The following is a 41,938-nucleotide window of genomic DNA, read 5'->3' as shown; positions in this document are numbered from 1 at the left end:
ACAGAATCAAACTCAATCTAAAAGGAATGAGCCCGATAAAATATCGAGCTCATCACTGTAATACTTAATTTTTTAACTGTGTCCAACTTTTGGGGTTCACTGCAAAAAGGTATACCCTCTTTTTTTATGCGGGTCCCGGTTTGGCGACCCGTAGTCGTTTAAGGTACTTTCCAGTACCGTAATCTATTCACTTCATAATCTTGTCGACTTGAATTTTCTTCCCCGTTTGAACTGTCTGATAGCTGTCGTGGTTATACTATGTCCGGTCTTGCTAACCGCACAACCCGCTGCAAAACCGGTACGGCAGTTGGTGAATCTAAACGCCGGATGGCTGTTTTGCAAGGGCGTTGACAACAGTGGCCAGCAGCCCGATGCCAAAGCTTCGTGGAAGAGCGTGCGTTTGCCGCATACCTGGAATGCCAGCGATGTTATGGATGATGAGCCGGGTTATTACCGGGGTGATGGTTGGTACAAGCGCAGCTTTACGGTGGATGCCAGCATGCGGCAAAAAAAAATTTATCTCTATTATGAAGGGGCCAACCAGGTATCGACCGTTTGGATTAACGGCAAGCTGGCAGGCAACCATACCGGCGGCTATACCGGATTTTACGTGCCGCTGAACGAGTGGCTGCGTTATGATGCGCCCAATGAGATCGTAGTAAGCGTCAACAATAGCTACCAGGAAGACATAGCTCCTCTCACGGCTGATTTTACTTTCTATGGCGGCATTTACCGCGATGTATGGTTGGTGACCACCGATGCAGTACATTTTACGATCAGTGAACATGGAGCCAAAGGGCTGTTTATAACTACGCCGCAGGTCAATGCAGAGCAGGCTAGGGTGCTGGTACACGGTTCGGTGAACAATGAAACCATACAGGTGAGATCATTGCGTGTGATCACCCGCCTGCGCGACCAGCAAGGCAAACTGATGCAGGAGCTCGTAGCCCCTGTATCCATCCCGGCTCAATCCGCGGCAGAATTTACGCAGCAAAGCCAACCCATCACCAAGCCTCACCTGTGGTCGCCCGAACATCCTTATCTATACACGGCCGAGACAGATATCATCGATGCTACCACCGGTCGCCTGCTCGATAGGCAAACCAATAAGGTTGGCTTTCGCTGGTTTCATTTTGATGCCGATAAAGGTTTTTTCCTCAATGGGCAACCGTATAAACTGGTGGGCTCCAGCCGCCACCAGGATTACCAGGGACTCGGCAATGCCGTACCCAACGCGCTGGCACGTAAAGATGTGCAGTGGTTAAAAGAAATGGGTGGCAACTTCCTGCGCATCGCCCATTATCCACAGGACCCGGTCATCCTCGAAGCCTGCGATGAGTTGGGCATTCTTACTTCTGTGGAGATACCCGTGGTGAATGAGATCACCGAGTCGGAGGCGTTTACACAAAACTGCCTGCGTATGCAGCAGGAAATGATCCGGCAAAATTTTAACCATCCAAGCATCATCATCTGGTGTTATATGAACGAGGTGTTGCTGCGTCCTCATTTCAACAACGACAAACCCCGGCAAGAGATCTATTTTGCCCGGGTGGCTGAGCTGGCACGGCAGTTGGACAGTACTACCCGTCACGAAGATCCAACGCGGTACACCATGCTCGTCAATCACGGCGATTTCAACCGGTACAAGGCTGTAGGGTTGACCGCCATACCGCAGCTGGTGGGCTGGAACCTGTACAGCGGCTGGTACGGTGGTAACCTCAGCGATTTTCCGGCCTTCCTCGACCGGCATCACAAAGAACTACCCGATAAACCATTGCTCGTGACAGAATACGGCGCCGATGCCGATCCACGTATCCGGAGTATGCAGCCGGTGAAGTTTGACAAGAGCGTCGAATACACGACGGCCTTTCACCAATACTACCTGTCCGCCATGATGGAGCGTCCTTTTGTAGCCGGTGCCATGTTGTGGAACCTCGCCGACTTCAATTCCGAAGGCCGTGAAGAGACCATGCCGCATATCAACAACAAAGGATTGCTGATGTGGAACAGAACGCCGAAAGATCCTTACTATTTTTACCAGGCCTCGCTGCGCAAAGAGCCGGTGTTAAAGATCTTGGGTGCATATTGGAAGCAGCGTGGCGGCATGGCCGACAGCAATGCGCCGGTATGCACACAACCCGTTCAAGTCGCCAGCAACCTCGCAGCAGCAGAGTTGTTTTTGAATGGCAAAAGTCTGGGAAAGCAATCCGTGAAAGCGGCGCTTGCCAGCTGGTCAGTACCGTTTGTGCAAGGGGCAAATAAGCTGACGGTGCAAGGCATATCTGGCGGCCGCACCATTACCGATCAGCTGACGATCGACTTTCAATTACAACCGGATCGACTACAACGTACAGACATCCCTTTTCGCCAGGTCAATCTGTTGTTGGGTGCCAACCGCTATTATATCGACTCGGCCAGGCAGCTTTGGATACCTGATCAGCCCTATCGTTCAGGGAGCTGGGGACATGTGGGGGGCAAAGTCTTCAAGATCCCCGGCAACAACCGCCTGCCCTACGGTACCGATAAAAATATCGTCGGCACCGACAATGATCCCATTTATCAAACACAACACACCGGCCTCACCCAGTACCGCTTTGATGTGCCGGCCGGCCAGTACGAGTTGACTCTGCATTTTGCCGAATTGCTCGGCGGTACCGTGAAGGGGATTCCTTATAACCTCAGCAGCGAGGGGCGTAAGGAAGATGAAGTGCTGCGGAGTTTTGACGTATTGGCCAATGGCCAGGTACTGCTAAATGGGTTTGATATTGGTCGCCAGTACGGTGTGGCCAGGGCGGTGGCGAAACGATTTACCGTCACCGTTTCCGGCCAGCAAGGGCTGGTGCTCGATTTCAAGCCGGTTACCGGTGAGCCGGTCCTCAATGCCATCCAACTAAAAAAGCAATAGTTCCACCCGCCGCTGCAGGAAGCGGCGACTATTTTTGCTCTTGTAAATCGACGGGAGTGCTTCGGCACTCCTTTTTTTATGCCTGCACCCGGTCGGCACTGATTTACACAATGTAAGATAACCCGTAGATAAGCTGTATATAACCTGTAGATAAGCTGTCTACAAGCCATTCTTATATAGATACGGGTTATCTACGGCTTATCATCGGCTTATCTACGGGTTATCCTCGGGTTATTCTATGGCCAGCAATCAAGTTGGAAGCCATGGGAACAGCACAACGGGGGCGGCCGGTTACGAACGGCGGCCGTATCGTAACCGGACAGTGAGGCAGCGGTAAATGTTTTTGTTGTTTGATTATCAGTGTGCTAGGGAGTCGGCACCCATTTTGGTGCGTAAAGGCCGGCCATTTAAACCAGCAATATGATCAGGAATTATTTCAAAGTAGCGATCAGGAATCTCACCCGTAACAAAACCCTTGGCTTCATCAATGTGGCCGGCCTGGCCGTCGGGATGTCGGTAGCCTTGCTCATTGGGTTATGGATCTATGATGAAACAACCTACGATAAGGTGCATGACAACTACGATCGTATTGCCAAGGTGCGCCAGCATATCCGGGCTAATGGCGCGGTGCGTACAGCCAAAGAAATACCGTTTCCGCTGGGCCAGGTGTTGCGTACCCAGTACAGCAACTATTTCAAGCAGGTGGTGATGTCCTCTCATCGCGGTGGACATGTGCTGTCGACCGGTGATAAACAGTTTTCTCAATTTGGTGTATACCTCAGTGCGGAAGCGCCAGAAATGCTGAGCCTGCATATGATTAGCGGTACCCGGGAGGGTCTCCGTGACCCAGCCTCGATCCTGTTATCGCAGTCTGCCGCCCGTGCCTTTTTTGGCGACGCAGATCCCCTCAACCAGCTGATGAAGATCGATAACCGGGAGGGGGTGAAAGTGACGGGTGTGTACGAAGACCTGCCAGCCAATGCCACACTGACCAACCTTAAGTTTATTGCTCCCTTTGACCTATACGTGCAAACCAACCCTTGGATCAAAAATAATGTTCACAACTGGTCCGTCAATCCTGTACAAGCCTATGTGCAGCTGCAAGACGGGGTCGATATGGACAAAGCTTCGTCGGTCATTGCCGGCCTTTCGATACAGCAGGCGGGTGCAGCGTTGCAACAACAGCAACCCGTGTTGTTTCTCGAGCCTATGTCACGTTGGCGCCTGTATGCTGAATTTGAAAACGGCGTCAATACCGGCGGCAAGATCCGGTATGTATGGATGTTTGGTATCATCGGCCTTTTTGTATTGCTGCTGGCCTGTATTAATTTCATGAACCTGAGTACGGCTCGCTCCGAAAGGCGGGCACGGGAGGTAGGCGTACGCAAGGCGGTGGGATCGTTGCGGGGAAGCATTATCGGTCAGTTTTATTTCGAAGCCTTACTGGTGACCTTCATGGCCTTTACGGGCGCGTTGCTGTTGGCGCAAGGCTTACTACCTTTTTTCAATACCGTAGCGGCCAAGCAACTATCGATGCCCTGGCAATCTCCTTTCTTTTGGCTGGCCGGATTGGCGTTTTGCGGATTGACTGCTTTGTTGGCGGGCAGCTATCCGGCGTTGTACCTGTCTTCTTTCCGTGCCGTGCAGGTATTGAAAGGCACGTACCGTGCCGGAAAAATGGCTACCCTGCCACGTAAGGTGTCAGTAGTGGTACAATTTACCGTGTCGGTTGCCCTCATCATCTGTACGATCGTGGTTATGCAGCAGATCGAATTTGCGCGTAGCCGCCCTATTGGCTACAACCAGGATGGTTTGTTGGTGATGCCGGCTATGGCGGGCGACAACAAAGCCGTCTATGACCGGATGCGCGAGGAGCTGAAACAACAACAGGTGGTCGCCGATATGGCTGGCTCGCAGGCGCCCACTACCGATATCTGGGGTACTGAAGCAGACCTGCAATGGCCTGGCCGTGATCCGCAAGTGCCGGTCGACTTTCCGGTAACCGGCGTTTCGGTCGATTATGGTAAGACCATCGGGTGGCAGGTAATGGCCGGCCGTGATTTTTCACGCGACTTTACTACCGACACGAATACATTTATCATCAACGAAGCGGCTGTGCAATACATGGGGTTGAAAGAGCCGGTGGGTTCTATCATTACGCTCGAAGGACGCCCTTTTACCATCGTCGGTGTGATAAAGAATGTGGTGACCGAATCGCCTTACGATCCCGTGAAACCAGCGTTGTACTTTCGCTGGGACGGGCGCGTCAATTATTCCTTTGCCAGGATCCATCCGTCCATCAGTGCATCGGCTGCCATCGATCGCATCAAAACGGTGTTCAATAAAAATTATCCAGCAGCTCCCTTCGAATACCAGTTTGTAGATCAGGACTACGGTCGCAAGTTTGGCAACGAAGAGCGGGTAGGCAACCTGGCCGGTTTCTTCACGCTGCTGGCCATCCTTATTTCCTGTATGGGGCTGTTTGCGCTGGCAACCTTCGTGGCAGAACAAAGAACCAAAGAGATCGGTGTGCGCAAAGTATTGGGCGCAACGGTTTGGAGCGTTTGGCGTATGCTGACCCACGAATTCGTATGGCTGGTAGGCATTGCCTTGCTCATCGCCATCCCTGTTGCCGCACTTTTGATGCACCAATGGCTGCAAAACTACCAATACCGTACCGGTATCAGCTGGTGGATCTTTTTTGCGACGAGCGGCGCGGCCATCGTGATCACCTTACTGACGGTAAGCTGGCAAGCCATTAAAGCGGCGAGAGCCAATCCGGTCAAAAGTTTGAGAACGGAGTAGGGGCGGCGACGTGCTTCCGCCCATCACCAAAACTTCCACCAGGGTTTTGTAGGGTTCTTCGAAGGCGTTTGCGTCGCATTTCCTTTTTTGCGCAGGATGGTCCATTCGTATTCGCGGTAATCCCGCTGAATGATCAGGCCTAGCTGCTGGCAATATCGCTCGATGCTGTCAAAGTCGAACACATAGGTTACTTCTCCATCGTATTCGTCTCGTTCACCCGGCGCTTCCCCTTCAAAGGGAAGTGGCGCACCAACAATGACCGGTTCGGAATCGTCTGAATAGCAGAATTCCAATTCCCGTTTCTTTTCACCAAACTCATACAACGCAAAGTAGTAATACGACGACACGCTTTGCGCGGCGGTAAAGATCACCTGGGTATTGAACTCCCGGGACAAATGAATGCCCCATTCTTCCAGTTGAGCCACACCATTGTGCACAACGGTGATCCACCCGGGCTGGGTAGTTGCGATCGCCAGGTAATTGGGTGGTGCGTTTTCTGATACAAATCGGTCTTGCAGGTTGGAGGGAAATTCGCCAACAGTGAGCTGCTGAATATGGCTGAGTGATTTCAGTTCTTCAACAAGTGACTGCTGATTGGCGGTTTGTACGTAAAAGCTGGTCCAGGTTGCCATGGGGCAAACGATTAGGGTTAGTTTGGGGGTTAAGAATGCCCAATGAAAATAGCGAAAAGTCGGGGAAAGCCTATTGCCAGAATAAATTTAACTTAGTGCAGGCGACGGATGGAACAATTCACCCCATTTGAGCTTTAATTCACTCAACACGACTTACTTCTACATCTAATTAATTATAACTTGACCAAACGGCACGGCGATGAAAATCCCGAATGCTGTTTTATCCGTATTTTTCAACCGTATATGAGTGAATCTATTTTGAACAAACTGGAAGCGTCGCGCAAAGAGTTACTCGATCTTGGATTGCGCAATCCCCTGTTGAATTATAAAATGCCGATGGCACGTGGCCTGCAGATCGTGCAGGAGCAATCGGCCAGCGTGTACGATATTCTCGTGGCGCAGGGTAAAGCGATGACGTTTCTGGAGAAGCTGGTGAAGACGGAGAAGATCGCTCCAGGTAAAAAAGTAGCTACCGCAGCTGCCGATGCGGCAACGGGCAACGATTCGCTGGCTACAGATGCTACGGGGCAGCATGGTTCAAATGAAGGCACAGAACTGCGGCCTGCCATTGTTCAACAGTCAAAAAAAACGAAACCGGTAGCTGCCAGGACGGCGGAGCTTTTCGACCCCGTTGAGGACGACAAAGCGGTGCCTGCCAATGGTGCAACCGCCAACCCACAAAACGCAGCCATCGAGGATGCCGGGCAGCCGGTCGCTGCAATACCCGAAGAGGAATACAATCTGCCACCGGTAACGGAGGAGACCATTACAGATACAAAACTTCAAACGAATGAGCCGGACCTGCAACTGCAGCGCCGGCTGTTGAATACCTACTACGATGCCCGTACGTCGATCGAAGAGCAGGGTGTCAATATCCTGTACCTCTCGTTGGGTATGTTGCATTGGTACGAAGCCGACAACAGCGAAGAGTTGCGCCGGGCGCCCCTCGTGCTGGTGCCGGTAACACTCGATCGTTCCAGTGCACGCGAACGCTTTCGCCTGCGTTATACGCTGGAGGAAATGGGCGCCAATATTTCCCTGCAAGCCAAGATGAAGGCCGAGTTTGGGATCGTACTGCCCGATATGGTAGACCCCGATGACTTTACGATCGGAGAGTACTTTCAGTCTATTGAAAAAGCCATCGATGCCAAAGCGCGGTGGCAGGTAGTGCCGGATGAGATCGAATTGGGTTTTTTCTCATTCGGCAAATTCATGATCTATAGTGACCTCGACAGCAATAAATGGCCCACTGATAAAAAGCCTGCGGCGCATACCATCGTATCCAGCTTGTTGGGCGATGGATTTATTGGCGAAACCATCGGTATCGAGGAAGATGCCCATATCGATGAGGATACGTCGGCCAATGACCTCTTTCAGGTGGTGGATGCCGATAGTTCGCAATTAATGGCCATGCTGGCAGTCAACGAAGGACGTAACCTGGTGGTGCAGGGACCTCCCGGTACCGGTAAGTCACAAACCATTACCAATATCATCGCCAATGCCATCGGGCAAGGCAAGAAGGTACTGTTTGTGGCGGAGAAGATGGCCGCCCTCGAGGTGGTAAAGCGCCGCTTGGATAATATTCACCTCGGTGAAGCCTGCCTGGAATTACACAGCCACAAAGCCAATAAAAAAGAACTCCACCAGGAGTTGCGGCGGGTGTTGGAACTCGGCAAGCCTACGCAGCAACAGTGGCAACAACAGGTAACGTTGCTGGAGGCACAGAAGGCGGAGTTGAATACCTATTGCTATGCCATCAATACACCGGTGGCGAATAGTGGACTCACGATACACCAGGTGTTTGGTTACCTGTTGGAGATCAGGGAGCAATTGCAACAAGTAGAAGTAGAGAAAATTCCACTGGAAGATATTGCAGCCTGGGATGCTGCCCGCATGTCGGCTGCCGAATCGCTGGCATTGCGTATACAGGCCCGCCTGAAGGAGATCGGGGTACCGGCCTCCTTGCTGTTTTATGGTAGTGGTCTGCAGGTACTGATGCCCAATGGCGAAAAAGCTTTGTTGACATCCTTTGCCGCGGGAGAACAGCGTGCTGGTGAAGCGCAGGCGGTAGCCACGGAGGGGGCAGCACATGTAGGTGTGCCGGCGCCCACGACGGCCGTACAGGCAGCAGATCTCGTCAGTTGGTTAAAGCTGTTGTCCCTGCAGCCCCTGCTGCAAGGTATGGCCATCGCACAAAATGACTGGTTGCTCTACCAGGCCGATATCGAAGAGTTGATCGCCACGGGTAAGCAACTGGTGGCATTGCGGGATCAATACAAAGACATTTTTATTCCCGAGGCCTGGCAGCAGGACGTGATGACCATCCGGCAACACTTACTGTTGCATGGACGTAAGTGGTATAAGTTCGTCATCAGCGACTACAACCGCAGCAATAAATTACTCGGAACACTTTGCAAAGCAGGCTTGCCAGATACGATCGATGAGAAACTCGCTTATGTGGAAGCGATCCTGGAAGGCAAAAGACTGGAGGCCGAATTGGCGGAACACGAAGGATTAGCGGCATCCCTGTTTGGTCCCCACTGGAAGAATCTGAAGACCGACTGGAACGTACTGGAGGCGGCGAGTCGTTACCTGCTGATCGTACACAAGCAAATTGCCGCGCGCACAGCGCCTGTGGTCTTGCTCGATTACCTCCAAACACACCGCAATCCCCAAGAAGCCAAACATTGGCACGATCAATTGTATAAAGCACTGGATCATCACAAACAGTCGGTCGCAGACATCATTGCCGGTCTCAAGTTGGATGAGTCGCTTCGTTTTGGCGCCGGTGGCTTTTTGCAAATGACTTTTGAAAAACAGGCAGCGCTTTTCCAAACCTGGCAGCAACGGTTGCCGGAGCTGCACCAGGTCATTCAATGGAATGGACTGGTAGAAACAGCTGCCACGCAAAACCTGTTGTCACTCGTTCATACCGCTACTTATTGGGAGCAAGCGAAAGACCTGCTGCATACTGCCCTGCGTAAAACCTGGTTCGAGTACCTGTATGAGCAGGCCGTGCTGGCCAACCCTTCGTTGCGCAAGTTTGAACGGGCCAGTCACGAAGAGGTGATCCAGCAGTTCCGACAAACGGATAAACTGAACCTGCAGTATAACCGCGCCCGGGTGGCGGCACGCCACTGGGAGAGTATGCCGCGCCTCGAGGCAGGCGGACAGGTGAATACGCTGCGCAAAGAATTCAACAAGAAAGCCCGCCATATTCCGATCCGGAAATTGATTGAAGAGGCTGGTATTGCCATACAGGCCATCAAGCCGGTATTCATGATGAGTCCGTTGTCGATCGCCAATTTCCTGCCGCCGGGCAGTGTGGAGTTTGACCTCGTTATTTTTGATGAGGCTAGCCAGGTGCGGCCGGTGGAAGCGCTGGGCGCCATCCTGCGGGGTAAGCAGTTGATCGTTGTAGGCGATACCAAGCAGCTGCCGCCTACCAGCTTTTTCGATAACCTCAGTGCAGAACTGGAAGATGAAGATAATGTAACGGCCGACCTGCAAAGCATTCTCGGTATGTGTGATGCGCAGGGATCACCACAGCGTATGTTGCGCTGGCATTACCGCAGCCGGCATGAGTCGCTGATCACCTTATCCAATCATGCCTTCTACGAAAACAAGCTGGTGATATTCCCAAGTCCCGGATCCAGAAGTCGCATGGGGTTGGTATTCCATCACCTGAAAGATACCGTATACGACCGGGGCAAAACCCGCGCCAACCAAAAGGAGGCGGAGGCGGTAGCCGATGCCGTACTGGATCATGCACGCAAGTCGCCCAAACTGAGTCTCGGAGTGGCGGCTTTCAGCATGGCACAGAAACAGGCCATACAGGATGCGCTGGAGTTGCGTCGGCGCAAGCACCCCGAACTGGAGCCTTATTTTGCGGCACATACCGATGAGCCTTTCTTTGTAAAGAACCTCGAAAATGTGCAGGGCGATGAGCGTGATGTGATCTTCATCAGTATCGGTTATGGCCGGGCGGCAGATCGATCGGTGAGCATGTCTTTCGGTCCGCTGAACAATGAAGGGGGCGAACGGCGCCTCAATGTATTGATCACCCGGGCCAAGCTTCGCTGCGAAGTGTTTACCAATATCACGGCCGACGACATCGATATCAGTCGTACCCAGAAATACAGTATCAAAGCACTGAAGAGTTTCCTGTACTATGCCCAGCATGGTCGCCTCGATCAATTGGAAAAGATCAGTGGTTTACCGGCCGACAGTCCCTTTGAAGAAATGGTGGCGGACCGGTTGGCTGCGCATGGTTATACCGTTCGTCGGCAGGTAGGCTCTGCCGGTTATTACCTCGATCTGGCAGTGGTAGATACGGATCATCCGGGTAGATATTTACTCGGCATCGAATGCGATGGAGCAGCCTATCATTCAGCCCGATCGGCCCGCGACCGTGACCGCCTGCGGCAGCAGGTATTGGAGAGCATGGGCTGGCGCATATACCGCATTTGGAGTGCCGACTGGTTCCGAAATCCGGAGCGTGAATGGAAAAGGCTGGCTGAGGCAATTGAACAGGCCCGGGCGGCGCAACACCAGGAAGATGATGCATGGGAAGAGCAGGAGCAGGCGGCACCCCTCGTATTGCAGCGGGAGTCGATGCCTGAGCAAGCGGCAGATATTCCCGACTATGTATTTGCCACTGTGCCCGAAGCCATCGCCAGCCAGGAGATCCACCTGCATGCTACCAGCCAGTTATCGGTATGGATTGAAGAGATCGTGAAAATAGAAAGCCCGGTGCATTTTGATGAGGTGGCCCGCCGTATTATTGAAGCGGCCGGCGTGGCGCGCGTGGGGCCACGCATCCGGGAGTCGCTGGTGCAGGCCGTAAAATACGCAACAGGGAATCTATGGATACGGGTGAGTGAAGACTTTCTATGGTACCAACAGTCGAAAATTCCGCAGCTGCGTGACCGTAGCAACTTGCCTGCCTCGGTAAAAAAGCTCAAATACATCGCCCCGGAAGAAATGATACTGGCCATCGAAAAAGTGGTGCGCGACTCTGTGGCCATTCCGCCAGAGGCGGCGGTGCCTTTTGTGGCACGTATCTTCGGCTTCAACCGGGTAACGGAAGATATGAAGGCCGAGATCATCGGTATGATCGGTCGTGCCCTGGCGCAAGGCACCGTCTATCAGGAAGGAGACTATCTCAAGATCACTAACTAAACACGATTTCCAGCAAGCCATTGACATACCCGAGGCAATTTCCCGCAATCGATTGAAGGTTGCGGGAAGTTGTTCCGGAAAGACTGATAATCAGCTCCCCGCAAGCTTTTTACCCTTTCTTTCATGGCCGGCCGCCCCTGCCGGTTTCGCTTTTTTTAGTTATATTACAGACATACGTGTATCTGACCGGTAGCAGGTGTTGTGTCATAGGCAAACTGCGTGATACCAGCGCTGTATCCGGTAGGGAATGCACCTCGAGTGCGAAAAGGGATTCCTGATCACAATCTAACAGGTATGATGTTCCGCGATTGCTTCCAGCTCAAATGGCTTTGGGTGGCGTCGGCGATGATAATAACCATCGCCGTGTCGACAATAGCTTGTCATCAAACGGCTACCGGCCCGCTGGCCGGTAAGGTGAGTTACAACTTTCACATCCGTCCGATCCTTTCCGACAAATGTTTTGTATGTCACGGTCCTGATGCCAATAAGCGGGCTGCCGAATTAAGGCTCGATATGGCCACCGCGGCGCTGGCACCCCTCAAAGAAACCAAAGGTGCTTTCGCCATCGTGCCCGGCAAGCCGGAAGAAAGCGAAATGTACAAACGCATTATCTCCACGGATCCGGCTTACCAGATGCCTGCACCCGAATCGCACCTGGGCCTGCTCAACGAAAAAGAAATCGCCCTCATCAAACAATGGATCACCGAAGGAGCGGCCTATGAAAAGCATTGGGCGTTCATCGCACCCGTGAAACCAGCAGTGCCTGCTGCCAAACAAAAAGATTGGGTGAAGAACGACCTCGATTATTTTGTATTGGCCGCTATGCAGGACCAGGGGCTTTCTCCCAATGAAGAAGCCGATAAAGAGCGCCTGCTGAAACGTGTCTCCTTTGATCTCACCGGTCTGCCGCCCGATATCACCCTGATGGATGCCTTTATGCAGGATGCCAGTCCACAAGCATATGAAAAGATGGTAGACAAACTGCTGGCCAGTCCGGCCTTCGGAGAAAAGATGGCGGTGCATTGGCTCGATGTAGCACGATACTCCGATTCGTATGGCTACCAGGATGATAATATCCGCACGCAATGGGCCTGGCGCGATTGGGTGATCCATGCCTTCAACAAGAACCTGCCCTATGATCAGTTCCTGACCTGGCAGATCGCTGGCGACATGCTGCCCAACGCCACCAAAGAACAGCAGTTGGCTACCGGCTTCTTCCGCAACCACAAATACACAGAAGAGGGTGGTGTGATACCGGAAGAATACCGCGTAGAATACATTCTCGATAAAACCAAGACGTACGGCAAGGGTATCATGGGTATTACGATCGAATGTGCCCAATGCCATGATCACAAATACGATCCCTTCAGCCAGCAGGATTATTACCGCCTCTATGCTTTCTTCAACAACAGCAAGGAGATGGGTTTTGAAGGCGACATTACCCAATCGAAGCTGGCCAAGAAACCGGTGCTGGAGATCTCGAAAGAAGAACAACAACAAATACTCAATTTCATCAACCACAAAGATACCGGCCGCCTCTACGTATCGGTGATGGGAGAGCTGGATACTTTGCGTAAAACGCATGTGCTGAAAAGAGGTTCCTATGATGCGCCTGGTGAAGAGGTGCGTGCCACAGCCGTGAATGCCATCATGCCATTCGATACCGCGGAATATCCCCGCAATCGCCTGGGCCTGGCTGCCTGGACGGTCAACCGCAACAATCCACTCACGGCCAGGGTATTTGTCAACCAGCTTTGGCAGGAATTTTTCGGCAAAGGCATCGTCAAGACGTCCGGCGATTTTGGTATGCAGGGAGAACTGCCTTCACATCCCGCCTTGCTCGATTGGCTGGCGGTGGATTTCATGGACCACCAGTGGGACATAAAGCGATTTGTGAAGCAGATCGTCATGAGCGCCACCTATCGCCAGTCGACGAAAACGACCCAAGAAAAGCAATCCATCGATCCGGATAACATCTACCTCTCGCATGGACCGCGCAGCCGGCTCCCGGCCGAGTTTGTGCGCGATATGGTGCTCTCGAGCAGCGGCCTGCTGATCAATACCATCGGCGGCCCCAGCGTAAAGCCCTATCAGCCCAAAGGGATCTGGGAAGCGGCTACCTCGGGTCGTGGCGTGCTGGCTACCTACCAACAGGATCATGGTGACGAACTATACCGCCGGGGGATGTACACCTTCATCAAGCTAACGGTGCCGCCCCCTTCTATGCTGGTATTCGATGCCAGCAACCGCGACCAGTGTGAAGTGAAACGATTGAAGACCAATACGCCCTTGCAGGCGCTCATCATGATGAACGATCCTGCGACGCTCGAGGCGTCACGTGTATTGGCGCAGCGACTCGTGGGGGAGGGGGGCGATGCGAAAGACAAGATTGCGCAGGCTTTCCGGCGTATCATCTGCCGCAAGGCTTCCGACAAGGAACTGCAGGTGCTGCAAGCTTACTATGTCGAACAATTGAAGCTGTTTCAATCGAAACAACTCGATGCGGCTAAAACGCTGCAGGTGGGCGAATATCCGCTCAACAAGCAACTGGACAAAGATCTGTGCGCGGCCATGATGAAAACCGTCAATACCATCTATAACCTGGATGAAGCCATCACCAGGTCGTAGTACTTATACAGCAGGCCAGGCCTGTACAAACCATCGGGTATGAAAAATGAAATGCTGGAGCATGGACTCACACACAACCGTCGCCGCTTTCTGTCGAAGCTCGGTATGGGACTTGGCAGTGTTGCGCTGGGTTCTTTACTGATCCCGGACCTCTTCAAAGACGATCCGGCCGAAGCCATCATGGCGGGCCTGCCCCGCTTTGCTCCCAAGGCCAAGCGGATCATTTATCTCTTTCAGAATGGGGCGCCTTCGCAATTGGATCTGTTCGATTACAAGCCGAAACTGCAGCAGATGCATGGCCAGGATCTGCCGGCCAGCATCCGCATGGGGCAGCGCCTTACGGGTATGACGAGCGGGCAGGAACATTTCCCGCTGGCGGGCACCATCTTCAAATTTGGCGAGTATGGCCAGGCGCGTGCACAGATCAGTGAGTTGCTGCCGCATACCGCCAGCGTGGTCGACGACCTCTGCATCATCAAGACACTTTATACAGAAGCCATCAACCATGACCCGGCGCTCACCTTCTTCCAAACCGGTGCACAGGTGGGCAACCGGCCCAGTATGGGTGCCTGGCTCAGTTATGGTCTGGGAAGTGAGAACAAAAACCTGCCGGCATTTTGTGTGCTGCTGTCGAAAGGAAAAGGGAATGGCCAGGGCGTATATGGCAAACTGTGGACCAATGGTTTTCTCGACTCCATGCACCAAGGTGTGCAGTTTAGCAGTGGCGAGAATCCGGTATTGTACCTCAACAATCCCGAGTCGATCGATAAAGCCGACCGGCGTCGTATGCTCGATAAAGTAGCGGAGCTCAATGAAGCCTCTTATGCCGAGTTTGGCGATCCGGAGATCAAAACGCGGATCCAGCAATATGAAATGGCTTTCCGGATGCAGACGGCTGTGCCGGAGATCACCGATATGAGTCGGGAACCGGAATCGATCGTAAAGCTGTATGGTCCCGATTGTTTGATACCCGGCACCTATGCCGCCAACTGTTTGCTGGCCCGCAAGCTGAGTGAAAGTGGAGTACGTTTCGTGCAGTTGTATCACCAGGGCTGGGACGCGCACGACAACCTGCCGGGTCAGATAGTAGGTCAATGTAAAGATGTAGATCAGTCGAGCGCCGCATTGATCACCGATCTCAAGCAACGTGGCTTGCTCGATGAAACGCTGGTGATCTGGGGCGGTGAGTTTGGTCGTACCAATTACTGCCAGGGTAAGCTGACGAAAGACAATTATGGTCGTGACCACCATCCCCGTTGTTTTACGGTTTGGATGGCCGGTGGTGGTGTAAAGCCCGGCGTGTATGGAGAAACGGATGAGTTTGGCTACAACATTGCCAGCAACCCGGTACATGTGCATGACTTCCATGCCACCATTATGCAATTGATGGGGCTCGATCATGAGCAGCTGGTGTATAAGCACCTGGGCAGACGTTACCGGTTGACCGATGTAGCCGGTAATGTGATCAAGGACCTGATCGCTTAAATAGATAGAAATCCCCCAACTAACCAATCCCCTGTCTGCAGGCATGAAAATAAAAAAGGTCATTGCCGTATCCCTGCTGCCGCTGAATGTATTGCTGTTGTTTTTCCTGATCGTCAGTAGCAAAATAATGGTACCTGCCTGGTTGCAGGTGCCAGGGCGAACGCACCCCATGTTGCTTCATTTTCCCATCGTACTGGTATTGTTGTATGCAGCCTGGGTGCTTTGCTCGCCGCGGAGTAGCAGGCAACAACCTTATTGGAACCCTATTGAAGACAGTTTGCTGTTGGGAGCGGCGGTGACAGCAGCCTTGACGGCATTGACCGGTTTTCTGCTGTCGAGAGAGCCGGGGTATGACGAAGGAATGTTATCCTGGCATAAATGGTGGGGAGCGGGGTTGTCTTTCCTGTTGTATGGCCTGTATGCATTCAAGCCCGCCGTGAGCAAGCCAATGGGAATAAAGATGGGTGCTTTAACAGGGACTTTAGTATTGTTGGTTGCCGCTCATTTTGGCGGCAATATTACCCACGGTGAAAACTTTGTATGGGCACCAGTAACGCCAACGGGGGAGCATACGGCACCGCCGCTGGAAGAAGCGATGGTGTTCAACGATGTGATCAAACCTATTCTCGACAGCAAATGCATGAGCTGTCACAACGATAGCAAAGCCAAAGGTGAACTGATCCTGGCCACGAAGGAGGCCATACTGCAAGGCGGCAAGAGCGGTCATTTATGGGATACTACCAAAGAGGATCTTGGCCTGCTGATGCAAAGGCTGCACCTGCCGGAGACTGCCAAAAAACACATGCCGCCTGTTGGTAAGCCACAGCTGACGCCCATGGAGATCAATTTGCTAAAGGCTTGGGTGAGGGGAGGCAGCCTCTTTGATAAGAAAGTACTGGAACTGCCAGACGGCGATACCTTAAAGACGATGGCAGCTTCCCTGCTGCATTCGGCTGAAGAAGCGACCTATGATTTTGAGCCGGCCGATGACGGCAAGATCAGGTCGTTGAGCAATAACAATCGGATGGTGAGCCCGGTGGCTGTTGGTTCGCCGGCACTGGCGGTAAACTTTTACAACCGGGCGTTCTATACAACCAAAGAATTGGAGGCATTGAACGCAGTCGGCGAGCAGATCGTGTCGCTTAACCTCGACCGCATGCCGGTGAGCGATGCCGACCTGGCCACGGTTGCCAGGTTCAGGAACCTCCGAAAGCTTAGCCTCAACTTTACAGCGATCACGGGAAGTGGATTAGCACAGCTGAAACAGTTGGGGCAATTGAAAAGCCTGTCGTTGACCGGTACACCAGTCAACGCCGATCAGGTGAAGGACTTGCAGGCCATGGAGCGATTGAAAGCGCTGTATCTCTGGAATACCGGCATCACAGAAGCGCAGCAGCAAACATTGGCAACTTCGGCACCAACCGTACATTACTACTATGGGTTCAAAGACACCGCCATCCTGAAGATCATACCACCGGTTATTGAAAACGAGTCACTGGTGATCACTGATCCGGTGCCGCTCAAATTAAAACACTATATCGGTGGTTCGGAGATTCGGTATACACTCGATGGGAAAGAGCCCGATAGCCTACATTCACCGTTGTACAGCGACGGGATCGTATTGAAGAATACGGTCCTCGTGAAAACCAAGGCCTATCATAAGGGCTGGATAGCCAGCGAGGTGGTGCAGAAGCAATTTTACCGGTCGGGCTTGAAAGTCGACAGCATTTTGCTGGCCACAGAACCTGAGGCCAAATACAAAGGAAAGGGAGCACAACTGCTGATCGACCGCGATAAGAGTGAGCCAAACTTTGGCAATGGCAAATGGCTGGGTTATCATGGGCGGCCGGTGATCGCGACCTTGCTGTTCCGACACCCTGCTACCGTGAACAATGTCACCATCAGCATGATCAAGTCGGTCGATGAACATATCTTTCCACCGGCTGCTATTCAGATCTGGGGCGGCCGCGATTCGCTGCGCCTCAAACTACTTAAAACGATCACGCCACCGGCGCCCGGTATGAAAGATCGCAGCAAGGATAATATTGCTTTTTCGGGTGATTTTACCCCGACTCCGCTACAATGCATACGGGTCGTGCTGAAGCCTATTGGCAATATCGTACCCTGGGTGAAAGACAAGAAAGCCAAAAGCTGGCTGTTCATCGATGAGGTGTTTGTGAACTGACCAGGCCCCTTGTTGTGGATACAACCGGGGCGACGTAAACCTGGCCAGCAGTGGCTGATTGCTGTATGCTATATCCTAACGAGAGGCAGTCTTGCCCGATGTGCCACTGACTACGATGGCTGCCAGCAGATGACCGGCCGGCATTTCTTTGGAGCTGTAATACAGCTGTAATTTCCCTCCTTTATTTTTTTGCAGGTCGATGATGTCACCCACTTTGCAGGTCATGCTGCTTTTGGCATTGGCTCCGTCTCCATAATGCCATTCTTTCAATGTTTTGTGGTGTTGGTCTTTGATGGCAATACTTCTTCCTTTGCCGGGCTGGCCGCAATGGCTGAAGGTGATGCTCAGCTGGTCGTTGTAATTGGCCTTACCCAGTTCGAAGCTCTTTAAACCTTCTTTCATGGCCAGGTGTTGTTGCAATACAAGTTTGTCATTCAGGAAGATGCTGAAGCTGTCTCCGCCGCGATAAGCCGCGAAGGAAGTCAGAGTGGCACAGAAAGCCAGGAGGGCAAGTGTTTTGGCCACTATCCGGTGGTGGTTGATCCATTTCATACAAGACATATTTTGAGGTGAATAATGCTTTACACCACAAAGCAACGGGTATGGCAGACGGCTGCATAATTACTTTGACGAACGAGGGGGCTGGCTTGACGATATGCACGACCTGCCAACCACTAATGACCGCGATCGGGAAAAACTGCCCGCGGAAGGGGGCTTCTGTCACATTTTAAAGGCTTTTATGCCCCTCCTTGCGTATTTTAGCTCCCATTAAACTTTCGACTATTATGAAGTTTCACGTTTCCCTGTTAACCCTTTCCTTGTTCCTCACGACCGTAGGAATGGCCCAGAAAAAAAACCTTACGCCGGAGGACTACGGCAAATGGCAATCGCTCAGCTTCACAGATCTATCGCCCAATGGTGAATGGGCAGCTTACATCGTAGCTTCACAGGAAGTGAATGACACCTTGTACGTGGTGAACCGGTTGACCAATAAGAGCTATAAACTAGAATTCGCCACCAACTTCGAATTCTCCAAAGACAACCAGTGGATCGCCTACCAGATCGGCGTTTCCTACAAAGACGGTGAAAAGCTGCGCGAGCAGAAGCAGCCCATCAAGTACAAAATGGGATTGTTGAACCTGGCTACCGGCCGCAAGCAGGTCGTGCAGGATGTATCGTCTTTCCGCTTTTCGCGCAACGGTAAATTGCTGGCGATCAGCCTCGACCCGCCCAAAGAAAACAAAGACAAGGGCGCTGTACTCTTGCTCAAAAAACTGGCTGACAGCAGCACCCGTACCATCGGCAATGTCACTGCCTGGTCTTTCAATAAAAGGAGCGATTACCTCGCTTACATCGTAGAGTCTGCCAACCAGGCCGGCAATTCAGTGGAGTTGTTCAATCTCGACAATTACTCCCTCAAGGTCCTTGCCAGTGATACGGCCCGCTTTTCGAAGCTCACCTGGCAAAAAGAAGGAGAAGGCCTGGCTTTCTTCAAATCGTTCAAGAAAGAAGGCTATGAAGAAGAGAATGCCCAGGTATATACCTATGTGAATATTTACAAGGCACCCGTGCTGAAAATATTCGATGGTACTACCTACAAAGGTTTTCCCGATAGCATGCGCATCAACAGCGCTTCCAACCTGGTATTGAGCGATGATATGACGGCCGCATTCTTTGGCATCAAGAGCTGGACGGCCAAGCCAAAGAAAGACGAGAAGAAAACGACAGATTCCGTGAAGGCAAAAACCGATACTGCGAAAAAAGCCGACAGCACGAAGAACCTGGCAGCAGCAGCTCCTAAGAAAGATGAGAAGCTGGCCCAGGTAGATGTATGGCATTGGAAGGATACCGAGATCCAGCCCCGTCAGAAACTGACTTATACGCAAGACAAAGAGCAGAGCTACCAGGCTGTTTGGAATATCGACAACAATACGTATTTCCAGATAGCGACTGCCGTTGCCCCCAATGTGAGCTTCAGCGACAACCGGAAATGGGCAGTGATCAGTACCAGCAAAAAATACAAACCTGCGTTTAAAGAAGATTTTGCAGACTATACACTCGTGAATACCCGCACCGGTGAAAAGAAACTGCTGCTTGAAAAGTCGCTGGCTGGTTTTTATACTGCACCGGTGTTGTCGACCGAAGGCAAATATGCTTACTATTTCAAGGATAGGAGCTGGTGGACGATCAACACTGCTACGGGTGTTACCACCAACCTGACAGGTGGCCTCAACAGTTCTTTCTGGAATGTACGTGATGACCATCCTGCTACCAAACCGCCGTATGGGGCCGCTGGCTGGACCAAGGGCGACGCAGCGCTGCTCGTATACGATGAATACAATGTGTGGGCCCTCAATCCCGACGGAAAAGGTACACGCAAACTCACCGAAGGCGAAAAAGATGAAATCCAATTCCGGGTAACACGGTTGGATTTTGAAGACCCCTTCATCGACGACACCAAGCCCGTATACCTGTCGGCTTATGGCGACAAGACCAAGAAGTTTGGTTACTACAAGCTGGAGAAAGGCAAGGTGAGCCCGTTGGTGTTTGAAGATGCGACCGTTTACCGGCTGATCAAGGCGAAAGATGCGAACGTATTCTCCTATACCAAAATGGACTACAATGTTTCGCCTGAGTTGTACGTGACCGAGAACTTCACCGCCAACAAAAAGGTGGTAGCTACTAACCCGCAGCAACAGAACTTCTATTGGGGCAAAAGCGAGCTGGTGAACTTTACCAATAAGAAAGGAAAAGCATTACAGGGTGCCTTGTTCTATCCCGCCAACTACGAGCCGGGTAAACAATATCCCATGATCGTCTATATCTATGAACTGTTGTCGAATACCGTCCATATGTATACAAACCCTTCTACCCGCAGCGCATACAATACCACCAACTTTACCACCAATGGCTATTTCGTGTTCCGTCCTGATATCGTGTATGATATCAACGAACCCGGTACCAGTGCGGTAGATTGTGTGGTGCCCGCCGTAGAGCAGGTGTTGAAAACGGGTATGATCGATCGCAACAAGATTGGCCTGATGGGGCATAGCTGGGGCGCTTACCAAACCTCGTTCATCGTATCGCAGACCAATATCTTCAACGCCGCCTGTGCCGGTGCACCGCTGACCGACCTGATCAGTATGTCGATGTCCATTTACTGGAACAACGGTATCCCCGATCAGAAGATCTTCGAGACCAGCCAGGGTCGCTTTGATGGTCCCTGGTACGAGCGCATGGATGCGCATATCCGCAACTCGCCGATGTTCAACGCCGATAAGATCAAGACGCCCCTGCTGATCGCCTTTGGCGACAAGGATGGTGCGGTAGACTGGCACCAGGGTATCGAAATGTATGGTACCATGCGCCGGATGGAGAAAGAGCATGTGATGCTGGTGTACGCCGATGAGAACCACGGGTTGGCGAAAAAAGAAAACCAGATCGATTACCAGCAGCGCCAGCGCGAGTGGTTTGACCACTTCCTGCTTGGCAAACCGGCTGCCGCCTGGATCAAAGAAGGCGTTAGCTACCAGGATAAAATGAAAGCAGTAGAAAAGGAAAGTAAATCATCCCAATAAGAAGAAACGTGAGCATGAAGAAAGTTATCGTTACGGCCAAAGTGCACAATTACCTCATCGAGCAATTGGAATTGAAGGGGTATACGGTCGCGTACCTGCCCCAGATCAGCTATGAAGAACTGCTGGAGCAGGTCGCCGATGCAACCGGGCTCATTGTGACCACCCGATTGAAGATCGATAAAGCCATCCTGGACCGGGCAGCCAGCCTGCAATGGATCGGTCGCCTGGGCAGTGGTATGGAACTGATCGATGTGACCTATGCGCAATCCAAAGGCATTACCTGTGTCAGCAGTCCCGAAGGCAATCGCAATGCCGTGGGTGAGCAGGCACTCGGCATGGTGCTCGGCTTGATGAACAAGCTGTACAGCAGCATGCAGGAGATCCGGGAGGGCAAGTGGATCCGCGACCAGAACCGGGCGACCGAGCTGACGGGCAAAACGGTTGGCATCATTGGCTTCGGCAATACCGGTGGCGCCTTTGCCAAAGTATTGTCGTCGTTCGATGTTACCATCCTGGCGCACGACAAGTATAAGTTCGGATTTGCGAAAGAGTTGGTGAAAGAGGCCAACCGGGAACAGGTGGCCCGGTACGCTGATGTGATCAGTATGCACTTGCCGTTGACGGATGAAACGTATCATTATGCCAACGACGACTTTTTCAACAGCCTGGAGCGTACACCGTATTTCATCAATACCTCGCGGGGAAAGGTACACGATACCGCCGCCCTGATCCGGGCATTGAAAAACGGCAAGATCGCCGGGGCTGCACTGGATGTATTGGAGAATGAAAAGCTGGCCACCTATTCAGACACCGAGCAGCAGCAGCTCAACTGGTTGCTGGCACAGCCGAATGTACTGGTCACGCCACACATTGCCGGATACAGCCATGAGGCCTTCTACAAGATGGCCAAAGTGGTGCTGGATAAGCTGGGCATTTAGCCTCGCGGGCAGGGGTATCGTAAATGTGTAGACCTGACACAAAAAGGAGCCGGAGTATCCTATTGTCCAGCAGGTTATAATTGAATTAGAACTTGTTTTTTTGGGCAATATTCCCGGAACCTTGGGTTTTAATTCAAAATTTAGTTATATTTTTGCTCTGTTACACAATCATGCAACGCTTCAGCGGGATACCTGAGGCGTTGTTCTTTTTTTCTGTTACCGGAGCCAAACGAGCGCCGGACTAAAAAAATAAGGAGGTTACTATGAGTAGTGTTCTATATGTAAGTAAAGATACACTCGAACAAATGAGGGTTGAATTGTTGACGATGCGTACGGTAGACAGACCCGCTGCTGCCCGTGCGATCGCTGAAGCGCGTGAAAAAGGAGATTTGAAAGAGAATGCCGAATACGATGCTGCCAAAGAGGCCCAGGGTATCCTGGAAGCCAAGATCAAAAAATTGGAAGGCGACTTAGCCAGTGCGCGTGTACTGGAAGCCGATAATGTAGATACGAGCAAAGTGTCGATCCTGACCAAGGTCACACTGCGCAACCTGAAAACAAAGAAGGAACTGACTTACCAGATCGTTTCTGAAAAAGAAGCCGATCTGAAACTGGGTAAGATCTCTGTTACTTCTCCCATCGGGAAGGGCTTGCTGGGTAAAACCATTGGTGATGTTGCGGAAGTGCAGATACCGGCCGGTGTGGTGACGTTTAAGATCGAAAACATAACTACCTAAGCATCTTTTTTGGCAGTTCAGCTGCTGCGCGATAAGATTGCCCCGCCCAACCGGCGGGGTTTTTTAATGCCCGGTGTCACAAGCCGGCGCTCTTTCTTAGCTTTGTTGCATGAAAGGTTTTACTTTCATACGGTTCAAATCCCAATTGCTTCACCTTATAGCTAAATTGACAGGTGGTATGACTATTTTCTCGAAGATCATTGCCGGAGATATCCCTTCTTACAAAATTGCGGAGAATGACAAGTTCTTTGCATTCCTCGATATCTTTCCCATGGCGGAAGGCCATGTATTGGTGGTACCCAAAACGGAGATCGACCGTTTTTTTGAAGTACCCGATACGTACCTCTCCGAAATACTCCTGTTTGCCAGGCCCATCGCCCAGGCGATTGAAAAGGCTTTTCCCTGCGATCGTTGTGGTATCTCGGTGATGGGCCTGGAAGTGCCGCATGCGCATATGCACCTGGTACCCATCAACAGTGCCGACGACCTTAATTTTACCAGGCCCAAATTAAAACTGAGCCCCGAGCAACTGAAAGCCGTACAGGAAAAAATCCTGGCGAATTTGTAGGATGCCTGGAGCTCCTATTTTAGCTTGATACGCCCTGGATTGTTCTTGATGAAGTCTTCCCAACCTTTTACCTTATTACCTGCAGAAGGACCTACGATCCGCTCCTGGTAGTGGTGGCAAACAGCTACAGCGAGCGCATCGGAAATATCGTAGTGATTGATGACGGTATCTTGCAGCGCCAGGATCTGTTGCAGCATTTTCCAGACTTGTTCCTTGTCGGCATTACCATTGCCGGTAATGGACTGCTTGATCTTCTTGGGCGAATATTCCTGTACGATGAGGTTGGCGCCCATGGCAGCCGCAATGGCCACGCCCTGGGCACGGCCCAGTTTTAGCATACTTTGAACGTTCTTGCCGAAGAAGGGCGCCTCGATGGCGAAGTATTGGGGCTTGAAGGTGGCAATGAGGCCCGTCACCTTCTGGTGAATGAGTTGCAGGCGTTCGTACTGGTCTTTTTTGGCACTCAGGCGCAGTACATCCATATCCAGTACCTTGATCTGCCGGGGCGTAGCGGCAATGATGCTGTACCCCATCATGAGGGTGCCCGGGTCGATGCCAAGAATTATTTTTGGAGACTGTTGCAAGGTATGGGTCAAATTCAGTTTATTTTGTATCTCATTGCCCGTTGTCTGAACTTGTTGAGTGTGTTCTCTTTATAAATTCCAGACAGGGCATTCAAATCTTATAGCCGCTGAACAAAAGTATCAAAATAATCCTCAACTATGTGATCGGCCCGCTGGTGTTCATCGTGCTCGCCTGGTCGATCTGGCATCAACTGCTGCGGCAACCCAACTGGCGGGAGTCTTTTGTGCATATCGGCGAGGCCCTGCAGGGCAACGGCCTTTGGCAACTGGGCCTGGCGGCGCTGCTGATGCTGGTTAACTGGAGCATCGAGGCCCGTAAATGGCAGGTGGTCATCAACCGCATACAGCCCATCGGCTTCGTGCAATCGCTCAAGGCGATCTTTACCGGCACCACCATGGCTTTCTTCACCCCCAACCGCATTGGTGAATACGTTGGGCGAATTCTCTATATCGACGAGAGCAAGCGGGTGCAGGGCATTTCACTGACCATCGTTTGCAGCATCGCGCAGTTACTGGTGACCCTGGTAGCGGGCCTGGGAGCGCTGGCCTACATGAAACAGGTAGTGGCTGCACAACAGCCGGGCGATGGGTCGCTGGTATTCTGGATCAATACCCTGCTGTGGTGTACAGCATTCGGTACAGCCATTTTAACATTATTTTATTTCCGGCTGGCCTGGCTGGTGAGGTGGATTGAAAAAATACCAAAGATCGAACGGTTTGTACGCTATATCCATGTTTTAGATTCTTTTAACGCAACTATCCTCCTGCGCATATTGTCTTTATCTGTAATCCGGTATATTGTGTTTATCGGGCAATATTACCTGGTGTTTTCGGTTTTTGAGGTGTCGCTTACCCCGGTACAGGTTTTTGCGTCTATTGGGGTGGTTTTCCTGGTGCTGGCTGTGGTGCCGACGATCGCAGTGATCACGGAATTGGGCGTGCGGTGGAAGGCAAGTATAGAGTTGGTACAATTTTTTAGCACCAACACATGGGGGGTATTGGCCACCTCATTGTCAATATGGATTATCAATTTAGTAATACCAGCGTTGATCGGGAGTTTGTTAATTTTAGGAATCCGTATCTTCAAAAACAGATAGGGGAAATCCATCCCGGCGTCGCTGATTCGACTAACTATTAAGAATAAGATTGATACATGAAAAGCTTTCGAATTTTGGCTTTCTTCGGACTCTTCGGGATCAGCTTTCCAATGCAGGCGGGTAGTGGATCGGGAGACGGGTTTTGCACCATCAAGAACACGGCCTTCCAGCCGGAAGAAATCTTAACTTATAAAGTATTCTATACGGTTGCCGGTGCCTTTATCGGGGCTGGTGAAGCGACCTTCCGGTCGAGCGTTGAAAGGCTGCACAACAAACCCGTGTATCACATCATCGGCGAAGGCAAAACCTTCAGCTTCTACGACGGTATCTTCAAAGTGCGCGATAAATACGAAACCTATATCGATACGGCCACCTTTCAGCCCTACCGTTTTGTACGCAACGTGAATGAAGGCAGCTACAAAAAGTACGAGCTCGTCGATTTCAACAAAACCACCAATGCGGCCGTGACGAATGACGGCGTCTTCAAAGTGCCGGAATGTGTGCAGGATGTGCTGAGTGCGATCTATTACGCCCGCAATATCGACTTCAACAAATACAAGCCGGGTGACAAGATCACCTTCTCCCTGTTTCTCGATAAAGAGGTTTTTGAAATGTACATCCGCTATCTGGGCAAAGAAACCGTAAAGACCAAATACGGTAAGTTCCGGGCCATCAAGTTCAAGCCACTGCTGCTCAAAGGCACCATCTTTGAAGGCGGAGAGAAAATGACCGTATGGGTGAGCGATGACAAAAACCATGTACCCTTGCGCGTAGAAAGCCCTATCTCTGTGGGCAGCGTCAAGGTGGATATGCTCAGCTACCGCAACCTGCGACATGACCTGACCTCGTTGATCGAGGTGCGGTAAGCGGGTTTGGCAATTCTTCCTGCGATTTTGTAAAGCGCCTGCGGGTGCCTGAATTACAATTCCGACAATTTGAACGTCTCCTTGTGACGTATGCCCTTCTCGGTTTGCTGCAGGGTACAGCATTCGTGTACCGGATCGTGCTCGAAGAAAAGGACATAATCGTTGTTGACGGCCTCCGTCAGGTAGGTTTTCTTTTCCTGCAAGGTCGTCAGCGGAAACATGTCGTAGGCCATTACATACGGTAAGGGGATATGTCCGATGGAGGGCAGCAGGTCGGCCATGTACAGGATGGTGCGTCCCTTGTAGTTGATCTGGGGCAGCATCATGGCATCGGTATGGCCATTGACGAAGCGGATAGTGATATCAGGGTGTCCAAAAGTGATGCCGTCGAGGGGTTCGATGAATTTGAGCTGGCCACTGGCTTCGATGGGCAGAATATTCTCTTTGAGGAATGAGGCTTTCTCACGTTCATTGGGTCTGGTCGCCCAATCCCAGTGGCGGAGATTGCTCCAGTAGTGGGCATTCCTGAAAGCGGGTACCAATTGATCGCCCTGGCGCACGATGCTGCCACCACAGTGGTCAAAATGCAGGTGGGTAAGGAATACATCGGTGATGTCATCGCGGTGCAAGCCCAGCTGTTGCAGCGAGCCATCGAGCGAGTGGTTACCGTGCAGGTGGTAGTGACCGAGGAATTTCGCGTCCTGTTTATCACCGATACCGTTGTCGACCAGGATGAGGCGGTTGCCGTCTTCAATCAGCAGGCTGCGCATGGCCCAGCTGCAGAGATTGTTGTCGTCGGCCGGATTGAGTTTATGCCAGATGCTTTTGGGCACCACGCCAAACATAGCGCCGCCATCCAGTTTGAAGTTGCCGGTGTGTACGGTATGTAGTTTCATCAGGAAGCTTTTTGTTGCTGTTTATACAGCGCCGAATATAGCCAGATTAACCCAATGACGAAGAAAACGATTAAGGATAGCACGGAGGTTTTCATGCTGCCGGTCAGTTCTTCAATAAAACCGAAACTGAAAATGCCGATCACGATAGCGATCTTTTCCGTAAGGTCATAATAACTGAAGAATGATGCTGTGTCACGGGTCTCGGGCATCAACTTGGAATAGGTTGAGCGGCTGAGCGACTGAATGCCGCCCATAACGAGACCTACAGCCACTGCTAATCCGTAAAAATGGAATTCCGGATCGCCGCCGTTTTCTTTTACTACTGCAGTATAGTAGGCTGCCAGGCAAATGAATATCCAGAGTACTACCACACCCATCAACACCTTGAGGTTGCCGTATATGGCAGATAGCCGTGACATTCCCCAGGCGCCCAGGATGGCTACCAGTTGAATGATTACCACGGTGATGATCAGTTTGGTTTCATTGAGACCAAGCATTTTGCTGCCAAACATGGTAGCCGCCAGCATCACGGTTTGTACACCCATGTTGTAGAAGAAGAAACCACGCAAGAAACGTTTCAGTACCGGCATCAGCTTTACCTGACTGTAAACTTTTTTGATCTCGCCGAAGCTTTCTTTGAGGATATCCGAAGTATGTTTCTGGATGGACGGTTGAGAAGCGGGTAATATGCGGAAGGTGATCTGGGCGAATCCCAGCCACCAGATACCTGTCAGCAGAAAAGTGAGTCTTGACGCCATGCCCGCGCTAGGCAACACCAGCACCAACACAAACCCGATGATCTGCAGCAAAACGCTACCGATGTAACCAAAAGAGTAGCCCTTAGCGCTTATTCGGTCTCTGTCTGCCTCTGCAGCGATTTCGGGCAGATAGGAGTTATAGAATACCAGGCTGCCGCAGTAGCCAATGGCGGCCAGTATGAACATGAATATGCCATATTCTACATTGGCCCCCTCGAAGAAGTATAGAGCACTGCAGCCCAGCGCCCCCATATAGCAGAAGAACTGCATGAACTTTTTCTTATTGCCCCGGGTGTCGGCAATCGAAGTAAGGATGGGGTACAACAGCGCGATTACCAGATAGGCAGCAGCAATGGCATAATCGTATAAGGCGGAATTGACGAAATCGCGACCCAGAAAGGAAATCTTGTCGCTTTTGAAATGATCTTTGGTAGCGGCATTAAAATAGATCGGGAAAAACGTCGTCGTGATAACGAGGTTATAGACCGAGTTGGCCCAATCGTACATGGCCCACCCGTTAATTACTTTTTTGGATGCTGTTTGCATAAACAGAAGGGTTTAAACAGTAAGCCAATTGCACACGTCAGGGGCCAGCACAGGTTATTCAGCGATCACATGGGTATAGATCAGGATCAGCAGGATGATGCCGGCAATGATACGGTACCAGCCAAACAGGCGGAAACCGCGCTTTTGCAGGAAGCCGATAAAGAACTTGATCGCCAGCATCGCCACCACAAAGGCAACGACATTGCCTACGATGAAAGCATAGAGGTTGTTGGACGAGCTCAGGATCAGTTCATACCCTTTCATCGGCGTGCCCGTGCCTTCCCAGTCTTTCAGAAACAGGGAGTAGCCGCTGGCAGCACACATGGTAGGTACGGCGAGGAAGAAGGAAAACTCGGCAGCGAGTTTACGTGTCAACTTTTGTTGCATGCCACCGATAATGGAGGCAGCACTGCGGCTTATACCGGGTATCATGGCAATACACTGCCACAACCCAATCATGAAGGCCTTGCCATTGCTGATCTTTTCTTCGGTATCGATGCCTTTATCAGTCTGCCCGGCGAAAGCCTTGTCGATGAATAGCAGCACGATACCGCCCACCAGCAAGGTGATGGCTACGGTCGTAGGGCTTTCCAGCAGGGCATCGATCTTATCGGAAAACAACAAGCCCAGTGTGAGGGCGGGTATTACGGCCAGGATCAGTTTCAGGTAAAATTGCCAGCGCTTGAAATCGAAGAACTTTCTCCAGTACAATACGACTACGGCCATGATGGCGCCGAGCTGGATGGCCACTTCAAACAGTTTGGTAAACTCTTCTTTGTGGATGTCCATCAGGCTGCTCGCAATGATCATATGCCCGGTGGAGGAAATAGGAAGATACTCAGTAAGGCCTTCTACGATAGCAATAATAATAGCCTGGAAAAGATTCATATTGGAAGATTGGCGGGTAAATACAAGTTCAGCACAATAGGGCAGCAGTGAGCAACACGGCGCACAGCGACACTATAACGAACCGGCCGTCAACTTATGCTTTGGGTTTGCGGAAAATAGCAAAAACTTCAATACCGAGACCGGCCAGGATCAGGATGGGAGCCAGGGTAATACGGCGGAAGCTATACACTTCGGTATTGGTAAATACATTGGGATCTTTGCTGTTGCCACCGATCATCATTGCCAGGCCAATCAACATCACAACCAGACCGATAACGATCCATTTGTAGTTTTCTTTGCTAAACAGGGTGGGCTCTTGCTTTTTTTCGGTGGTTAACTTTTCGGCCATTATCCAATAGTATTAAGGCTGCAATATAGGAAAGTTTCGGATTTGTGCTAAGTTCCTGAAACAGAAAGGCCGGGGAATTGAATGCCCCGGCCTGTTAAGTATTTCTTAAGGGACCTTAATACAGGTCGTCGAGCTTCATTTTCAGGTACTTTAAGACGCTGCGGTAGGTGCTGAACAGCGAAATGCTGATGCCCAGGATCACCAGGAAGGCGAACAACAGGAGCAGTTTGCCATTGTCGCGCAGGTCGGCCAGGTAGGGCAGGAAATGCTCGCTCAGCATCATCACCACGTAGATAATGGCAATGGCGATGAGCGCCGACACCGTTCCATTCACGATGGCCCGCACGGTCATCGGCCGGGCAATAAAGCCCCGGGTAGCCCCTACCATTTGCATGGTTTTGATGATAAAGCGGTTGCTGTACATCGCCAGGCGGATGGTATTATCGATCAGTACGATGGAGAAAATACAGAAAATACCCGCCAGGATGGCGAATACGATCAGTCCCACCCGTACAGAAGACGTCATTTTCTCGACTACGAAGGCGGGGTATTGCACACTTTCTACCACCTGGTTCTGCTTTTCCAGTTCGGTTTTGATCTGGGTAACGCTGTCGCGGTGTACGTAGGCGCTGTTCATGTTCACGTCGAAAGAAGCGGGGAGGGGATTCTCTTCCAGCAGCTCTTTGAAGTCGCTTTCGCCACTCTTGAGCCAGCGCTGTTTGGCAGCTTCCTGGTCAATGTATTCGTACGATTTGGTATATGGCTGGGCGGCGATATAGGCTTTGAGGGTCTCCACATCCTGCGGGGTAATATTCTTTTTCAGAAACACCTGCACTTTCACGTCCTCCTTCATTTCCTCGGTATACTGGCGGGCATTGAGCAGCAACCAACCAAAGATGCCCACAAAAAAGAGCACGATGGTTACCCCCAAAATGGCCATAAAATAAGAAGGCTTGGAACGCTTGGCCGATCCTTTCCCGAATTGAGCCATGAAACAATAATTTTGATGGGTTAGTTAATAAACGGATAACGGCAAAAATAGCGGTTTTATCCCGCTTAAGCCGGATAATCCGTATTTTTGACGCCCTACTAACGGTTGTACAGCCGGAAAAATTTTGAGGGTAAACGCCTTTTAACGTTTCCTCAACGATCCCCGGAGTGCCCGCGCCGATGCTGGGGTGCAAGAATAATACCATCAAAAATCTGAATCGTAACGGATATATATGGAATACAAATTCAGCCATATCGAGAAGAAATGGCAACAGACCTGGAAAGAGACGAACGCTTACAAGGTGAGCAATGACAGCGACCGGCCCAAGTATTATGTACTGGATATGTTTCCTTATCCCAGCGGCGCCGGCCTGCACGTGGGTCACCCGCTCGGCTATATCGCCAGTGATATCTTCGCCCGCTACAAAAGGCTCAAAGGCTTCAATGTACTGCACCCCATGGGGTATGATGCTTTTGGTCTGCCCGCCGAGCAATATGCGATCGACCACGGTATTCACCCCGCGGTATCGACCGACAACAACATCAACAATTTCCGCCAGCAGCTTGATAATATCGGCTTCTGCTACGACTGGGACCGCGAGATCCGCACCTCCGATCCCGGTTATTATAAATGGACCCAGTGGATCTTCCTGCAACTGTTTCACAGCTTTTTCAACCGCCAGACGAAGAAGGCCGAGCCCATCGCCGAACTCGTAAAGGTGTTTGAAAAGGAAGGCAACGCGGCCCACCCCTGTCCCGGCGACTCGTCGATTAAGTTTACCGCCCAACTCTGGGCGGGCTTCGACCAGGCCCAGCAAATGGACATCCTGATGGAGTACCGCCTGGCCTTTTGCGGGTATGGTGAAGTAAACTGGTGCGAGGCACTGGGTACCGTACTGGCCAACGATGAAGTGATCAACGGCGTCAGCGAACGCGGTGGATTCCCGGTAGTGAAGAAAAAACTGCGTCAATGGTACCTCCGCATCACCGAGTACGCCGACCGCCTGCTCGAAGGACTGGAGCGGATCGAGTTCAGTGATGCCATGAAGGAAATGCAAAGCAACTGGATCGGCAAAAGCTATGGCGCCGAGATCAGCTTTGCCTTCAAACCACACGATGGCAAGCTCACTTCGGCCGAGGCGAAACTGACCGTATACACCACGCGTCCCGATACGATCTTTGGGGTCGACTTCATGGTGATAGCGCCAGAGCACGACTGGATAGAAACCATTACTACCCCCGATCAAAAGCAGGCGGTAGAAGACTATATCGCGTATGTAAAGAGCCGCAGCGAGCGCGAGCGTATGGCGGAGAAAAAGATCTCCGGCGTATTTACCGGCGCCTATGTGCTCAATCCCTTCGACGGTCGCGAGATTCCCGTGTGGATCTCTGAGTACGTATTGGCAGGATATGGTACGGGTGCTATCATGGCCGTGCCTTGCGGCGACGAGCGTGACCACAAGTTTGCCCGTCATTTCAATATACCCATCACCAATATCATCGGTGGCCATTACAATGGGGAAGAGGCGAATCCGACCAAGGATGCGATACTCGAGAACTCCGGTTTCCTGAACGGACTGGTGATGCGCGAAGCGATGGTCGTCAGCATCGACAAGCTGGAAGAGCTCGGTATTGGCGTACGCAAAGTCAATTATAAGATGCGCGACGCAGCTTTCAGCCGTCAGCGTTATTGGGGAGAACCTTTCCCCATTGCCTGGAAGGAAGGTGTAGCCTATCCGCTGGCCGAAAGCGAATTGCCAGTGGCATTGCCGGACCTCGAAGAGATCAAGCCGGGTGTAGAAGGAGAAGGTCCGCTGAGCAACCTGCCGGAGTGGATCAAGTCTTCACCCATCGGTGGCGAACGCGAAAGTTCTACCATGCCCGGTTATGCCGGCAGCAGCTGGTACTTCCTGCGTTACATGGACCCGCACAATGACGGCACTTTCTGCGATCGCAAAGTGAGTGATTACTGGGGACAGGTGGATCTGTACATCGGTGGTACTGAACATGCCGTAGGGCATCTGCTTTACAGCCGTATGTGGACCAAAGCACTCTATGACCTGGGCCATATCGGGTTTGATGAGCCGTTCAAGAAACTGGTGAACCAAGGTAAGATCGGTGGCGACTCCCGCCTGATCTATCGTGTACGCGGCACCAACGAATTTGTATCCGTAGGATTGAAAGATCAATATGAAACCGACGAGCTGCACGTAGATGTTACCATCGTCGACGGGCTGGAACTGGATGTAGAAGCATTCACAAACTCAAGGGCCGAATATGCCAATGCCACTTTTGTGCTGGAAGACGGCAAGTATATCTGTGGTTCACGCCTCGAGAAAATGGGCAAGCGCTATTTCAATGTCGTAAACCCCGATGATATCGTAGCCAAATTTGGCGCCGATACCTTCCGCATGTACGAAATGTTCCTTGGTCCGGTGGAGCAAGACAAACCCTGGGATACCAAAGGCATCGAAGGCGTGCACCGTTTTATCAAAAAGTTCTGGCGTTTGTTCTACGATGAAGTCAAAGGGCAGGTATGGAATACAGAGCAACCCACGGACGCTGAATTTAAGGTGCTGCACAGAACGATCAAGAAGATCGAAGAAGATACAGAGCGTTTCTCTTTCAACACGGCCGTGAGTACGTTTATGATCTGTCTCAATGACCTGACGGATCTGAAATGTAACAAGAAAGATATCCTGCAGCCATTGCTCGTATTGTTGACGCCTTATGCGCCGCACGTAACGGAAGAGCTGTGGCAACTGTTGGGTAATACCAGTTCGGTACTTAATGCTGCATACCCCACCTTCGAGCCGAAATACCTCGTGGAGAGCAACAAGGAATACCCCATCTCGGTGAATGGTAAACTGCGCACGACCATCAACATTGCGCTGGATGCTCCACAGGAAGACGTAGAGCGTATCGTACTCTCGAATGATGTGATCCAAAAGTGGATGGAAGGCAAGCCGCACAAGCGGGTTATCTACGTGAAGGGCAAGATGGTGAATGTAGTAATCTAAAAAGATCAATTTTCAATAGTAAAGGCGTCTCCCCCGAGACGCCTTTTTTCATGGCCACACTTCAGCAATGAACGGTCTATTGTCAATTCCTGATCTAATGTCTGTTTGGTCTGTGCCTGGCGTCATCGGCTCGGGTAGGCACTGGCCAGTATGTTGATCTCGAAGACTGGTTGTAAAGCCAAAGCCCGCTCACCGCTATTGTCCGTCGTCTTTTTGCTTGATCAACCGGATCAGCGCACTACTGTTCTCATCCGCATGCAGGCGCGCCTCATATCTTTTCTTCCCCACAATCGCCACCATAAACGATGTATTGGGCGGAATGGAGCCCAGGTTCTCCGCCACCATCACCAACTCATTGTCGTTGTCGAGCTCGCTCGCCTCGATGAAGATAGTATAGGGCTGATCGGTAAGTCGTATATTTTTAAAGATGAGTTTCTTGTTGAGGAAGAGGGCAATGGAATCGCCATCCACCTGCGCATTGTCGTAAAAGCGCAATTCGATCCTTGGCGCCGTCACCGGGATCACGGTCTGCAGTTTATTGGTACGCGATGTGAACTTGTCTTCTGGGGTAAGCGGTTTGCCAACAGGTTTAGGCGCAGTAATCTCCGGTTCTCTTGAAGCGACTACCGGCGGCACTATCGTAATCGGTGTTGGCGCAGCCACCGTCACGGCTGGTTTGGGCCGCCTGTCAGGCGCCACCATCGCAATGGAAGTTGCCGTCAGTTCCATATCCACCGGGGTGGGGGCATAAGATAGCCGCGCAATGCTGTCGATGATATCAGGATGGTTAGCGCCTACGGTATAGTTGTCAATCACGAAATCCCACTCATCGGTAAAAGTTGGATGGGTGATCTTTTCGAGTGCCACCGGTCCGGTAGGAATCTCTTTGTGATCGCGATCAGTACTGCTGCCATCGAGCAGCATCTTGTCTTCACCGGGACAATTGAAATCAGCCACCGCCAGCAGCGGTGTGATTCCCTTGCCAGTGAGCTTGTCTTCCAGCAAGGTCTCATCCCACCAAACCACATTATTTGTTTGCCCATCGAAATAACCACGTACCGCATAACGCCGGTAATGGTTCTTCGATGTATAATAATAAGCCGTGTCCACCAGGCTATCGCCTTTCTTCACCAGCTTGAGTTCGGTACGCAGTCCGCCGCTCTTTCCTTTCCAGGCACCTGTAATGGTCTGCGTAAAAGCTGCTGACTGGAAGAGGCAGCACATCAGCCAGCTACAAACAATGATCCGGATCGTTTTCAAATGGTTATTGTTGGATGATACAATATAGAACGGATGCAACATATGATTATTTCACCTTAAGTTTCTTTTAACGATTGGCACCCGTTCAGAAGCAAAAGGGGTGAACCTGTACAGGCCCACCCCTTTTGCTATTGTACCCAACAGCAGAACATTGGTCTGCTGGTAGTCGCTTATGTTAGAATCCTTTCTTCGGAGCTTGTTTGATCTGCTCCAGCATTTCCTTCACCGCACGCTCCAACTGCTGATCATATCCTTTCAGGATCGATTTGTAATCGTTGGATAGCTTGATATCCGGCTCCAGTTGCAGGTTTTCCGTAGGCCTGTTCTCCTTGCCAATGGTAGCCACCATCGGGATACCAAATACCAACGTGGGGTCGATCTGTTGCTCCCACCATACGGCTGTACCGGTACCAGGCACCGGCATGCCGATCAGTTTGCCCAGGTTGAGACTTTTGTACGCATAGGGGAAGAGGAAGGCATCGGAGTAATTGCTTTCGCTCATCAGCACACAGGAAGGGTTGCTCCATTTGTTGCGGGGTTCACCAGAAGTGGGCGTAACGCCTTGTGGCGAGAAGTCCATATACTTTTTACCCCCGAGGAAGGTCACCAGGTCGTCGTGCAACCAGCCGCCGCCGTTAAAGCGTGTATCGACGATGAGGGCTTCTTTGGTCGCATTTTTACCCAGCACTTCTTCATATACCGTGCGGTAGCTGCCATCGTTCATGCCTTGAATATGTACATAACCAACCTTGCCGCCAGACAGCTCATCTACCTTCTTGCGCATGGCTTTTACCCAACGATTGTACAGCAGTCCCTGCTCATCACCCTGGCCAATGGGCTTCAGGGTCTCTTCCCAACGTTCTTTGGTAGCTGGATTGTACAGGCTCAGCAATACATTCTTGCCAGTCTTGCGGTTCAGCAATTTGTTCCAATCCATATTGTCGGTGATGGTCTCGCCGTCGATCTTTTCGATCACGGTACCGGTAGCGATCTTCGTTTTCGCATTCAGCAACGGACCACCTTCGATCACTTCCATCACCTTGGTGCCGGGTCCTGTAAAGGTTTCATCATACAGCAGGCCAAGGCTGGCCGTAGCATCTGTATTCACTTGCTGCGGCGAATAACGACCGCCGGTGTGGGAAGCATTCAGTTCGCCCAGCAATTCACTGAGCAACTCCTGGTAATCGTAGTTGTTGTTGATATACGGCAGGAACTTAGCATAGGTCGTCTTGTACAGGTTCCAGTTGGTGCCCTGCAATTTGGGATCATAGAATTTCTTCACGACCTGCCGCCAGGCATGGTCGTAAATGTATTCCCGCTCACCGGCCGCATTGAGGTTCATCTCACCATTGACCGTAACCGGCGATACTCGGCCGGCCTCTGCATCTACTTTCATGATGCGGCCATCGCTCACGACAAACAGGCTCTTGCCATCTTTGGTGATATCTAGACCGGCCGGACCACCATCCAGTTTGGTCAGGATCTTCGTTTCGCGCGTACGGGTATTGGTCAACCAGAGGTCGTAGCCTTTCTCCACCCGTGCCAGGTAATACAGTTTCTCGCCATCGTTGCTCAGGATATAGTCGGAGATATTGCCCGAGTTGATGGTGAGGCGTTCCTTGCGGTTGTCGAGGTTCTCGAATGCAGGTTGCCAGTCTTTTTCTTTCTTCGCAATGGCGGCCTGCAGGGCAGTATCCTTCTTCTCTTTCTTGTCGTTCTCCTCTTTCTCCTTCAGCAGGGCATAGTCGTCTTTGCTGAGCTTGAAGCGGTCATACAACTCCTGGTCGAAGAACATGGCATAGATATCCACCTCGCGGGCGCCCTGGAAGGCCAGTGGCTTCTTGCCATCGCGATCAGTGAGCCAAAGCAGTGCTTTGCCATTGAAACCCCATTTGGCGCCCGCGTCGGCAAAACCGCTTTCAGTGACGTTCTTGCGTTCACCACTGCCATCGGCTTTCATCAGGGCCACTTCTGCAGTGCCCCAACGTCCTTCGGCCGAGTTGAAAGCAATCCACTTGCCATCAGGGCTCCACTTGAAACTCTGATCACCATCGGAGTAAGAGAAGTTGATCCCCTTGGGAACGATGGTGCGGCTTTTCTTGCCCGCGATATTGTACACCTTCACGATATTCCTTTCCTCGAGATAGGCGATCTCTTTGCCGTCGGGCGATACCACCGGTTGAAACTCATCCGCCTCCGTAGCAATCAGCGGTTCTTCCTTCAATACCGTCGAGGCATAGAAATAAGGCTCTTCTTTCCGTTCGATCGTGGTACGGTATACGTCCCAGCTATTGCCACGTTCTGCGGCATAGATGATGGAGCGACCATCAGGACTAAACTGTAACGTACGTTCTTGCTGCGGGGTATTGGTGATGCGTTTGGTAATACCACCTTCTACCGAAGTCACAAATACTTCACCACGTACGATGAAAGCAATCTCTTTCCCGTTGGGCGAGAGCACGGTTTGTGTAACGCCGGTATTGATGGGCAATATCTTTTCAGCATTGGTGCGTCCATCGGTATTGATACGGATAGCGACCTTTTTAGCTTGTCCGCCTTCCTTCAGCGTATAGATCTCGCCATCGTAGGTAAAGCACAATGTGTTGTCATTGGCGCGCGACAGGTGGCGCACCGGGTGATCCTTGAACTGCGTCACCTGTTGCTCCGCGATCTTTGTTTTAACGGGTGCTTTGTAGATATTCTGACTATTGCCATTCTTTTCGCTCAGGTAATAGAACGACTGATCGTCGGCTGAGAAGAGCGGCTCGCGGTCTTCACCACCAAAACCCGATACTTGTTGGTAGTCGTCTTTCTTGACATCATACAGCCAAATATCGCGGGTAACGGCAGAGGTATGGTGTTTGCGCCAGGGATCTTCGTAACCCTTGCGGTCCTGGAAGATGAGTTGGTCACCCTTGCTGTTGAAACGGGCAAATTCCGAACCCGCGGAAAGGAACATCACAGAGCGGCCACCAGTGACGGGTACTTCATATAATTTCTGGAAAAGCGCGCGCTGCGGAAAGCGGGCGCTGGTATAAATATCATTGCGGTTGGTACCAAAGATGACCTTCTTGCCGTCGGGCGTAAAGTCGTAGGGGTAATCATTGGCCGAGTGGTAGGTGAGCCGGGTAGCTTCTCCGCCCGTGGCAGGCATCACATACACATCGAAATTGCCATAGCGGTCGCTGGTAAAAGCAATGTTTTTACCATCGCGGCTCCAGACCGGCATAAAATCATGGGCTTCGTGCAGGGTCAGCGGCACCGCATCGCCGCCGGCTGCCGGTACCTTGTACAGATCGCCTTTATAACTGAAAACGATGGATTGACCATCGGGCGAAATAGCGGGATAGCGCAGCCAAAGGGGACTTTGTTGTGCCGTTGCCAGTTTGACCATCACCAGCAACGAAAACACAAGGAGGTATTTATTCATAAATGAGCAGGTTTTGACAAAAGAATTGAAATAAAGGTAGCAATCCGGGATATTTGCAAGGGAGGGGATTGCATGAAAGCGCGAATAGTATTACAAGCGGTGAGGTGGACTACTCCCTTAGCCTGCCTGAAAAGGAGGGGAAGCAAGGCTTTAACCGCAACCACTGTAACAGAACGATCGTTTTCCCGACCTATAATCGTAACTAATTTATCCTGTTGTATGCCATCACCATTCGACAATACTTTACGCAAGTATCAATTTACCTTCAAGCCGGTAGTCGACTTCGATCCCGTTCAGGATCAATTGCTGCACCTCGACTTTACGGAGCGCAACAAGGGATTGACTGCCGATATCATCGATGATACGAACCGCTTTGCCGCCTATATCGATCACCAGGTGAAGGCAGCAGGGTGTCGCTATGGCATTGGTGGATATGATGAGAACAGAACGGTATACAGCCGCAGCAGTCATTTCAGCGGACAACCGGGCGAGGAGCCCCGGCGGCTTCACCTCGGCATCGATGTCTGGGCACCAGCCGGGACGCCGGTCTATGCCTTTATGGGAGGTATGGTACACAGCTATGCTTTCAACGACCTGTTTGGTGATTATGGGGCTACACTGGTCCTGCTGCACCAGCTCGACGGCATTCCATTCTATACCTTATACGGACATGTTAGTTTAGCAGATATTCAGAAAGTACAGGCTGGCCAATATGTATCCGTCGGTCAGGAGATCGCTCATTTTGGTGAGCCTGCTGAAAATGGCCATTGGCCGCCGCACCTGCATTTTCAGATCATTCTCGATATGGAACTGAAAGAAGGAGATTACCCTGGTGTATGTAAGTATTCGGAAAGGGACAAGTACCTGGCCAATTGTCCCGACCCCGACCTGATCCTTCAAATGATGCGTTACGCGAAATAATCTCATAACATAGACTTCATTCAACAAAAAGGGCCGTCACAGGCCCTTTTTGCTATATTACTCTTCGCTATCGCCTTACTGCACGTTATTTACCACTGAACTACACAAAGATTATCCCTCCAGGGCTTCCAGGCCATGACCCTCTTCCGGTCCGCCCACCAGGCGGTTGCCCGATCCATTCTTTATTATTCATTAAAAAAATGATCTTACCATGTCATTCAATCTTGTTGACTCAGTGAAAAGTCTTTTCACCAGTGATCTCACCAGCAAAATGGCTTCTTCTTTTGGCGAAAGTGAAGGCAGTATTCAGAAGGCGCTTAGCGGAGCGATCCCGGCCGTACTGGCGGGGCTGCTCAATAAAGCAGGCACTACCGATGGCATATCGAGCATTCTCAACCTGTCGAAAGATGCCGCATCGAGTGGTGTACTCAGCAACCTGGGAGGTTTTGCCAGTAGTGGCGGTCTGGTCACCAAAGGACTCGACTGGCTCAAGAGCATATTTGGCAGCCGGTTCGACAGCATCACCAGCCTGATATCCGGCTTTTCTGGTATCCGCGACTCTTCGGCGGCCTCCTTGCTGAGTGTGGCGGCACCGGCAGCACTGGGTACATTGGGGCAACAGGTGAGTGCGAACAACCTCGGGGTCAGTGGCCTGTCCTCGCTGTTGGCCAACCAAAAAAGTTCCATCATCAGTGCCATCCCTTCGGGGCTCAACCTTGCGGGTGCATTGGGGCTGGGTAGCCTTACCGACCTGGGTAGCAAACTGACAGGCACCATTGGTGGCGCAACCAGCACGGCCCGTGCTACGGTCGACAATGCCGCCCGGGGAGGCAACAAGTGGCTGGTGCCGCTGATCATTGCGCTAATAGCCATTGGCGTCATCTATTACCTGTCCAAAGGGTGCAATAAGAGTGCGGAGGAGGCAAAGGTGTTGCCGGCAGATACGATCACTACCACAGCGCCTACAGAATCGCCTACGCTTACCTCCATCAAAGTGGCCTTGCCCAATGGGGTAGAACTCGATGCTTATAAAGGCGGGATCGAAGACCGGCTCGTAGCATTTCTCAATGACCCAGCCTCACAGGGTGGTAAAGATGTTTGGTTCGATTTCGATAACCTGAACTTCGAAACAGGCAGCGCGCAACTCACTGCAGCCAGTTCAGCCCAGGTCAATAATATTGCTGCCATCCTCAACGCGTATCCGACCCTGAAGATCAAGATCGGTGGGTATACCGATAAAACAGGGGATGAAGCCGTGAATAAAAAACTATCGCAAGACCGTGCCGAAACCGTGTTGAATGCCCTGAAGGCCACCGGTGCCAAAGAAGCGCAATTGGTAGGGGCAGAAGGCTATGGCTCTGAATTTGCCAAGGCACCCGCCGACGCTTCCGATGAGCAACGCAAACCCGATCGGCGCATAGCGGTACAGGTACGCGAGAAATAAAAGCGTTTGATACAACCAATGAAAGAGCGGATCACCGGCAGGGGCCGGCCGCTCTTTTGTGATGTGGTGTTTAGTCGGTGATTAGCCTGCGATGGTGGTGAAAGTAAGGTAACCGCTACTGAGTGTGCGGCCGATCAAAGCAGCGCCTTGACGATCTCCTCCCATTCCTGGTCGAGCGAATAACCGGGCATGCGTTTGCCCGCCTTGTTGTACCAGTAGTTGGCGTTGAAGGTGTCACCTTCTTTACGGTGCAGGTAGGCATGTATCCACGAAGCCGTTTTATCCGGCACGTCCTGAATTGTCTCGTGCGAGGCGTCCCAATCCCCTTTACCTTCATGCCAAAGGGCTTGCAGGTATACGGAGATGTTTGACGGCGGAGTGGGTTCAGAAAGGCTGGCGTGGAATTGATCGTAATTCATGGTATCAAAGATAAACAACAAAAAGCCAGGTGGGCAAAGGAGCTCACCTGGCTTTTATTATGCATAGAACAAAGTAGCGGGCATGTATAATTTAATTCCTTGCGCTAGTTGCCAATGGTTGATACGTTCATCAATGCCAATGCCCGGTTCCTTTGCTTATTGTGCGTTGTAGACGGTGGCGAATACTTTCGCGAAGTCGCCCAGTTTCACCTTGCCCAGTGTAGGTTGATGTTTCCAGTAATCTTCAGAGGCGAGGCCCTTGTCATTGGCAACACCCATTTCTACCAGGTTGTCAGCGCCAGATTCACCAAGGCCCGCTTGTAACAAAGCAGCTTTGGATTGTTCGTCCGTGAACTTCACCCAGGGCAGCTCTGGCTTACCGATTGCTTTGCCCAATTCGGCAGCAATCTGGTCGGTGCCCACTTCGTCGCTGGCGATGTATTGAACGCTATGTCCTTTGAAAGAAAGCTTCAGCAGCGCATCTGCAGCCACAGCGGCAATATCACTCGTATCTACGATGGGGAACTTACCCGCGGGTACGGTGTAGTTGTTGCCGATGATGTTGGCTTGCTTCACCAGGCCTGTCAGGGCAAGCAGGTTGTAGTAGAAGAAAGCGGGACGCAGGAACAGGAAATTGATGTTCGAAAGTTCGCCCAGTGCTTTTTCCGTGTTGTGTAAACCTACAATGGGACCGGTACCTTCAGCCAGGTGAGCGCCAATGCTACTCAGCAATACCACATGTTGAACGGGGCTGGCCTTGAGTGCGGCCGCATAGTTCTTACCTACCTGGGTGATAGCGGCTTTAAGGTCGGTAGCACCATAATTGGG

Annotated in this window: 27 protein-coding genes (1 of these 27 cut by a window edge); 15 read left to right on the top strand and 12 right to left on the bottom strand. The window is 51.5% G+C overall.

What is annotated here, in order from left to right; all coding sequences use genetic code 11:
* Window positions 1-310 precede the first annotated feature (310 nt).
* Together P2W70_RS30530 and P2W70_RS30525 are read left to right on the top strand one after the other, a co-directional pair.
* The gene (locus tag P2W70_RS30530; protein WP_276485397.1) at window positions 311-2,905 is read left to right on the top strand and encodes a glycoside hydrolase family 2 TIM barrel-domain containing protein; all 2,595 of its coding nucleotides are present in this window, start codon (window positions 311-313) and stop codon (window positions 2,903-2,905) included.
* Between the two features lie 420 nt (window positions 2,906-3,325).
* A complete protein-coding gene (locus P2W70_RS30525; RefSeq protein ID WP_276485375.1) occupies window positions 3,326-5,710 on the top strand; it encodes an ABC transporter permease in 2,385 nt (794 codons plus the stop codon).
* A 23-nt stretch (window positions 5,711-5,733) separates the two neighbouring features.
* Here P2W70_RS30525 and P2W70_RS30520 read toward each other — a convergent pair whose 3' ends face one another.
* On the bottom strand, window positions 5,734-6,342 hold the full coding sequence (locus P2W70_RS30520; RefSeq protein WP_276485374.1) for a hypothetical protein: 609 nt from the start codon (window positions 6,340-6,342) through the stop codon (window positions 5,734-5,736).
* A 243-nt stretch (window positions 6,343-6,585) separates the two neighbouring features.
* On the opposite strand from P2W70_RS30520, the gene P2W70_RS30515 reads away from it, so the two are divergent.
* The 4 genes from P2W70_RS30515 (at window position 6,586) to P2W70_RS30500 (ending at window position 17,821) form a co-directional block, all read left to right on the top strand.
* Complete coding sequence (locus tag P2W70_RS30515; protein WP_276485373.1) at window positions 6,586-11,523, top strand: DUF3320 domain-containing protein; 4,938 nt, start codon at window positions 6,586-6,588, stop codon at window positions 11,521-11,523.
* A gap of 294 nt (window positions 11,524-11,817) precedes the next feature.
* Window positions 11,818-14,151 carry a PSD1 and planctomycete cytochrome C domain-containing protein gene (locus tag P2W70_RS30510; protein WP_276485372.1) on the top strand — a complete coding sequence of 778 codons (2,334 nt, stop codon included), beginning with the start codon at window positions 11,818-11,820 and terminating at the stop codon, window positions 14,149-14,151.
* Between the two features lie 39 nt (window positions 14,152-14,190).
* A complete protein-coding gene (locus P2W70_RS30505) occupies window positions 14,191-15,636 on the top strand; it encodes a DUF1501 domain-containing protein (protein WP_276485371.1) in 1,446 nt (481 codons plus the stop codon).
* Between the two features lie 43 nt (window positions 15,637-15,679).
* Window positions 15,680-17,821 carry an FN3 associated domain-containing protein gene (locus tag P2W70_RS30500; RefSeq protein WP_276485370.1) on the top strand — a complete coding sequence of 714 codons (2,142 nt, stop codon included), beginning with the start codon at window positions 15,680-15,682 and terminating at the stop codon, window positions 17,819-17,821.
* A 75-nt stretch (window positions 17,822-17,896) separates the two neighbouring features.
* Here the strand turns inward: P2W70_RS30500 and P2W70_RS30495 are convergent, their stop codons facing one another.
* Entirely contained in the window at window positions 17,897-18,373 is a 477-nt protein-coding gene (locus P2W70_RS30495) for a hypothetical protein (protein WP_276485369.1), read from the bottom strand.
* Between the two features lie 233 nt (window positions 18,374-18,606).
* On the opposite strand from P2W70_RS30495, the gene P2W70_RS30490 reads away from it, so the two are divergent.
* The 4 genes from P2W70_RS30490 to P2W70_RS30475 all read left to right on the top strand — a co-directional run bounded on the left by P2W70_RS30490 (window position 18,607) and on the right by P2W70_RS30475 (window position 23,642).
* Window positions 18,607-21,399 carry an alpha/beta hydrolase family protein gene (locus tag P2W70_RS30490; protein ID WP_276485368.1) on the top strand — a complete coding sequence of 931 codons (2,793 nt, stop codon included), beginning with the start codon at window positions 18,607-18,609 and terminating at the stop codon, window positions 21,397-21,399.
* Window positions 21,400-21,413: 14 nt separating this feature from the next.
* Window positions 21,414-22,337, top strand: coding sequence for an NAD(P)-dependent oxidoreductase (locus tag P2W70_RS30485; protein ID WP_276485367.1), 924 nt, complete (start codon window positions 21,414-21,416; stop codon window positions 22,335-22,337).
* Window positions 22,338-22,600: 263 nt separating this feature from the next.
* Window positions 22,601-23,074, top strand: a complete 474-nt coding sequence (greA, locus tag P2W70_RS30480) for a transcription elongation factor GreA (protein ID WP_276485366.1) — start codon at window positions 22,601-22,603, stop codon at window positions 23,072-23,074.
* A 178-nt stretch (window positions 23,075-23,252) separates the two neighbouring features.
* Window positions 23,253-23,642, top strand: a complete 390-nt coding sequence (locus P2W70_RS30475; protein ID WP_276485365.1) for an HIT family protein — start codon at window positions 23,253-23,255, stop codon at window positions 23,640-23,642.
* 14 nt (window positions 23,643-23,656) lie between these two features.
* Here the strand turns inward: P2W70_RS30475 and ruvC are convergent, their stop codons facing one another.
* The gene (gene ruvC / locus P2W70_RS30470; RefSeq protein WP_276485364.1) at window positions 23,657-24,238 is read right to left on the bottom strand and encodes a crossover junction endodeoxyribonuclease RuvC; all 582 of its coding nucleotides are present in this window, start codon (window positions 24,236-24,238) and stop codon (window positions 23,657-23,659) included.
* 128 nt (window positions 24,239-24,366) lie between these two features.
* Here ruvC and P2W70_RS30465 point away from each other — a divergent pair, with 128 nt between their 5' ends.
* Together P2W70_RS30465 and P2W70_RS30460 are read left to right on the top strand one after the other, a co-directional pair.
* Window positions 24,367-25,323, top strand: coding sequence for a lysylphosphatidylglycerol synthase domain-containing protein (locus P2W70_RS30465; protein WP_276485363.1), 957 nt, complete (start codon window positions 24,367-24,369; stop codon window positions 25,321-25,323).
* Window positions 25,324-25,379: 56 nt separating this feature from the next.
* Window positions 25,380-26,189: a DUF3108 domain-containing protein gene (locus P2W70_RS30460; RefSeq protein WP_276485362.1), complete on the top strand. Its 810-nt coding sequence runs from the start codon at window positions 25,380-25,382 to the stop codon at window positions 26,187-26,189.
* Window positions 26,190-26,242: 53 nt separating this feature from the next.
* On the opposite strand, the gene P2W70_RS30455 is transcribed toward P2W70_RS30460, so the two are convergent.
* The 5 genes from P2W70_RS30455 to P2W70_RS30435 all read right to left on the bottom strand — a co-directional run bounded on the left by P2W70_RS30455 (window position 26,243) and on the right by P2W70_RS30435 (window position 30,617).
* Window positions 26,243-27,085 (bottom strand): MBL fold metallo-hydrolase, encoded by an 843-nt coding sequence (locus P2W70_RS30455; protein ID WP_276485361.1) that lies wholly within the window; start codon window positions 27,083-27,085, stop codon window positions 26,243-26,245.
* Window positions 27,085-28,389: an MFS transporter gene (locus tag P2W70_RS30450; protein WP_276485360.1), complete on the bottom strand. Its 1,305-nt coding sequence runs from the start codon at window positions 28,387-28,389 to the stop codon at window positions 27,085-27,087. The genes P2W70_RS30455 and P2W70_RS30450 overlap by 1 nt, the downstream gene beginning before the upstream one ends.
* A 54-nt stretch (window positions 28,390-28,443) precedes the next feature.
* The gene (locus P2W70_RS30445) at window positions 28,444-29,277 is read right to left on the bottom strand and encodes an undecaprenyl-diphosphate phosphatase (RefSeq protein ID WP_276485359.1); all 834 of its coding nucleotides are present in this window, start codon (window positions 29,275-29,277) and stop codon (window positions 28,444-28,446) included.
* A 94-nt stretch (window positions 29,278-29,371) separates the two neighbouring features.
* Complete coding sequence (locus P2W70_RS30440) at window positions 29,372-29,626, bottom strand: DUF3098 domain-containing protein (protein ID WP_276485358.1); 255 nt, start codon at window positions 29,624-29,626, stop codon at window positions 29,372-29,374.
* Between the two features lie 115 nt (window positions 29,627-29,741).
* Window positions 29,742-30,617 (bottom strand): cell division protein FtsX, encoded by an 876-nt coding sequence (locus P2W70_RS30435; protein WP_276485357.1) that lies wholly within the window; start codon window positions 30,615-30,617, stop codon window positions 29,742-29,744.
* Window positions 30,618-30,849: 232 nt separating this feature from the next.
* Between P2W70_RS30435 and leuS the strand changes: the two genes are divergently transcribed.
* A complete protein-coding gene (gene leuS / locus P2W70_RS30430; protein ID WP_276485356.1) occupies window positions 30,850-33,636 on the top strand; it encodes a leucine--tRNA ligase in 2,787 nt (928 codons plus the stop codon).
* A 195-nt stretch (window positions 33,637-33,831) separates the two neighbouring features.
* Here the strand turns inward: leuS and P2W70_RS30425 are convergent, their stop codons facing one another.
* Complete coding sequence (locus P2W70_RS30425) at window positions 33,832-34,896, bottom strand: hypothetical protein (protein WP_276485355.1); 1,065 nt, start codon at window positions 34,894-34,896, stop codon at window positions 33,832-33,834.
* Window positions 34,897-35,071: 175 nt separating this feature from the next.
* On the bottom strand, window positions 35,072-38,326 hold the full coding sequence (locus P2W70_RS30420) for a S41 family peptidase (RefSeq protein ID WP_276485354.1): 3,255 nt from the start codon (window positions 38,324-38,326) through the stop codon (window positions 35,072-35,074).
* Between the two features lie 219 nt (window positions 38,327-38,545).
* Here P2W70_RS30420 and P2W70_RS30415 point away from each other — a divergent pair, with 219 nt between their 5' ends.
* Together P2W70_RS30415 and P2W70_RS30410 are read left to right on the top strand one after the other, a co-directional pair.
* A complete protein-coding gene (locus P2W70_RS30415; protein ID WP_276485353.1) occupies window positions 38,546-39,247 on the top strand; it encodes a peptidoglycan DD-metalloendopeptidase family protein in 702 nt (233 codons plus the stop codon).
* A 211-nt stretch (window positions 39,248-39,458) separates the two neighbouring features.
* Window positions 39,459-40,691, top strand: a complete 1,233-nt coding sequence (locus P2W70_RS30410; RefSeq protein WP_276485352.1) for an OmpA family protein — start codon at window positions 39,459-39,461, stop codon at window positions 40,689-40,691.
* 134 nt (window positions 40,692-40,825) lie between these two features.
* On the opposite strand, the gene P2W70_RS30405 is transcribed toward P2W70_RS30410, so the two are convergent.
* Together P2W70_RS30405 and P2W70_RS30400 are read right to left on the bottom strand one after the other, a co-directional pair.
* Window positions 40,826-41,110 carry a hypothetical protein gene (locus P2W70_RS30405; protein WP_276485351.1) on the bottom strand — a complete coding sequence of 95 codons (285 nt, stop codon included), beginning with the start codon at window positions 41,108-41,110 and terminating at the stop codon, window positions 40,826-40,828.
* 156 nt (window positions 41,111-41,266) lie between these two features.
* Window positions 41,267-41,938: the 3' portion of an NmrA family NAD(P)-binding protein gene (locus tag P2W70_RS30400; RefSeq protein WP_276485350.1), read on the bottom strand. The gene runs 219 nt beyond the window's last position; the window shows 672 of its 891 coding nt (coding positions 220-891); the start codon falls outside the window, past its right edge — the gene reads right to left on this strand; the stop codon is at window positions 41,267-41,269.

This window comes from Paraflavitalea pollutisoli, assembly GCF_029360705.1.
Taxonomy (GTDB): Bacteria; Bacteroidota; Bacteroidia; order Chitinophagales; family Chitinophagaceae; genus Paraflavitalea; species Paraflavitalea pollutisoli.
Note: the sequence above shows the minus strand (reverse complement) of the source record. Positions and strands in the feature narration are given on the sequence as shown.

What these genes read in the sequence shown, in the direction of transcription:
- P2W70_RS30525 (WP_276485375.1), top strand. Translation starts at nt 3,326, where the DNA reads ATGATCAGGAATTATTTCAAAGTAGCGATCAGGAATCTCACCCGTAAC.
- P2W70_RS30520 (WP_276485374.1), bottom strand. Translation starts at nt 6,342, where the DNA reads ATGGCAACCTGGACCAGCTTTTACGTACAAACCGCCAATCAGCAGTCA.
- P2W70_RS30515 (WP_276485373.1), top strand. Translation starts at nt 6,586, where the DNA reads ATGAGTGAATCTATTTTGAACAAACTGGAAGCGTCGCGCAAAGAGTTA.
- P2W70_RS30510 (WP_276485372.1), top strand. Translation starts at nt 11,818, where the DNA reads ATGATGTTCCGCGATTGCTTCCAGCTCAAATGGCTTTGGGTGGCGTCG.
- P2W70_RS30505 (WP_276485371.1), top strand. Translation starts at nt 14,191, where the DNA reads ATGAAAAATGAAATGCTGGAGCATGGACTCACACACAACCGTCGCCGC.
- P2W70_RS30500 (WP_276485370.1), top strand. Translation starts at nt 15,680, where the DNA reads ATGAAAATAAAAAAGGTCATTGCCGTATCCCTGCTGCCGCTGAATGTA.
- P2W70_RS30495 (WP_276485369.1), bottom strand. Translation starts at nt 18,373, where the DNA reads ATGAAATGGATCAACCACCACCGGATAGTGGCCAAAACACTTGCCCTC.
- P2W70_RS30490 (WP_276485368.1), top strand. Translation starts at nt 18,607, where the DNA reads ATGAAGTTTCACGTTTCCCTGTTAACCCTTTCCTTGTTCCTCACGACC.
- P2W70_RS30485 (WP_276485367.1), top strand. Translation starts at nt 21,414, where the DNA reads ATGAAGAAAGTTATCGTTACGGCCAAAGTGCACAATTACCTCATCGAG.
- greA (WP_276485366.1), top strand. Translation starts at nt 22,601, where the DNA reads ATGAGTAGTGTTCTATATGTAAGTAAAGATACACTCGAACAAATGAGG.
- P2W70_RS30475 (WP_276485365.1), top strand. Translation starts at nt 23,253, where the DNA reads ATGACTATTTTCTCGAAGATCATTGCCGGAGATATCCCTTCTTACAAA.
- P2W70_RS30460 (WP_276485362.1), top strand. Translation starts at nt 25,380, where the DNA reads ATGAAAAGCTTTCGAATTTTGGCTTTCTTCGGACTCTTCGGGATCAGC.
- P2W70_RS30455 (WP_276485361.1), bottom strand. Translation starts at nt 27,085, where the DNA reads ATGAAACTACATACCGTACACACCGGCAACTTCAAACTGGATGGCGGC.
- P2W70_RS30450 (WP_276485360.1), bottom strand. Translation starts at nt 28,389, where the DNA reads ATGCAAACAGCATCCAAAAAAGTAATTAACGGGTGGGCCATGTACGAT.
- P2W70_RS30445 (WP_276485359.1), bottom strand. Translation starts at nt 29,277, where the DNA reads ATGAATCTTTTCCAGGCTATTATTATTGCTATCGTAGAAGGCCTTACT.
- P2W70_RS30440 (WP_276485358.1), bottom strand. Translation starts at nt 29,626, where the DNA reads ATGGCCGAAAAGTTAACCACCGAAAAAAAGCAAGAGCCCACCCTGTTT.
- P2W70_RS30435 (WP_276485357.1), bottom strand. Translation starts at nt 30,617, where the DNA reads ATGGCTCAATTCGGGAAAGGATCGGCCAAGCGTTCCAAGCCTTCTTAT.
- leuS (WP_276485356.1), top strand. Translation starts at nt 30,850, where the DNA reads ATGGAATACAAATTCAGCCATATCGAGAAGAAATGGCAACAGACCTGG.
- P2W70_RS30420 (WP_276485354.1), bottom strand. Translation starts at nt 38,326, where the DNA reads ATGAATAAATACCTCCTTGTGTTTTCGTTGCTGGTGATGGTCAAACTG.
- P2W70_RS30415 (WP_276485353.1), top strand. Translation starts at nt 38,546, where the DNA reads ATGCCATCACCATTCGACAATACTTTACGCAAGTATCAATTTACCTTC.
- P2W70_RS30410 (WP_276485352.1), top strand. Translation starts at nt 39,459, where the DNA reads ATGTCATTCAATCTTGTTGACTCAGTGAAAAGTCTTTTCACCAGTGAT.
- P2W70_RS30405 (WP_276485351.1), bottom strand. Translation starts at nt 41,110, where the DNA reads ATGAATTACGATCAATTCCACGCCAGCCTTTCTGAACCCACTCCGCCG.